This window comes from Arcicella rosea (genome assembly GCF_014204325.1).
Classification (GTDB): Bacteria; Bacteroidota; Bacteroidia; order Cytophagales; family Spirosomataceae; genus Arcicella; species Arcicella rosea_A.
In genome coordinates this window covers 1-57,671 of record NZ_JACHKT010000026.1, presented here as the reverse complement: position 1 = coordinate 57,671, position 57,671 = coordinate 1, and the positions used below count along the sequence as shown (strand labels likewise).

Annotated in this window: 46 protein-coding genes (1 of these 46 running past the window's edge); 20 read left to right on the top strand and 26 right to left on the bottom strand. The window is 32.9% G+C overall.

Annotation, left to right across the window (positions count from 1 at the left end):
• Positions 1 to 1,264, top strand: the 3' portion of a protein-coding gene (locus HNP25_RS16040; protein ID WP_184135738.1) for a S10 family peptidase. It extends 239 nt beyond the left edge of the window; only the last 1,264 of its 1,503 coding nucleotides appear in the window; its start codon lies off the left edge, out of view; it ends in the stop codon at positions 1,262 to 1,264.
• A 567-nt stretch (positions 1,265 to 1,831) separates the two neighbouring features.
• Here HNP25_RS16040 and HNP25_RS16035 read toward each other — a convergent pair.
• From HNP25_RS16035 to HNP25_RS16000, 8 genes are all read right to left on the bottom strand, one after another.
• Positions 1,832 to 3,964, bottom strand: coding sequence for a DEAD/DEAH box helicase (locus HNP25_RS16035; RefSeq protein WP_184135736.1), 2,133 nt, complete (start codon positions 3,962 to 3,964; stop codon positions 1,832 to 1,834).
• A complete protein-coding gene (locus HNP25_RS16030; RefSeq protein WP_184135734.1) occupies positions 3,964 to 5,277 on the bottom strand; it encodes an ATP-binding protein in 1,314 nt (437 codons plus the stop codon). The genes HNP25_RS16035 and HNP25_RS16030 overlap by 1 nt, the downstream gene beginning before the upstream one ends.
• On the bottom strand, positions 5,271 to 7,247 hold the full coding sequence (locus HNP25_RS16025; RefSeq protein ID WP_184135732.1) for a tellurite resistance TerB C-terminal domain-containing protein: 1,977 nt from the start codon (positions 7,245 to 7,247) through the stop codon (positions 5,271 to 5,273). Before HNP25_RS16025 ends, HNP25_RS16030 begins: the two co-directional genes overlap by 7 nt.
• Before the next feature lie 307 nt (positions 7,248 to 7,554).
• Positions 7,555 to 8,457, bottom strand: coding sequence for a carboxypeptidase-like regulatory domain-containing protein (locus HNP25_RS16020; RefSeq protein WP_184135731.1), 903 nt, complete (start codon positions 8,455 to 8,457; stop codon positions 7,555 to 7,557).
• Positions 8,458 to 8,626: 169 nt separating this feature from the next.
• On the bottom strand, positions 8,627 to 9,001 hold the full coding sequence (locus HNP25_RS16015) for a hypothetical protein (RefSeq protein WP_184135729.1): 375 nt from the start codon (positions 8,999 to 9,001) through the stop codon (positions 8,627 to 8,629).
• A gap of 738 nt (positions 9,002 to 9,739) precedes the next feature.
• Entirely contained in the window at positions 9,740 to 10,600 is an 861-nt protein-coding gene (locus HNP25_RS16010) for a sugar phosphate nucleotidyltransferase (protein ID WP_184135727.1), read from the bottom strand.
• 27 nt (positions 10,601 to 10,627) lie between these two features.
• The gene (locus HNP25_RS16005) at positions 10,628 to 11,704 is read right to left on the bottom strand and encodes a GHMP family kinase ATP-binding protein (protein WP_184135726.1); all 1,077 of its coding nucleotides are present in this window, start codon (positions 11,702 to 11,704) and stop codon (positions 10,628 to 10,630) included.
• Between the two features lie 390 nt (positions 11,705 to 12,094).
• On the bottom strand, positions 12,095 to 13,447 hold the full coding sequence (locus HNP25_RS16000) for a Gfo/Idh/MocA family protein (protein ID WP_184135724.1): 1,353 nt from the start codon (positions 13,445 to 13,447) through the stop codon (positions 12,095 to 12,097).
• A 465-nt stretch (positions 13,448 to 13,912) separates the two neighbouring features.
• Here HNP25_RS16000 and HNP25_RS15995 point away from each other — a divergent pair, with 465 nt between their 5' ends.
• The 6 genes from HNP25_RS15995 (at position 13,913) to HNP25_RS15970 (ending at position 19,015) form a co-directional block, all read left to right on the top strand.
• Positions 13,913 to 14,332 (top strand): 6-pyruvoyl trahydropterin synthase family protein, encoded by a 420-nt coding sequence (locus tag HNP25_RS15995; RefSeq protein ID WP_184135722.1) that lies wholly within the window; start codon positions 13,913 to 13,915, stop codon positions 14,330 to 14,332.
• The gene (gene folE, locus HNP25_RS15990; protein WP_184135720.1) at positions 14,292 to 14,996 is read left to right on the top strand and encodes a GTP cyclohydrolase I FolE; all 705 of its coding nucleotides are present in this window, start codon (positions 14,292 to 14,294) and stop codon (positions 14,994 to 14,996) included. The genes HNP25_RS15995 and folE overlap by 41 nt, the downstream gene beginning before the upstream one ends.
• Before the next feature lie 626 nt (positions 14,997 to 15,622).
• Positions 15,623 to 17,668, top strand: a complete 2,046-nt coding sequence (gene ispG / locus HNP25_RS15985) for a (E)-4-hydroxy-3-methylbut-2-enyl-diphosphate synthase (RefSeq protein WP_184135719.1) — start codon at positions 15,623 to 15,625, stop codon at positions 17,666 to 17,668.
• 128 nt (positions 17,669 to 17,796) lie between these two features.
• Entirely contained in the window at positions 17,797 to 17,985 is a 189-nt protein-coding gene (locus HNP25_RS15980; RefSeq protein WP_184135717.1) for a DUF6728 family protein, read from the top strand.
• 120 nt (positions 17,986 to 18,105) lie between these two features.
• The gene (locus HNP25_RS15975) at positions 18,106 to 18,459 is read left to right on the top strand and encodes an MmcQ/YjbR family DNA-binding protein (RefSeq protein WP_184135716.1); all 354 of its coding nucleotides are present in this window, start codon (positions 18,106 to 18,108) and stop codon (positions 18,457 to 18,459) included.
• 4 nt (positions 18,460 to 18,463) lie between these two features.
• Complete coding sequence (locus HNP25_RS15970) at positions 18,464 to 19,015, top strand: tetratricopeptide repeat protein (RefSeq protein ID WP_184135714.1); 552 nt, start codon at positions 18,464 to 18,466, stop codon at positions 19,013 to 19,015.
• A gap of 42 nt (positions 19,016 to 19,057) precedes the next feature.
• Here HNP25_RS15970 and HNP25_RS15965 read toward each other — a convergent pair whose 3' ends face one another.
• The 5 genes from HNP25_RS15965 to HNP25_RS15945 all read right to left on the bottom strand — a co-directional run bounded on the left by HNP25_RS15965 (position 19,058) and on the right by HNP25_RS15945 (position 24,305).
• Positions 19,058 to 20,254: a hypothetical protein gene (locus HNP25_RS15965; RefSeq protein ID WP_184135713.1), complete on the bottom strand. Its 1,197-nt coding sequence runs from the start codon at positions 20,252 to 20,254 to the stop codon at positions 19,058 to 19,060.
• Between the two features lie 24 nt (positions 20,255 to 20,278).
• On the bottom strand, positions 20,279 to 21,151 hold the full coding sequence (locus HNP25_RS15960) for a type 1 glutamine amidotransferase (RefSeq protein ID WP_184135712.1): 873 nt from the start codon (positions 21,149 to 21,151) through the stop codon (positions 20,279 to 20,281).
• A gap of 139 nt (positions 21,152 to 21,290) precedes the next feature.
• Positions 21,291 to 22,388 carry a carboxylate-amine ligase gene (locus HNP25_RS15955; RefSeq protein ID WP_184135711.1) on the bottom strand — a complete coding sequence of 366 codons (1,098 nt, stop codon included), beginning with the start codon at positions 22,386 to 22,388 and terminating at the stop codon, positions 21,291 to 21,293.
• Positions 22,389 to 22,571: 183 nt separating this feature from the next.
• A complete protein-coding gene (locus HNP25_RS15950; RefSeq protein ID WP_184135710.1) occupies positions 22,572 to 23,555 on the bottom strand; it encodes an ATP-grasp domain-containing protein in 984 nt (327 codons plus the stop codon).
• A 45-nt stretch (positions 23,556 to 23,600) separates the two neighbouring features.
• Entirely contained in the window at positions 23,601 to 24,305 is a 705-nt protein-coding gene (locus tag HNP25_RS15945) for an esterase family protein (RefSeq protein WP_184135709.1), read from the bottom strand.
• Positions 24,306 to 24,567: 262 nt separating this feature from the next.
• Here HNP25_RS15945 and HNP25_RS15940 point away from each other — a divergent pair, with 262 nt between their 5' ends.
• Complete coding sequence (locus HNP25_RS15940; protein WP_184135707.1) at positions 24,568 to 25,374, top strand: alpha/beta hydrolase; 807 nt, start codon at positions 24,568 to 24,570, stop codon at positions 25,372 to 25,374.
• A 2-nt stretch (positions 25,375 to 25,376) separates the two neighbouring features.
• Here HNP25_RS15940 and HNP25_RS15935 read toward each other — a convergent pair whose 3' ends face one another.
• A complete protein-coding gene (locus HNP25_RS15935; RefSeq protein ID WP_184135705.1) occupies positions 25,377 to 26,306 on the bottom strand; it encodes a glucosaminidase domain-containing protein in 930 nt (309 codons plus the stop codon).
• A 277-nt stretch (positions 26,307 to 26,583) separates the two neighbouring features.
• On the opposite strand from HNP25_RS15935, the gene HNP25_RS15930 reads away from it, so the two are divergent.
• The gene (locus HNP25_RS15930) at positions 26,584 to 29,214 is read left to right on the top strand and encodes a DUF5686 and carboxypeptidase regulatory-like domain-containing protein (RefSeq protein ID WP_184135703.1); all 2,631 of its coding nucleotides are present in this window, start codon (positions 26,584 to 26,586) and stop codon (positions 29,212 to 29,214) included.
• A gap of 150 nt (positions 29,215 to 29,364) precedes the next feature.
• Here HNP25_RS15930 and HNP25_RS15925 read toward each other — a convergent pair whose 3' ends face one another.
• Positions 29,365 to 29,799: a CHRD domain-containing protein gene (locus HNP25_RS15925; RefSeq protein WP_184135702.1), complete on the bottom strand. Its 435-nt coding sequence runs from the start codon at positions 29,797 to 29,799 to the stop codon at positions 29,365 to 29,367.
• Positions 29,800 to 29,882: 83 nt separating this feature from the next.
• Positions 29,883 to 32,375: a PIG-L family deacetylase gene (locus HNP25_RS15920; RefSeq protein ID WP_184135700.1), complete on the bottom strand. Its 2,493-nt coding sequence runs from the start codon at positions 32,373 to 32,375 to the stop codon at positions 29,883 to 29,885.
• Positions 32,376 to 32,855: 480 nt separating this feature from the next.
• On the opposite strand from HNP25_RS15920, the gene HNP25_RS15915 reads away from it, so the two are divergent.
• A complete protein-coding gene (locus HNP25_RS15915) occupies positions 32,856 to 35,456 on the top strand; it encodes a glycoside hydrolase family 2 protein (protein ID WP_221432488.1) in 2,601 nt (866 codons plus the stop codon).
• A gap of 396 nt (positions 35,457 to 35,852) precedes the next feature.
• Here HNP25_RS15915 and HNP25_RS15910 read toward each other — a convergent pair whose 3' ends face one another.
• Positions 35,853 to 36,503, bottom strand: a complete 651-nt coding sequence (locus tag HNP25_RS15910; RefSeq protein WP_184135696.1) for a PAS domain-containing protein — start codon at positions 36,501 to 36,503, stop codon at positions 35,853 to 35,855.
• Between the two features lie 332 nt (positions 36,504 to 36,835).
• Between HNP25_RS15910 and HNP25_RS15905 the strand changes: the two genes are divergently transcribed.
• The 6 genes from HNP25_RS15905 to HNP25_RS15880 all read left to right on the top strand — a co-directional run bounded on the left by HNP25_RS15905 (position 36,836) and on the right by HNP25_RS15880 (position 43,012).
• Entirely contained in the window at positions 36,836 to 37,846 is a 1,011-nt protein-coding gene (locus tag HNP25_RS15905) for a hypothetical protein (protein WP_184135695.1), read from the top strand.
• A gap of 200 nt (positions 37,847 to 38,046) precedes the next feature.
• Positions 38,047 to 38,928, top strand: a complete 882-nt coding sequence (locus tag HNP25_RS15900; protein WP_184135693.1) for a hypothetical protein — start codon at positions 38,047 to 38,049, stop codon at positions 38,926 to 38,928.
• Between the two features lie 87 nt (positions 38,929 to 39,015).
• Positions 39,016 to 39,756, top strand: coding sequence for a hypothetical protein (locus HNP25_RS15895; protein WP_184135691.1), 741 nt, complete (start codon positions 39,016 to 39,018; stop codon positions 39,754 to 39,756).
• 131 nt (positions 39,757 to 39,887) lie between these two features.
• On the top strand, positions 39,888 to 40,526 hold the full coding sequence (locus tag HNP25_RS15890; RefSeq protein WP_184135689.1) for a hypothetical protein: 639 nt from the start codon (positions 39,888 to 39,890) through the stop codon (positions 40,524 to 40,526).
• Between the two features lie 851 nt (positions 40,527 to 41,377).
• Positions 41,378 to 41,998 carry a hypothetical protein gene (locus HNP25_RS15885; RefSeq protein WP_184135687.1) on the top strand — a complete coding sequence of 207 codons (621 nt, stop codon included), beginning with the start codon at positions 41,378 to 41,380 and terminating at the stop codon, positions 41,996 to 41,998.
• Positions 41,999 to 42,301: 303 nt separating this feature from the next.
• Positions 42,302 to 43,012 carry a hypothetical protein gene (locus tag HNP25_RS15880; RefSeq protein ID WP_184135686.1) on the top strand — a complete coding sequence of 237 codons (711 nt, stop codon included), beginning with the start codon at positions 42,302 to 42,304 and terminating at the stop codon, positions 43,010 to 43,012.
• A 74-nt stretch (positions 43,013 to 43,086) separates the two neighbouring features.
• On the opposite strand, the gene HNP25_RS15875 is transcribed toward HNP25_RS15880, so the two are convergent.
• The 3 genes from HNP25_RS15875 to HNP25_RS15865 all read right to left on the bottom strand — a co-directional run bounded on the left by HNP25_RS15875 (position 43,087) and on the right by HNP25_RS15865 (position 45,444).
• A complete protein-coding gene (locus HNP25_RS15875) occupies positions 43,087 to 44,184 on the bottom strand; it encodes a thioredoxin family protein (protein ID WP_221432487.1) in 1,098 nt (365 codons plus the stop codon).
• Positions 44,185 to 44,199: 15 nt separating this feature from the next.
• Positions 44,200 to 44,550 (bottom strand): gliding motility protein GldC, encoded by a 351-nt coding sequence (gene gldC, locus HNP25_RS15870; protein ID WP_184135682.1) that lies wholly within the window; start codon positions 44,548 to 44,550, stop codon positions 44,200 to 44,202.
• Between the two features lie 171 nt (positions 44,551 to 44,721).
• On the bottom strand, positions 44,722 to 45,444 hold the full coding sequence (locus HNP25_RS15865) for a DUF4197 domain-containing protein (protein WP_184135680.1): 723 nt from the start codon (positions 45,442 to 45,444) through the stop codon (positions 44,722 to 44,724).
• Between the two features lie 150 nt (positions 45,445 to 45,594).
• Here HNP25_RS15865 and HNP25_RS15860 point away from each other — a divergent pair, with 150 nt between their 5' ends.
• Together HNP25_RS15860 and HNP25_RS15855 are read left to right on the top strand one after the other, a co-directional pair.
• The gene (locus tag HNP25_RS15860; protein ID WP_184135679.1) at positions 45,595 to 46,833 is read left to right on the top strand and encodes a competence/damage-inducible protein A; all 1,239 of its coding nucleotides are present in this window, start codon (positions 45,595 to 45,597) and stop codon (positions 46,831 to 46,833) included.
• The gene (locus HNP25_RS15855; protein ID WP_184135678.1) at positions 46,824 to 48,122 is read left to right on the top strand and encodes a dihydrolipoamide acetyltransferase family protein; all 1,299 of its coding nucleotides are present in this window, start codon (positions 46,824 to 46,826) and stop codon (positions 48,120 to 48,122) included. The genes HNP25_RS15860 and HNP25_RS15855 overlap by 10 nt, the downstream gene beginning before the upstream one ends.
• Positions 48,123 to 48,241: 119 nt before the next feature.
• On the opposite strand, the gene HNP25_RS15850 is transcribed toward HNP25_RS15855, so the two are convergent.
• From HNP25_RS15850 to HNP25_RS15825, 6 genes are all read right to left on the bottom strand, one after another.
• Positions 48,242 to 49,006, bottom strand: a complete 765-nt coding sequence (locus tag HNP25_RS15850) for an acyl-CoA desaturase (protein WP_184135676.1) — start codon at positions 49,004 to 49,006, stop codon at positions 48,242 to 48,244.
• 153 nt (positions 49,007 to 49,159) lie between these two features.
• Positions 49,160 to 49,837 (bottom strand): DUF4159 domain-containing protein, encoded by a 678-nt coding sequence (locus HNP25_RS15845; protein WP_184135675.1) that lies wholly within the window; start codon positions 49,835 to 49,837, stop codon positions 49,160 to 49,162.
• A gap of 31 nt (positions 49,838 to 49,868) precedes the next feature.
• Positions 49,869 to 50,570 carry a 16S rRNA (uracil(1498)-N(3))-methyltransferase gene (locus HNP25_RS15840; protein ID WP_184135673.1) on the bottom strand — a complete coding sequence of 234 codons (702 nt, stop codon included), beginning with the start codon at positions 50,568 to 50,570 and terminating at the stop codon, positions 49,869 to 49,871.
• A gap of 28 nt (positions 50,571 to 50,598) precedes the next feature.
• Positions 50,599 to 51,492, bottom strand: coding sequence for a CPBP family intramembrane glutamic endopeptidase (locus HNP25_RS15835; RefSeq protein WP_184135672.1), 894 nt, complete (start codon positions 51,490 to 51,492; stop codon positions 50,599 to 50,601).
• 11 nt (positions 51,493 to 51,503) lie between these two features.
• Positions 51,504 to 52,067: a hypothetical protein gene (locus tag HNP25_RS15830; RefSeq protein WP_184135670.1), complete on the bottom strand. Its 564-nt coding sequence runs from the start codon at positions 52,065 to 52,067 to the stop codon at positions 51,504 to 51,506.
• 97 nt (positions 52,068 to 52,164) lie between these two features.
• Positions 52,165 to 54,369, bottom strand: a complete 2,205-nt coding sequence (locus tag HNP25_RS15825) for a glutamine synthetase III family protein (RefSeq protein WP_184135668.1) — start codon at positions 54,367 to 54,369, stop codon at positions 52,165 to 52,167.
• 548 nt (positions 54,370 to 54,917) lie between these two features.
• On the opposite strand from HNP25_RS15825, the gene HNP25_RS15820 reads away from it, so the two are divergent.
• Together HNP25_RS15820 and mtaB are read left to right on the top strand one after the other, a co-directional pair.
• Positions 54,918 to 55,943, top strand: coding sequence for a glutamine synthetase beta-grasp domain-containing protein (locus HNP25_RS15820; protein WP_184135666.1), 1,026 nt, complete (start codon positions 54,918 to 54,920; stop codon positions 55,941 to 55,943).
• Between the two features lie 152 nt (positions 55,944 to 56,095).
• On the top strand, positions 56,096 to 57,421 hold the full coding sequence (gene mtaB, locus HNP25_RS15815; protein WP_184135665.1) for a tRNA (N(6)-L-threonylcarbamoyladenosine(37)-C(2))-methylthiotransferase MtaB: 1,326 nt from the start codon (positions 56,096 to 56,098) through the stop codon (positions 57,419 to 57,421).
• The last annotated feature ends 250 nt before the right edge of the window (positions 57,422 to 57,671 follow it).

Below are 57,671 nucleotides of genomic sequence, written 5' to 3'. Positions count from 1 at the left end.
TGGCGTTACTGATATTACTAAACGACCTATCACTTATACTTTCAATGGTGGGCCAGGTTCTGCTTCGGTTTGGTTGCACATGGGTGCGATTGGCCCTAAAAGAATCTTAATGTCCGACAAAGGCGATGCTTTAGCACCTCCTTATAAGTACATTAATAACGAATATTCTTGGTTAGATAAAACTGATTTGGTATTTATCGACCCAATTAATACTGGTTATAGCCGTGCTGTGCAAGGTGAAGACCCAAAACAGTTTTTGGGATACGTAGAAGACATTGAATCTGTCGGAGAATTTATCAGATTATATACTGTAAAGAACGGTCGTTGGTCATCGCCTAAGTTTTTAGCGGGCGAAAGTTATGGTACTACTCGCTCTGCGGGACTTTCAGGTTATCTTCAAGATAAATTCAATATGTATATCAATGGTATTTCGTTGATTTCTTCGGTGTTGAATTTCCAAACGATACTTTTCGACAAAGGAAATGATTTACCGAACATTCTTTACATACCTACTTATACCGCAATGGCTTGGTATCACAAGAAAATCGCTAAAGAATATCAAGGTGACTTACAAAAAACTTTGCGTGAGGCTGAACATTTTGCATTAAATGAATATGCTACCGCTTTAATGAAAGGTGATTTGTTGCCAGAAGACGAAAAACAAAAGATTGTACAGAAATTAAGTAAGCTTACGGGTATTTCAGAAACCTTTATTAAAAATGCAAACCTTCGTATTGAAATTAGCAGATTCACTAAAGAATTATTGCGTGATGAAGGCAAAACTGCTGGACGTTTGGACGGTCGTTTTACTGGTATTGACTTTGATAATGTTGGTGAACGTTATGAATTCGACCCAAGTTTAGATGCTACTATCTCTGGTCCTTATTCTACGACGGTGAATAACTATTTACGTCAGGATTTGAAGTATGAAAACGATTTACCTTATTTGATGTTGACGGGACGTGTTCAGCCTTGGAATTATAATAATGTACAAAACAAGTACTTGAATGTAGCAGAAACGTTAAGACAAGCGATGGCAAAAAATCCTTATTTAAAAGTATGGATTCCTTCTGCTTATTACGATTTGGCAACGCCCTATTTTGCGGCCGAATATGTAGTTTCACACATGGGTTTGCGACCAGAACAACGTAAAAACGTTAAATTTACTTACTTTGAATCTGGACACATGATGTATATTCATAAAGCTTCATTGATTAAACTCAAAAAAGAAGCCGATGAGTTTTATGAAGAGACTCTAAAGTAAAAAATAAAAGAGCCTTGACAGATAACACTGTCAAGGCTCTTTTATTTTTTTTAGTAAGCAATACTTTCTTTTAAAGGATTATATTGTTTTACATTTTCTAATCCCGAAGGGATTAAATGTTTATAGATAAAAATTAAATCTACACCACAAATCAGACCCCGAAGTGGGTCTAATATATGATTTATTAAATTATTATCTTTAAAATGTCTATTCCTTATTCATAGACCTTACTTTTCTTGTCTTGACACAAGAAAAGTAACAAAAGAAAGTCAAGAAATTCCGAAACTCGCTCCGCTCAAACAGCGGAATTTCGGAAAATTGCTGTCGCATGATTATTTTTTAAAATGGCTTGTAATACTTTTTAAGATATTAATTCAGATTCATCACACAATCCTGAAAGGATTAAACTTGATTAGAAAATAAAAAAGCTCCAAAAACACAATTAGACCCCGAAGCGGGTATAACAGGTATAACAAATGGCTTTAAATTGATTTTAATACTTTATTTCTACTTGGTTATAATGAATTTGTGTTTATATATCATGTTCTCTTTCAATAAATTTCTTAGTTATTTATTATAAACTATATTTATTTTTGTTATAAACTCTTTTGTATTTTCAATATCAAAGTAATTATTTTTTAGTATTTCAACTTGATATTTATTTGGCAAGTATTTACCCCATTTTGAGAACCCTAATAATGAACTATGTGTAGATAAAAGATTATAAATATGGGCATCAATATTAGAAATTAGTGATGATAAGGCATTCCATTTCAAGATAAATTCATCTTTAGATAATTCAATATCAAATGAGCTACTACTCTCTTCTAAAATATTTTTTACATTTGAAACATTTAATAGTAACTGAATTGTTCTGTTAATTCTTGTACCTGTAAATGTAAAAAATCTCAAATCCTTATCAGCAATTAGTAACATTCTATTAGTGCGCAAATCTTGAATTTTAAAAACAGAGAAGTCTTTTTGTAAAGTTTCTATTTCATCTAAACTTGATTCATCAAGAAAATCATAATTTGACTGATTGTAAAGAACTTCCATCATTTTTTCTCTAACTTTTTGATGGATTGTAGCACTAATGCCAAAGAACATTGGTTTTTTACCATCTTTAGTTGGAATGACTTCTATTTTTTTTGTTTTGTTATCTACAAATTTTATTTTCCATATTTTGGCAGAAAGTAAAATATTTTCATCCTCAACAATCTGTGGTGAAAAAGGAATTTCACCAATTGTGTTACCAGCATTTATAACTTTAAAATTTTCCTCTGTTTTAAATACACTATAAAAATCACGACTATTAACTACTTTTTCACCTTCAACTCCAATGATAACTTCATCTTGTAGTTTTTCTAAAAAATCTATCTTAATTAAATGATAAAGTATTTCTTCAATTTCTAGGATTTCAATATATTTGAATGCCGAGTTATCTTTAAGTTGATTTATTAAATTTGTTAATTTAATTCCTGAATGTCCTTTAGTTATTGACAATGCCTGATGAATAAAAATATCATAAGGTTTTACATTTTTATGTGGAGGCTCAATAAAACCATCTTTATATAATAACCAACAAGCAACTGACTGAAGTAAACTCCATTCATTTGTAGCATACAAATACAAATTACTAGTTTTACCTTCTTTTCTCCCGCTTCTTCCAACTCTTTGAATTAATGAAGCAATACTATTTGTTGCATCTATTTGAATAACATCATCAACTGTACCTATATCTATTCCTAATTCCAATGTGGAGGTACAAGCGATACAAAAATTCTGTCTATTATTTTTTGCAAAATATTCGACATATTCCCTTACTTCTTTATCTACAGATGAGTGGTGTGAAAAATAATTTAAGTGACCTTTAACTTTTTCGGAAATCTTTTTAAGTTTTACAGCTACTTCTTCAGCCCTCCCTCTTGAATTTGGAAAGATTAAAACTTTATTATCTTTAGTTGTTTTATATAAATCTTTTAATAGTTCCAAAGACAATTCTTCTTTTTCATTTTTGAAAAAACGAAATAAAACATTAATATTTTTAGGAGTTCTATCAATTAATATTTTAGTTTTATCTACATTGCCCGTAAACTCTTTAACTTCTCTAAAGCTATTTTCCTCACTCATAGTTGCAGATAATCCAACTACACTAAATAAATTATTATTTTCTTTTTCTAATCTTGATAAAATTGATTGTAATTGGATTCCTCTATCTGTTCCAATAAAAGAATGTATTTCATCAATAACAACATATTTGAGATTTGAAAATAATAGTTTTACATTAAATGGTTTATTTATAAACATTGCCTCCAATGATTCTGGAGTAATTAAAACAATACCATTAGGTTGTTTAATTAATTTTTCCTTCTGTGTTTTATTTGCCTCACCATGCCATTTAGTTATAGTGACATCTAGATTTTTTGATAAGTCTTCTATACGATTAAATTGGTCATTTATTAAAGCAATTAAAGGTGAAATATAAAGTACCTGAATGCCTTCCTCTCTAAAATTCACCTTTGAAAGAATCGGCAAAAATGCAGCTTCTGTTTTTCCAGATGCAGTTCTAGATATTAAAATAAAGTTATTGCTGGACTCTAATATTTTAGAAATAGCAGCTGTTTGAATTGGTCGAAATTGCTCCCAACCTTTATCACGGATAAATTTCCGTATTGGCTCAGAAAGTAAATTAAATGACATTATAATTCTTCTATACTGTCTAATAAAGTCTCATCAGGTCTTTCATCTGAAACTTCTATTTCTCCAAAAAGTTTATTCTTATCTGCTTTTGGATTTTGGCGAATGATATTTAAAATATTTAAAAAATCTCTAATTACTTCTCTCGGAGTTAAAAATTCAGAAGCACCTGGTTTATTAAATAACTCTTCCATGAAAAGCTGAATCTCGTTATCACTTATAGCTATGTCAGTCTTATAATTATAATCAAATATTGCTTTTAATTTTTTAAGTAATACAAATATTTCATTGTGATTGAGTGGCATTAAGCGAATTACAGGCTGTGCAAAATCTCTAAGTTCTCCCGTTTCAAATTTATTTGTTAAAAGCCTTGACTTTAGCGCATTGTAACTAAAAAGTCCTCTACGTTCATTTTCAAGCACTTCTTTTGTCCCAGCAAAATTAATAAATAAGTTTGCCACTTTACCTTGAAAGCAATCATTATAGATTGTAAGAATTTTTTCATAATTTTTTTCTCTCATTACAGACGTAGAAATTTTATATAGATTAATAGCTTCATCAAGGTTCACCATAAAGCCACTATATCCCATATTTACAAATAACTTACAGAAGTTTTTAAGCATATCATAATAATTTAAATCATTGATAATTTCTCTAACTTCTAAGTCTTGTTTTGCTTCTGTTTTAGTCCTATACTCTCCCTTTAACCACTTTAAAGCATTTCTTCTTAAAGATTCATTACCTGTTATGTATCCTTCATAATATTTCATTACAACCATACCAAAATCAAAACCACCAACATCAGTAAGTTCATTAATTGTCTTCATAATATTAGTCTGAATAATATTTAAGTATTGTTCATTACGAATTTCTGTTAACGTAATTTTATTTTCTTGTGCTGTCTTAGTTATAACCTGTTCAATCCATTTTTCTAATAAGGTAGGTAATGCTCCTCCTTCTGGCTTTGTTTGTATAGATACATTATCCATGATTGCAGAATACAAGGCAACTCCTTTGCCATCATTAGAATATAAGCGATTATCAGGTGTAAAGTCAGCATTTGCTACAACAAACTTTTGTTTTAATGCTACAGTATTAAGCAGATGAAGCATGAAGGACTTTCCTGACCCGAAATCCCCAATCCAAAATTTCACCATGCTATGTCCATTTTTTACATCTTCTAATGCCGAGACTACTGCATTTATTTCTTCAGAACGCCCAACTGTAATATGCTGAACTCCAATTTTAGGAACGACACCACCAATTAGAGAGTTAATAATTGATGTTGCTTCTTTAGGTTTAATATTGTCTAACATGATACAGTAATTTTTTGAAAATAATTTAAATTAATTGCATAGTATTCGTCATCCTCTTCTATTAGAATATCATCTAAAACATCATAACAATTATCATTAATACTTTCTATAAGTTGATTTTTAAAAATGCCATTTAATTTTGCAAATACTTCTATTTCGCTTTGTAATAATACAAGGTTACTTTTTAAAAATAATTCCAACGCTTCAATTTGAATTTGATTTAATGATAGCTCAGATAAGTATGACGAATTATTATTATTTTCATTTTTAGGAGTTATCTCAATTTCAATCTCATCATTATTTATTTCTTGTGACTTAATAGTGATTGTTTCATCTTCATAATCATCTTTAAGATATTCATTTAAAAGTTCAACAGTTCCTGAGTGCTGTTTTTGTACTTCTTTTATTGAATCTGTATCAAGTTGAATTTTTTTTCTTTTAATTTCATAGATTTTAGAAGCCTCTTTAAGAGCATTTTCCAAATCTTTACTTTTAATCAATTCACTAACAATTTTTTCAAAATCACGCAACTGTTCATTTGTCTTAAATAAACTTTTTTGAATAGTTTTTGTAAGCTGTCTATTATCAAACACTGTTGACACTAAATCATAGTATAGGTAATATATATAAAGTATAAGAGCTGATTCATTATCGTATTTTGCTATAAATTTAGATGCTTCAAAAAATATATTTTCTACTGATGGATTTTCAATATTTTGATTTCCTAGAAAAATAATTGAGTCAACAAAATTTTTTGGACTACTAGAATGCTTTGTAGTTAATTCTTCAAACTTAATTTTCCATCTTGTAGTGTTTTGAGAATTTAACTCAATTTCTGTTTCATCATCAGGCGGTGTAATTTTAGAAATTAGGCTAGGTAATAATGTTTGTAATTTTACAATAATCCTAGTTTCATACTCAATTTTAATTAGTGGAATCTCATAATTTAGCTCCACATTTATTTTTCGCTTATGCCCAAAATATTCTCTAATTATATTTTCACAATGTTTAAATATGTTATTGTAAATATCATTCATTGAAGATTCTATACAATATTTATAATTTGCACTTCCTTTTCTATACTTGAATTGTTTTTTAGCAATTACATCTGCTACTGCTAAGAGTTCCATTTCAAGGCTAGACCCTTGTCCTAAGTATAGAACATTTAATTCTTTTATAGTAAATAGGAAAAATCGTAATACTTCCACTAAACAAAATTCTATATTACAGAAGTTATTATTAGGATTCCAAAGCTTATTTAATAAAGTTACTTCTTCATTATTTAGAGAAAGTCGTTTTTTGTATTTGTCACCTAATTTCCAATAAATTTCTTCATAATTAGGCGAATAAGTACTCTGAAATACACTTGTGTTAAATTGAGAAGTAATATTTTTAAGCCTATTTCTTTCATCTTTCTTTTTATTCAATAAAGTGTTGCAGTAAGATTTTGTTTTGGGATAATACCTTCCTAATAATAGGAATAGATTTTCCAATTTACCTATATCATTATCATATTCTCTTAAAAAATCATACATTAAGACAAATGAATAGTTACTATTCTCTTCTAAATCAAGGTATTCTGAATTTAAAAAGCATTTTTTGAATTTATAATAAAATTCTTTTTGCTTATCTGTTGCAGAATTTATTTCATTAAATGAATAAACATACTGATGTTTCCAATAAGGAACATTACCATTATTTTCATTTGTTGTATTTTCATAGATAATTTTTGACGTCAAACTTGAAACATCAATAATTGAATCATCACTTGAGTAAATATTGAGAGTTTTTATTTTTTCGTTTGCTTTATGTGTTCTATTATACAAAGACTCTGTGTCTAATGAGTTTTCAATCAAACTAGCATTTTTAGACGATAAGTATTTTTTTATAATTGCTTTTTTATTATTCTGCTTTAAAAAGATTTTAATAAAACAAAATAAAAAAACTATTAATCCTATTAGTATTGCCATTGTAAAAATTAAATTTTTATTAATTACAGAGAAAACAACTTAAACAAAATAAGGGATAGTGTCTTACTTATAATATTAACTATTTCACAAATCTTCAATTTCCCCACCAATAATCAAAATTCCAACCCATAAACTTTTTACTTTTTTATTATACGGTAAAAAATAAAGTTTAATCACCTAATAATAAAACATTTACCAAAAACAACAATTACCAAAAGGCAAAAAACAACCCAATCCACTCCAATTCCTCAAAGCCAGCGATTAAAATCACCAGCTTTGGGAAAGGTTCTATCATTACGCTTCTGATTTATTCTTTCAGCACTACAACAAGCTTATTCACAACGCCTCTTTTTACTAGGTAATTCTGTTCGGTGTGGCTTTGATAACCTGTTGCTTGTACGTTTACTTGATATTTGCCGTAGCTAATGGGCTTGAAGATGAAGTTTCCTTCGGCGTCGCTTGTGGCTGAGTAGGTTGTTTTGCCTGTAAGGGTGATATTGGCTCCTGCTATTGAAGTTCCACGTTTATCTGCACTGATATTTCCTTTGATTTGCGTAGTGGTCTTGGTTGGGGCATCTACATGTCTGATACTTTTATAGGCATTTACAAACTCAGGATGGGCTTTGCTGAAAAGTGCCAACAATTTATCTAATCGGTTCTTTAATAGCTCATCGGTTTCCTTAAAGAGATTATTGAGTGAAATAACCACACTTGATTTTTCTGATTTTGTCATTTTTGTTGAGGGCAAAGCACTGGTGTAAGCACTCATAGCATCGGCAAGTTCTTGTAATTTGATAACATCTATGCCATAACTACCCAATGCTGCTAAATTTGCCTGTGTGGCATTGAAGATAATTTTAACAGTTGGGAGAATTAAATCTTCTCTAAGCCTCCTAAGCTCATTGTAAGTATAATTTACCTCCTGTTTTAGTACTTCATTTTTAACAACATTGGCATAAGCAAAAACAAATCCTGCGATTTCTGAAGCAACTGTGCAAAGATTGTGTTTGGTTACCGTTTTGTCGTTTGTAATTCCACTGGTATGTTTTATATCCGTGGAGACAAAATTGAGGATGTCGCTAATTTTAGCATTTAATTCGCTGAGTCCTTCTGTAAAAGCAGCATTGCTTGCAGTAATTGTAGGATTGTTTGCACACAACAACTGCACGCTTTGGTACATACTTAGTTTGGATTCTTGTAACGAGGTCATAAGAAATGGGGTTTAAATGTTTAAAAAAAATTGTAGTATTTATTGTTATTGTTTATTTATCTTTTTTAAAATGTTGTAGCGTTAATTTCCCTTAATCCCTTCATTTCATTTTGTAGCCTGTCTATCTCATTAAAAGGTAAAACTGTTGTATCACATTAGCGCTGAAATTCTAAATAAAGCTTTTATTAATAGATTTTAAATTGGTTTTAGCATAGTTATTGGGTGGTTTCGCAGAATACTCTTTACTCATTTCACAATCACTTGAGGGCTTCACAAAATATTTTCCCATCATTTCACAATCATCTGAGGGCTTCACAAAATATTTTCCCGTCATTTCACAATCATCTGAAGACTTCACAAAATATTTTCCCATCATTGCACAATCATCTGAGGGCTTCACAAAATATTTTCCCACCATTTCACAATCATCTGAGGGCTTCACAAAATATTTTCCCACCATTTCACAATCATCTGAGGGCTTCACAAAATATTTTCCCATCATTGCACAATCAACTGAGGACTTCACAAAATATTTTGCCATCATTTCACAATCAACTGATACGTTGCATAGTTAACTGCGAGCTTCACAAGTTTCTTTCCTGTACTTTCACAATCAACTGAGGGCTTCACAAGTTTCTTTCCCGCATTTTCACAATCAACTGAGGGCTTCGCAAGTTTCTTTCCCGCACTTTCACAATTAACTGCGGGCTTCACAAGTTTCTTTCCCGCACTTTCACAATTAACTGCGGGCTTCACAAGTTTCACTTCCACACTTTCACAATTAACTGCGGGCTTCACAAGATTCTTTCCCACACTTGCTTCATCATTAGCGGGCTTTGCAAGAAGTTTTGTTGTAATTTTCCTTAATCTTTGGGCTTTGCTGGGTCATTAAATAGGCTTTTAACATTGTCTTTTTAAGGTATAAATTCTGTTGAATAATCATTTAACTTTCATCTGTTTCAAACTTAATTAATAGAAAGTTAAACTCAAAGTAATACTCAGAAAACTTATTAAACGGTAAATTTTGTGAAGGGTTTTAGGAAGAAAACAACCTCATCCCCCAGCCCCTTCTCCTGTAGAGAAGGGGAGCAGACTTTGGTGTTAAAAAAGCTCCCCTCTCAACAGGAGAGGGGTCGGGGGTGAGGTTCTTTTTTCTCAAAAAAAATACCCTCCTCTGAACGAGAAGGGCAATAGTTACAACAGGATATTGATAAGAGATAATGCTTGCTATATTATTTTAAATAATTTTTGATGGTTTTAAACTTTTTACTAGAATTTACTCTTAAAAGTCTCCGAATTCCTCTACTAAATACTGCTGAACAATGGTAATATCTCCTTTTGATGTTAAATCTGGAACATTTTCCTCCACTGGTACAGTAATTACTTTTTTCGGATTTTCTCTAGCCATCTTCATTACAGCACTTGGTAATTCACGCTCGTTACGTACTGGGTTAAAAGGCTCTTTAGTGACATACTCCAGAATATCATCATAGTTGAAATGGAACACATTCATGTTTACACCAATCTTTCCGTTTTTATCTCTGGCAGATTCTATTTGTTCTTCATTTGGTTTTTCAATGATTTCTACCAAATAGCTTTCTTCATCGGCTTTAATTACAGCAAATGCTTTTACTCTTTCTGGTGCTACGCCTAAAGCGATACTTTCATAAGATACTACTGCATTTTGAACAGGGTTTTCTCTTAATAGCCTAAGTACTTTTACAGAATAAAGATTATCTGAATTACACACAGTAAATCTTTCTCCTTTCCATTCAGGTGTTTGCTCTAAAGCTTGTTGAATGGCGTCGGCAGTACCAGCGGGTTTCTCACGGTCGGGAGCGATTTGCTGAGTAGCATATTTAAAATTAATTCCCCAAGCCTTATTTTCAGAAACCAATTGATCATAATAAGGTTTTGTAACGTGGTCTTTGGGGTTTTTTAAAATCAATACATCTGTATAACCTGCACGATGAGCGTTATAAATTAAATAATCCATAAATGGGCGACCATCTTTTCCTACACCAATCATTCCTTTCGGAAGTGTATTTGCTTGTTCAATCAATGTGGAATCTAAGGTTTCGTTGCCTTCTGCTTTTTTCATTCTTGACGACATACCGCCCGCCATGATTAATAATTTTGCCATTTAAAGATTTTTGTTTTGCTGGTTTGGTTAATTTTCAAAGCTTGTGCCTTCGTCTATTTGAATGACATAAGCTTTACCTCCTTCATTTTCAATACTTTTAGCAACTTCCTCAGGGTTTTCGGGAGCATAAACAAACATACATCCACCACCACCAGAACCATTTATTTTACCTCCAAATGCTCCTGAAGCCTTTGCTGCTGCTAACATCCTATCAATTTTAGGAGTTGATATTTTTAATAATGCTTGTAAATTTAACTGATGTTGATTTAATAATTCACCAAATCTTTGATGATTCAATGTTTTAGCCTTTAACAATGCCAATGCTTCAATCAAAATTTCTCTATTATCAATATTGGCTTTAATTAAATCTAGTTCTTCTTTTGTAACTAAAGAAGCAAATTCTTTAGTGTCCTCTTGCTGAACAGTAAATAAAGAAAAATCAGGATAGGCTATTTTGATTTTCTCTACAGCTTCTAAAACACCGTATTTTACTCTTTTTAAAATACCAACTGTATCTTTTGGTTCAAGAGAATCTCCTAAAACAAAGCTTCCAAATGTTGGTTTCAGGGTTTCTACCTTAATTACTGGCGTTGATTCCAGATAAATAACATTCCCAACTGCGGTTGAATAATGATCCATCATCCCTCCTGCTTCGTTAAACTCTACTACTTCGGCTCTGTAAGCAATTTCAGCAATTTCGTTAGCAGTAAGCGGATTAGGTTCATCAGCTACTCTTGATAAAAAATGAATCCAGTTGGCTAATAATGCAGATGAACTTGATGTTCCTGAATTAATAGGAATATTTCCTTGCACTGTACATTCCAACCCTTTTTTAAAAGTATAACCTTGTCTTTGTAAAATATTTAAAGCCGAACGAAAATAGTCTCTTTTATGTAAATAAGGTAATTCTGGATAGATTTCAAAATTGATTTCCTCCTCTATATCAGGTAAATGTATAATCGCTTTTCCATCATTTCTATTTTCTCCAGTAATGGTTACTCTTTTAGAAATGGCTGCTGCAATTACTGGTAATCCTAGATAATCTTGATGTTCGCCAAAAAGACAAATTCTTCCTGGCGTTGATACTTTAATTTTATTACTCATTAATGTCGGTAATTAATTACTGCAAAAATAATGTTTTAATTTGAAAGTTTGAGAATTTGAAGATTTGAAAATGTGATTTGGTTTGAAAATTTGAAAGTAAATGCGTGAAAAGACCTCACCCCCAACCCCTCTCCGTCAGAGAGGGGAGCTTTAAGCATCAAAGTTGGCTTCCCATCTCTAAACTGGAAAAATCTAAAAACAAGGGTATAAGTGTCTGATAATTGATAAGAAATTTTCTCCAACGGCTCCCCTTCTCTACAGGAGAAGGGGCTGGGGCGACCGTCGCTACGGGATGAGGTTCTAAGCTAAGAATATTCCATATTATCTATTATTTAAAAACCCTTAAACCAATTTTCAAATCTTCAAATCCTCAAATTTTCAAATTAAACCCTAATACTCATCTGTTAATCCAAAAATACGTTTGTTGGTTTTCCATTTTCCTCTGGTAAAGTCTGGAATTTCTACTGAGGCGGAGTTTTTAGCGATTGAAAGCTCTGATAATGGACTAATTGCCGACCAAACCGCTGCATCATACACATCAATCGGTGGTGCAACCTTTCTTTTGATAGATTCTACAAAAGCTCTTAACACAAAATAATCAATTCCGCCATGACCAGCGTTTTCTGCATCTTTGGCGTGGGCTTTCCAAAGTGGATGGTCGTATTTATCTTGATATTCTTTGAATGGCTCCCAACGGTCGTGGTTTTTTGCCAAACTTTCTAAGTAAATTGATTTGTTATCTTCTGTCCAGATACCTTCTGTGCCTTGTACTCTGAAACCTAAAGAGTATGGACGAGGTAAATTGGTATCATGCGTAATCAGAATACTTTCTCCGTTGGCACATTTTATGACTGTCGTCACCACATCCCCTAGTTTAAATTTCACTTTAGCATTTGGGTGATCGGCTCCGCCTTTTTTAACAATATAATCATGTAAACCTCTTGCTTTTGTGGCAGTTGAAGTAAGCGAAAGGAATCTATTTCCACGGTTAATATCAATCATTTCTGCCACTGGGCCTAATCCGTGCGTCGGATAAACATCTCCATTTCTATCAACAGAGTGTTGTGTACGCCATTTGGCTTCAGAAAAACCTTTTTCGCCAAATTCCACCCCTCCGCCATAAGCTTGCTTTCCATCATTAAATTTTACTCCTCGTAAATCATGTTGATAGCCACATTGCAAGTGAATTAATTCGCCAAAAAGATTCTGACGCACCATGTTTAAAACCGCCAGCACATCACGACGATAACAAACATTTTCCAAAATCATACAATGCGAACCTGTTTTCTCGAAAGTATTCACCAAATCCCAAGATTCTTGCAAAGTAACCGTTGCTGATACTTCTACACCTGCATATTTTCCAGCCTTCATTGTAGCAATCGACATCGGAACGTGCCATTCCCAAGGCGTAGCGATAATAATTCCGTCTAAATCGTCTCTTTTAACCATGTTTTCAAAGTCACGGTCATTTTTTTGATAAACAGCAGGTTCTTTTCTTCCCTTGTCTTTTATCATTTTTAAAGAAATAGCAATAGCATTTGGGTCTATATCGCATATTGCATTAATTTCAACGTCGTCACGGTACATCGCCATATCGAGATGATTTCTTCCACGAAGTCCAACACCAATAAAACCAAGGCGAACCTTTTTTTCTTCTTGTTTAGCACCGAAAATAAAATTAGGAATTGTAAGAGCAGCAGTACTAGCCAGCGCTGTGGATTGAATAAATTGACGTCTTTGCATAGTTGGAGTTTAATAAATTCATTAACTAATAATTATTTATCATCTATTCTAGTTTTTTGAACCTAGATAGCTGAAATCATGTTGTAACCTAAGAAAATATTTTGAGAAAAAGAACCATATTTTCTCTCATCAATTAAGTTTAACAGATATTATTTGTCAAATCAGCCTCAATAAGTAATTGATTACTGATTAATTTTGTTTTTCTTATTGATGAAGCATGATAAGCCAACACACAAATACATTTGTTTAATAATTTAAGAAATTACTTAAACAAAACTTTTATTCAATGTGTTGATAGTATTGAGTAAGATAAACGCTGGTTTAGTTTAATAGTGTTGCTGACAACCTTTCAGACGGCTTTTAAACTTTGAGACTAAATTCCGCATAATTGTCTCCAACTTTTAAATGATTTGTGATACTTCATCACCCATTCAAAAGTTGAAATTTAATTAATCAATAAAAAACATGATGCCAAAAAAAGTGTCGGTGTTTAGAAAAGAGCATTTTAATGCCGCACATCGACTGAATAATCCGAATTGGTCGGATGAAAAAAATGAACGTGTCTATGGAAAATGTAATAATTTCAATTATCACGGTCATAATTATGAATTAATTGTACAAGTAACGGGAGAAATAGATGCTGAAACGGGTTATGTGATTGATATGAAAGTATTAAGCGATATCATCAAAGCAGAAATTCTCGATAAGTTTGATCATAAGAACTTAAATCTGGACACAGAGGAATTTAAAGACCTTAATCCCTCCGCTGAAAACATTGCAATTGTGATTCATGACAAACTAAAAACAAAAATCAACTCAAATTTTGACCTTAAAATTAGACTATATGAAACCGAACGAAACTTTGTTGAATACCCTATTAGTTGATAACAATAACAAGATTAGGTTTACGGATGATGAAATCGGTGATGAACATATCATGACTTCGGTGGACACTCCCATGCGTGAAGATGCTTTTGATTTGAGTGATGATGAAAAAATGGCTCAGATTGAATATCATTTCAAGCAAATCATGGAAACATTGGGGCTAGATTTGACGGATGATTCATTAAAAGGTACGCCTAAAAGAGTAGCAAAAATGTATGTAAAGGAAATTTTCAGTGGTCTTGACCCTAAAAATATGCCTTCAGTTGCTCTGTTTGAGAATAAATATCAATACAATGAAATGTTGGTAGAAAAAAACATTTCATTTTACTCGAATTGCGAACATCACTTTGTACCAATATTCGGAAAAGCACACGTTGCTTATATTGCAAACGGACAAGTAATTGGTTTATCTAAATTAAACCGAATTGTTCAGCACTTTGCGAAGCGTCCACAAGTACAAGAAAGACTTACGATGCAAATTGCTAAAGAATTACAAAAGCTTTTAGGTACTGATGATGTGGCTATTATGATTGATGCAAAACACCTTTGTGTGGCATCAAGAGGAGTAAAAGATGATACTTCGTCAACCGTAACCAGTTATTACGGAGGAAAATTTTTAGAAGAATCTACAAAAGCAGAATTTTTAAAATATATTGCTATGTAGGTTTAAATAGTTGATCTTAATTAAAATCCACTCAAAAATTGAGTGGATTTTTTTGTTAAAAGAACTTATCAATTCGTTTTAAATACCGTTTAATAAATTTTCGATTTTGTTCTAGGCTTTTTTTCGCTCAATGTGTAAATTTGATTTAACTCACTATCTAACAATAAAATATCTTTCGATGATAAAGATATATTTTTAGATTAGGCTGAATTACATAATCATTCAAACAAAGACCAAGTAGTAAAACTATGAAAACTAACAATTTATCAACAAGCACTGGTATGCTTACGCTGGAGTTTAGTAATTTAACTTCAACTATTAATCAACCTAAAACAACGTCTAAAAGAAAAATTTCAAATGTTTCAATCCCAAAAATCCTAATTACTTACAAAGCTTCAGAAATAAACAAGCATTCACAAAAAGAAAGTAATCAAACAAAATTCATTTACATCAAACCAAAAAGATAAGAGGACAATTTTCCTTTTTACTGTTATTTTAGCAGTAAAACATCAAAATAAAATAACCATTCAGCCCTGATAAGCGTTTTAAGTTTATCGGGGTTTTTTGTGTGAAATAAAATTAAATTAGAGAATCACGTATCTTTGCATCGAACAATTCACAAATCCATGTCAACTACTCAAATTTTTAATAATCTTATCGAAAATGGCAATCGTTACGCCAATTCTTTAACTGAATATTCTCGTAGAAAAACGATAACTGTCAATATTGGTGATGTACCGATGGGTTCTGATTATCCAATAAGAGTACAATCGATGACAACCATTGATACTTTAGATACGCTTGGCTCGGTAGAACAAACGATTAGAATGATAGAATCTGGTTGTGAGTACGTTCGTATCACGGCTCCGTCTGTGAAGGAAGCTCAAAATTTAGATAATATCCGCAAAGAATTAAGAGTACGTGGCTACAATGTGCCATTGGTAGCAGATATTCACTTTACGCCAAATGCAGCGGAATTAGCTGCTCGTTTGGTCGAAAAAGTAAGAATTAATCCAGGAAATTATGCTGATAAAAAGCGTTTTGAAACGATTGATTATACAGAAATTGGTTATCAGGCAGAATTGGATAGAATCAGAGATAAGTTTTTGCCTTTAGTAAACATCTGTAAAGAGTACGGAACGGCAATGCGTATCGGTACAAATCATGGTTCTTTGAGTGATAGAATTTTAAGTAGATACGGCGATACTCCACTGGGAATGGTGGAATCTGCTTTGGAGTTTTTAAGAATTTGTGAAGATGAAAATTACTTTAATATCGTACTTTCTATGAAGGCTTCAAACACGCAAGTAATGGTGGAAGCTTACAGATTATTATGTAAAAAACTGAATGAAGAAGGTTTAAAAGCCTATCCATTGCATTTGGGCGTGACAGAAGCAGGCGAAGGAGAAGACGGAAGAATTAAATCAGCAGTTGGTATTGGTACTTTATTAGAAGACGGCTTGGGCGATACCGTAAGAGTATCACTCACAGAAGACCCAGAATTTGAAGCACCAGTAGCCAAAGCTTTGATTGATAGATATTCAAAGAGAAAAGAACAATCAACTATAATTCCAGCATTTAAACCAACTCAGCACTCAACACTCAACACTCCAAATTCATTTGATTCTCCCATCAATCCATTCCAGTATTTTAGAAGAAATACGCATGAAGTGGCAAATTTTGGAGGACATAATGTGCCGAGAGTAATTGCAGATTATTCTCAAATTGAAGTTTCTGAACATGAAGATTTAAAACCGATTGGTCATTTTTATTTGCCATTGCCCGACAAGTGGACAATGAACGATTTGGGAGCAGATTATATTTATACGGCTCAAAATCCAGCAAAATATATGTTGCCAATGGGTTTAAAAGAGATTTTAGATGCTTCTGTTTGGGCAGAACAAAGCGATAAACTCAATAAATTCCCATTCTTTAGCATTGAAGCTTATCAAGTTGCCCGAGAAAAACACGCTACTTTGAATTTTTTAAGTATTAGTTTGGCAGATTTGAACGAAGTTTTAATTCAACAAATTAAAGCCGATGAAACATTAGTTTTGGTAGTAGCCACCAACAATGAACACGCTATGCCAGAATTACGGAGGTTATTTTTTGAATTGAAAAACCAAGAAATCACAACGCCAGCAGTGATTTTAAGAAAATACGAAAATTTACCAGAAAGTGATTTTCAATTATTTTCAGCAACAGATTGCGGTGGATTATTAATTGATGGTTTTGGCGATGGAATACTTTTACAATTACCTGATTTATCAGAAAAAGCTGAACTAATCACTAAATCAAAAAGTTACAACTCAACAGCCTTCGGTATTTTGCAGGCAGCTCGTACTCGTATGAGTAAAACGGAGTATATTTCTTGTCCGTCTTGTGGCAGAACTTTATTTGATTTGCAAGAAACAACTGCGATGATTCGTAAACGTACCGAACATTTGAAAGGTGTAAAAATTGGGATTATGGGTTGTATCGTAAATGGTCCGGGCGAAATGGCTGATGCTGATTACGGTTATGTAGGTGTTGGAAAAGATAAAATTGCTCTTTACCGTGGACAAAATGTAGTAAAAAAATCTGTTCATGCCGATAATGCAGTAAATGAATTAATCGACATCATCAAAGAAGACGGCGTTTGGTTTGAAGCAGAAAGTAATTTAGAGCTATGAGCATTGAGCTATGAGCTTTAAGTTGTGAATGATGTCATTTCTATTATAGATTAATACTCGACCAGTAAAATTCAAGGAAAGCAAAAAAGCTCAAAGCTAATAGCTATTAAACATAAACAAAAAAAGCCATGTCAAAATTAAAAGAACAGTTTAAATTAGGAGAAGCTTTTGGATACTTCTTTAGAATATTCAGCAAACCTGATCCATCAAAGCCAACTAATTTCAACATCAAAACCATGCACGTTATCAATAAAATATCAATTTTGATGTTTTTGATGTGTTTGATTGTAATGATTTACAGAGCTTTTTTTAGATAAACGTAGTGCAATATGCTGTAAACAGTAGGCATTAGGCAAAATTTTTGCTTTTTCTTGAGATAAGATAAGTTTGAAGCTTACTGCGAGTAAAATACTCACAAACCATTCTGATTAAATACAATGAATATTGAAGAATTTAGAGATTTCTGTCTTTCGCTGAAAGGCGTAACTGAAGAATTGCCCTTTGGTCCTGATACTTTAGTGTATAAAGTAATGGGAAAGATGTTTGCTTTGACAGGGCTTGACTCAGAACTATTCACTGTTAATCTTAAATGTGACCCAGACAGAGCAATTCAATTGCGTGAAGATTTTCATTACATTATTCCAGGCTATCACATGAATAAAAAACACTGGAATACTGTCAATGCCGATATTGCTTCGACGGTGCAAGTAAAAGAATTAACGGAACATTCGTATCAATTAGTGGTGGCTAGTTTACCTAAAAAAGTACAAGTAGAATTTCAAAATTTATAAGATTATGGAATGGTTATTACTGTTTTTCTTTCTGCCATTTGTGCTGACCATGATGTTTTTCAATTGGTTAGAAGAAAAGCTATTTAACTTTCGTGACCGAGAAAAGTTAGGAGAAGGCGAATTATTGCTACACAAAAAAAAATATGTTGAAGCCCAAGCTTTTTTTACTGAAAAACTAAAATATTTTCCAAAGTCTTCCAAAGCATATTATCATAGAAGTACAGCAAACTATATGCTTAAAAATTACTTCTCAGCCTTGTACGACATTGAACAATCTATTTCATTTGATAATACCATTGGTGAAGCCTACGTCATCAAAGGTAAAGTACTTTATCAATTGAATGAATATGATAAGGCTTTTTTAGAGTTTGATAAAGCTGATTGGTACTTTAGAAGTGAAAATCCTGAAACCTTGCGTTGGCGTGGCATGGCTCGTTATTGTATTGGTCAACTTGATAATGCTATCAATGATTTTAATAGAGCTGTTGAATTAGGAGATGAAGATGCCTCTTATATTCTTAGAACTAAATTTGAATATTTAAAAAAGAAGTATTAACCTATCAATGATAGATCAAATACTTCTTTATAAGAATTTTGCCTACTTTTCCATAAAACAAACAGTCCCTCCAACCCAATCAAAATCTTTATTAAAACGTACTCCAATCATTTCACCTCTTGAAAGTCTTGCTAAATTGGTTAATAACGTTGGTCTTGCTTCGTCATTTTGCCAGATATACAACATTCTGATTTCAGCTTTTACTTTTGTTCCGTCGGTCGTTTGTATGACTGGTTGATATTGTACTTTTTTCTGTAAAATATAATTTTCGGGGTCAAGAATTGACGTTAAATCACTTTTATCAATATTAATTTTTACGCCTGTTCCTGCAAAAGAAAACAAAGGTTTAAGTACATAATCCGATAAATTTTCTGGAAAATTGCCTTGATAATCACTTAAAAACTGACAAGTTGGAATATAAGGATTTTTCAAAAATGGCATCGTGTATTTACTAATTCTGAAAAACCAATTTGGATGTCCAATCCATTCTACTTCAACATCGTCTGTTAAATTAAAATCTGTTTTTAAATCTGGGAAATTTGTTAAATCATCAAATATCAAACGATTACAAATACGATAAATGGGCGTTTTAACACCTTCATTCATATAAAATAGCTTTTTGCCTTCTTTGATAATTTTAGTAAGACAAACGGCTTTTACGCCAATCAATCTTTCTGTTACTTCAAAATCAACTCTTGTTTTTTGTTTTTCAGGATATATTTCTAACAGAATTACATTTTCAGTTTTTTCATCGCCCACAATTAATTTACGAAATGCTTCAATGTAAGATTTTCTATCAAAATCATTAAACATAAAATCGTAATTGTCAGGAATAGCGTAATGTTTTTGAATGGTTTCTGAAAGTAAATATTGAAAACCAAAAAGCGAAGGAAAGCCTTGTAATTCAATTAACTGAGGTACGAATTCTCCTTCTTCATCTTGACAAACAGCAAAATCTATCGCCAGAAAAGAAGTATGTTTATTTTCATTCGGCACGATTTGATGTGCTGGAATCGCTTTTTCAGTTTTTGCTTTGAAATCATCTTTTACAATAACATCAATAATACTCTCACAAGTAAGCATCAGTTTTTCTTTGAATGCTTTTGGCACAAAAATAGGCGTTTCGGCTACTCTGAACTCAAGTGAATTCTGAGTAGCTTTATTCAAATCTGCTAAAAATGCCTGATACTTTTCTTGAGAAAACGATTGGTTAAAGGAAGCTCTAAGGTCTTTTTGCATAAAAAGAAGCATGTTTAAAACAAATTATGCTATTTCTCCATAAAATACTTGCTGACTAATGGTAGAATAGGCTTTTTCAAGAAATGTTGGAATGATGATAGATTCCGTCAACATGATTTTGTCGGGGTCATCAAGCTTTGTAATCATATCGTTGTACTTCTCAATTCCGTGCGTTTTTATCACTGCTTTGCGTTTTTCATCTGATAGTAGCAATTTTAGCATTCCTTGTGCATCAGCTTCTGGATGAAATTGTGTACCAAATACTTCTTTTGAAAAACGAATTGCCATAATGGCACGCTCTAAATTTACGTGTGGACGTTCTTTCTCCATCCGCAAAATCTGTACGCCTAATTCTTTGATAATTTTTAAATTAGGACTCACTAATTGATAATCACGAGAATCAACAACAAAAAATGGGTCTGGTAAACCTTCAAATAAGAGTTCTTTGTTTACAGTGTCAATTGGATGTACTGGAAAAACGCCAAATGAAGTACTTCTACGTTTGGTTACTTTCCCAATTTCTAAATGACGAGCCACTAATTGAAATGAGTGACAAATCAAGAACATGAATTTAGGAGAACCTTCTCCGTTTAAAATCTCTTCTGATTTATTATGCTCAAAAATTGAATCAATCAAAGCAAAGTAAGGTTTTTCCCAAGCGTCGTCTGAAGGAAGAGGACTTCCCGGCCCGCCCGAAGAAATATAAATATCATGTACCAAACTTGGAATTTCGGTATTGGCACGAACATTAAAAACCTCTGTAATTACTTCAATATTTTTATTTGTGCTAAATTCATTAATCAAATTTATAATACAACGCATACCTTCTCCGGCAACGTTGTCGTACATATCTAACACGGCTATTTTTAGTGGTTTTTCTAGCGAAATATTTTGCATTGTAAATTTGTTGATGTGGAAATTTATCAAAGATTTAACCTTTAATTAATTTTAAATACAATGCAATTTACGAAAAACAGCCTTAAAATCAATCAATTACAGAAAGCAACGATAAATTTAACATTGAAATTGCTTTTCATTATATACCAAATTTCGTTTCTTGAACAATATAATCCACTACACTTTTTAAATCATTTGTTTGTTCAAATACTGCTAATTGTCGGTCGGCACCAGTACCATTTTTTAGAATTTCTTTGATATAAGCCACTTCGTGACGGCTACCCAATTCATCCAAGACATCATCTACAAAATCTAATAATTCATCACACAAATCACTATAGGGTACTTCTTCTTGCTTTCCAAAATCAATTAATTTCGCTTGAATTCCGTAACGAGCAGCTCGCCATTTATTTTCGTTGATTAATACTTTACGATACGACCTAAAATTAAGATTTTGCTTCATCAATTTATAAATCTTGGCGACCAAAGCTTGCATCAAAGCTGCTAAACATATCGTTTCATCTACTCGCATCGGAATATCACAAATCCTAAATTCAATTGTATCGAAATATGGATGTAAACGAATATCCCACCAGATTTTTTTTCCGCTGTCGATACATTTAGTTTTTACCAACAAAGCGATGTACTCATCGTACTCGTTGGCAGAAGCAAAAAATTCTGGAATACCTGTTCTTGGAAATTTGTCGAATACTTTTGAGCGATAGGATTTAAAGCCTGTATTTCTACCACACCAAAAAGGCGAATTCGTAGAAAGTGCATAAATATGTGGTAAAAAGTAACGCACTGCATTCAGTATTTGAATACCTTCATTTCTGTTCTGTATCCCCACATGAACGTGCAAACCAAAAATCAAATTTCCACGAGCTACGTCTCTCATTTCATCAATTAATGAATCATAATGCGGGCTTGGTGTAATAAGTTGGTCTTGCCAATCTGAAAATGGATGCGTTCCAGCGGCAGCAAGCAAAAGATTATTTTGTTCTGCCAAATCAATTATATGTCGCCTTAACTCAGTTACTTCTGCCCTCGCCTCTTGAATATTGTAACAAATATTCGTTCCAACCTCCACAACAGCTTGGTGCATTTCGGCTTTTACTCTTTCTTGTAGGATAATCTGACCGCCCTCAACAATTTTACTCATGTGCGAGCGTAATTCACGGGTTACTGGGTCAATGGTTTGAAACTCCTCTTCAATTCCGATGGTAAATAAGGACATAATTTAGAAGGTTTAAGGGAGGTTGTAAAATATAAAGTATCCAAATGTTCTTCTATTGTAAACTCAAAGCCTAATCTCTCTTCTTTTGAGAAGGAAAATCTTGTAGGAAGTCCCTTCTCAAAAGAAGTTAAGAAAAGGTTACTGCTTTTTTGTATTCTTTATATTTTACACAGTCCAATTAATTTACTTTTTGCTCTCAATAATGCTTGTTCTCGGACTACCAGCAACAGATGTTGCAAGAAATGTTCCCCAAGTAAGGTTGTCTTTACCTGGTTTATGTTTTTTTGCACGCTCAATCGCAACTTTGGCAGCAGTTTCCACTACCCATTCAAAGTTTTCTTGTCCTACAGAATTAATATCAGCATCTGGAGCAGGATTACAGAAATCAATGGCATACGGAATACCATCTTTTATAGCAAATTCTACCGTGTTGAAATCGTAACCCAAAGCCTTGTTCAGTCGAATTACATAATCTTTTACTGTTGCCAATAATTTCTTAGCGGCTGGGCCAGAAGGCATATCGGCAACATAGCGTAAATGATGTGGATTTCTTGGTTCATAAGGCATTATTCTTACTTCTTTTCCACCAATACAATAGCAACGGAAGTAATCAGTAAAAGTAATTTCTTCTTGTAAAAGCATGACCAATTGGTCGGTTTCGTCATAAGCAGAAAACAATTCATCTGGATTTCTTACTTTATAAACGCTTTTCCAACCTCCGCCAGAATGTGGTTTCATATAAGCTGGGAAACCGATGTAATCAAACATTTCACCCCAAGGTAAAGGGAATTTCAGGTTTCTAAATGAAGATTCAGCAGTATCAGATGGGCGTTCTTTGGAAGGTAATAAAACTGTTTTAGGAACTGGAACACCAACACTTAATGCCAAAGCATTGTTAAAAAACTTTTCATCAGCCGACCACCAAAAAGGATTATTGATAACAGCTGTTCCTGTCAGGGCTGTATTTTTTAACATTGCTCTGTAAAAAGGGACATCTTGAGAAATACGGTCTATAATTACATCGTATCCACTAGATTCCCCTTGTATTACTTTTTCTACAATCATACGTTCTGCCATAATTCCAGCAGGAGCAATTTGATTTACTCTTTCTACAAATGCTTCTGGAAATGAAGACTCCATACCATGTAGGATACCTATTTTTTTCATATTAATTTCAGGTTTGATGACTAAATTTTATGGATTCTATGATTATTAAATTCTGTTTAAATATTCAGGAAACATTTCTCTCCAAATATCCCAATCGTGTGTGCCATGCCAACGAACATCCAACCAATGATTTACTTTTTTATTACTTAAAATTTTAGAAAGACGTTCTGTTTCAGGCTTACAAAAATCTGCATTACAAGTACCCAAAACGATGTTCATTTGCCATAAATCTGGTTGATTGGCATTTGGAAGATAATCAGGAGGATTATTGAAATATACATTTTCGTTGTAAAAGCCATTCAAAAATGAGCGAATATCAAAAGCTGCTCCCATCGTGAAAAGATGTGATACTTTATCAGGATGACGAAAAGCGAAATTAGCAGCATGAAAACCGCCAAAACTACAACCCGCAACCGCTACTTTTGAAGTATTACATTCACGCATGATAGCTGGAATCAGTTCTTCATTCAAATATTGATCATAATAAATATGGTTTTGAATTCGCTCGGAAGGATGCAAATGTTTGCCATACCAAGAGTATTTATCAATACTATCTGGGCAATAAATCTTTACTTTCCCCCCTTCTATTTGGCTTCTTGCAGATTCAATCAGTTTAAAATCTTTTGCTTCATAGTAACGCCCCATAGTAGTTGGAAAAACAATTACTGGATAGCCCCAATTGCCAAAAATCAATAATTCATTATCTGCTCCGAGATGATGAGAATAATACTTGATATAACGTTCTTGCATTGTGATAGAGAGAATTGTTCATGATGTTAAAAAATATCAATAGCTAGATTTTGAGTCTTTTTTATCGTTGCAAAAATTACTATTTGTAAATAAATAATATCTGCTTAGTCATTTTATAATAATTTTAAACACTGTAAAGAATCTTTACTCTAAAATAGAAACTGTTTTTAACTTTCAAAACAAAACATTAGAATAATTTCTCTGTGAAATATTTAACAATTTGTTTATTTTCGAGAATAATCCTAAAATTGACAATCCCGTAATGACAATATATTCACAAAATACTTCCCCTGAAATCATTCAAATTGAGGATAATATTTATTCTACCTATTTGAATAGAACAGTTAAGCTCACTTTGATATATCCTAAAAAAAATAATTTACTTCAACTTGTAATTTTTAACGATGGACAAGATTTTGAATCTTTAAAAATCAAACATTGGATTGCCTCATTGAGCGATGAAAATAAAATCGCTCCGATTCTTTGTGTGGGAATTCATGCCAACGAAGAAAGATTGCAAGAATATGGAACAGCTTCCCAAGCAGATTATAAAAACAGAGGAAATAAAGCACACCATCATTCAAATTTCATTTTAAAAGAATTGTTACCTTATTTAGAAAACACTTTTTTAATATCACCTGACAATAAAGTAATGGCTGGTTTTTCTTTAGGCGGACTTTCTGCATTGGATATTGCTTGGAATTCACCAAAAGTATTTACCAAAGTGGGTGTTTTTTCTGGTGCTTTGTGGTGGAGACAAAAATCTGAGGAGGATGGTTACACAGACGAAAACGATAGAATTATTCATAATATCGTCAGAAAAGGAAATTATCATCAAAATCAACAATTCTGGTTTGAGGCGGGAACAAACGACGAAACTTCTGACAGAAACAATAACGGAATCATTGATGCTATCGACGATACTTTAGACTTGATGAAAGAATTAGAAAAACACGGTTATCAAAAAAACAAAGACATTATTTACCGACAAGTAGAGGGTGGTGAACACAATCAACAAACTTGGAGTAAAGTAATGCCTGAATTTCTGACTTGGGCTATTGGTCTGTAAACTTATAAATCAATCAAGTTGTATTGTGTTATTAATCTTTTCAAACGACTAACATATTGATGTTTTGGCAAAGTTGTATAACCTAAATCAACTAAGTGTTCAATGAACTTTTCGATGGCTTCTACTTTGTCAATTCCTTTTTTGGTATTTTCTTGGTAAGCTTTTACGGCTGGCGAATAATCATTTCGCCATTTTCCAGTTTTGTGCATCAAAAGCTCTTCCATGAAAAAATCGAGGCAATCTTCTCTCGAATTAAATTTCTTGTACCAATTACCAACTTCTCCAGCATAAGCTTGGTTGGTATATTGATATGCTTGAGTATGGTCTTTTGTCCAATCTTTTAAACCAAAAAAGTTATTGGCATTCATCGCTAATTCGCTTTTCCCGTAGCCACTTTCCAAGGCAGCCATTGCAATCACAACACTTGTCGGAAGGTTATTCTTTTTACAACGCTCTACAACATAGTATGAAATATCATTAATGAAAATTTGAGCGTCAGAAACTTTACTGGCAGAAGTATTCTTGTTTTTGGTAGCAACTTTTTTTGTTGGTGGAGTAATTGCTTTCTCAGGTAAAACAACTACCACCAAAGCTTGAATCTTTTTCGTAAATTTTTTATCTTCTTTTTCAGCGATAAAAATCAATTCCTTTTCACCTTTTTTAGGAAATTTAATTTTTATACTCGCTTTCTTCTTGACAAATTTAGCCGTTCCTAAAAGGTTATCTCCTTCCCAAACCTTTACTTGGTTTAGTTTATTAAAAGCCTCAAATACAAATAATGCTGAATCTCCAAAATCGACGACATCTTTATAACTTACTTTGAAATCACTATTTTCATTAGCATATTTTACGACAGTATGCCGATGGCAACCTTGTAATGATAAAATTAAAGTCAAACCGAATAAAAAATAAAGAAGGAATTTTGAACGCATTTTATTAAAGTTAGGATGAAACATGAGCAAGAACTCAATTGAAAAAACATTTTAAATAAATAATAGATTGTATTAAAACACGAAGAAAAACATCGACATAATGATAATCAAAACATTAAAAATAAACCGTAATAATCTTTCTATTGTTTAAACATTCTATGTCTAAATACGATTAAACAAGCATTTAAGATTTTTTAAGAAAGAATTTTAGTCTTAGGCTTGGCTTTTCTTTTATCTTGCGTAATAAACTAGATACATGTACCTCAAATTGCTGATTATGAACAAAATTTTCAAAAACCTCTTATCAACCTCATTGGTTATTCTATTCTTCAACTCTTTTTCTTGGAGTGCTGGTATTAAAGGAACCGTTAAAAATACAAAAAACGAATTACTTTCCTTTGCCTCCGTCATTATAAAAGAATCTGGTAAAGGGACAATGGCTAATGAAGATGGACAATATGAACTTACTTTATCTGCTGGAACTTATACCATCATTTTTCAATATTTAGGTCATAAAAACTTAGAAAAGAAAGTTGTTATCCAGAACGAAACCATCACATTAGACGCTGTTCTCGAAGAGCAAGCTATCAGTCTGAAAGAAGTAGAATTTTCTGCCAAAAGTGAAGACCCTGCTTATACTATCATCAGAAAGACCATTTCAATGGCTCGTTTCAAAATATTAGAAATTAATGAATATTCTGCCAGAACTTATGTAAAAGGTACTGGGCAAGTAAGCGAAGTTTCTGCTTTGATGAAGGCTATTGCAGGAAAAAGGATTGAAAAAGAGTCTGGTTTAAAAATCGGACAAGTATATGTTTTAGAATCAATTAATGATGTAAATGTAAAGCAGCCTTCAGCAGTAAAAGAAAAAGTAGTATCAACCAGAAACAATTTACCAAAGCAACTGCAAAGTCAAGGTGGCAACTTTATTTCTGTTTCTCGTACTAATTTCTATAATCCAAAACCATTTGGCGATATGATTTCTCCACTCTCACCTGTTGCTTTGGCTTATTACAAGTTCAAATACGAAGGTTTTTTTACTGAAAATGGACAAACCGTCAATAAAATTAGAGTAACGCCAAAATCAAGAAATGGAAATGTTTTTGAGGGAATAATTAATATCATCGAAGACTCTTGGTACATCCATAGTTTGGATTTACGCTTTAGTGATGATAATACTTCAAACACAGTAAAAATGATTTATGCACCCAACAAAGAAATTTGGTTGCCAATCAATTATACTTTTCGTTCAGAGTTTGATGCTTTTGGCTTCAAAGGTTTCTTTAATTATGTAACCAACGTTAGGAATTATACGGTATCTGTCAATGAAAAATATCATCAAAGACCCGTGGTAATTGATGAGAAAATAGACAAAGCAGAAGCTAAATCATTGAAAGGTGAAAAAGTAAATAGTAAGATTGCACTCAGTCAAAAACAAGTTACTAGAAAACAGCTCAATAAGTTTTTGAAAGAATCAGAGAAAGAAGACAAAAAAGATAGAAAGAAAAAAGGCGAAGATGTAGATTTGGTTCGATCTTATAATATTGAAATTGACAGTCTTCACAACAAACGAAACGCTGATTTCTGGAATGATGAAAGACAAGTACCCCTTACTCCTTTAGAAATAAAAGGTTATGCTCAAGCTGATAGCATTGCATTGACCAATGAAGAGCAATTCAAAAAAGATTCTGTTAGAAATCTACCTGCATTCAAATTTTCACATTTGATTTTTGGAAAAAATTATAATTATGGCAAAAGAGATAATCTATTCGGATTTCATCCAAAATCGCTTAGTTATAGTTCTCCACTAAGCCAACTTCCAGCTTTAGATTTTGTGAATACTGTTGATGGATACTTTTTACAAGGTTCTTTAAGATACGATATTCGTGAAAAACTAACCAGAAGAGAATCCTTTTATGGTGATTTAAGATACGCTTTGGGTAGAAAAGCTTTAAACTGGAATCTTGGATATTACTATCTAAAAAATCAACATACTGTTGAAATCAAAACGGGTAGATATATTCAACAGTTTAACAATGAAAACCCTATTTCTACGCCCGCAAATACCATTTATACAATGTTGGCTGAGAGAAATTATCAGAAAATTTACCAGAAAGATTATATTAGTGCAGAGTATAGAAATCGACTTTCTGAAAAAATAACCATTGTAGCAAGCGGGGAATATGCTGAAAGAAAGGCTTTAGAAAACCTAAGTACTTTCAAGCCTTGGATTGATGTAAAAGATAGAGATTTTAGTCCGAACAATCCTGCGAATAATGAATTAGCTAATACTGCTTTTAACACACATAAAAGCTTTTTAGCAGAAGGAATTATTGCTTGGAGACCGTTTGCAAAGAAACGTAAATATAATGACAGAGAATACACAATTAATGAAGGTAATCCGATTTTTAGAGTAAAGTCAACCAATGGTTTATTGGCTGAAAGTAAATTTTCACGTTTACAAGGTTCTTATGAACAGTTTTTTGATTTAGAGAAATTAGGAAATTTGCATATCCTAGCCAATTACGGAGGATACTTGCAAAAGCCAACCTATTTTATTGATTACCGCCATTTTAATGGCAATCAAACTATTCTTCGTTCATTCAGATTTGATGCTTACAGAAACTTAGACTATTATTTACACAGCACAACAGGCAACTATTTAGAAGTTTTTGCTCAACAAGATTTCAATAAATTATTGCTGACACAAATCACACCATTAAGAATTTATGGTTTAAAGGAATCTGTCTTTGCCAATTATTTGAAAGTACCGAATCAGCAATTTGAATACCTAGAAGTTGGTTATGGCTTATTAGGTCTTGGGAAATTATTTGGATTAGAAGTAGTTGGTAATTTTGTGAATGGAAAATACGATGCTACAGTGTTGAGAATTAAGTTTAATCGATAGCGATGAGCAGCGAGCTTTGAGATTAATTTAATGCAACGTTTGTTATCCTGAATTTTAGCAATAAAAAAGCGGTCAAAAAACTAATTTTGACCGCTTTTTTATTAGCATAAAGATTCTTAAATCTCATTGCTTACAACTCACAGCTAACAGCTATTTCAAAATCAACTGTCCACGAATTTCACCTCCTGGTTTTGAAGCACTGTGGATATTTACATAATAATTTCCTGCCATTAAATCTGTTTCCTGTTCTGCTGTTAGTGCAGCTGTTGTGCTACTGTAAGCAGTATTGAATGTTGTTCCTAAAGCAAAGATTACTCCTCCATTTACACCAACCGCACCTTTATGAATATGCCAAGCTGTTGGCGTAATTCCATTAAAATTGATGGTATAAGAAATAACTTTTGTAGTCTTATTATAAGTACCAACAAACGAACCTGTAGCAGTAGAAGTATTGGCGGGTACTTCTAATGAGCCATTGAGGCTTACATTGAATTTTACTTCTGGAGAAACTACTTCTTCATCTTTTTTACAAGAAGTAGCAAATAACAAAGCAGCAATTAAAAGCGTAAAGAGCGTTTTTTTCATAATATTTTTTGTTTTAGTGAATGTAAGACTTGCGTCTTACATTCAAATACGGCTCTTTCTACTTTTAGGTTGCGTTTCGATAATTATTTTCCTGCTGAAATTAAATTGGCAAATAATCTATATGCACCCGATACTCCTGCTGGCAATTGACGGAAGAAAGCATATCCTGTAAAAATGTAATTACCTTTTCCGTATTTAGCATACAATAAGCCTCCATTGGCAGGTGCTTCATTCGGGTCGTTTGATGACAGAATCGCATCATATTTCCCATCCCATTCGTTTGAAAAATACAATCCTCTTTCTTGAATCCAGCCATCAAAATCTTTTGAAGTAATCTTATTCGGACTATTCAATAAAATACTTTCTGGTTTCAAGAAACGAACCTCCGCTTCTTCAACCGTTACTCTATCTCTCGATAATTTAAAAGGATATGGCCCGATACCCATCTCTAATTTTTGCAAATTGCTATTTACTTGATATTGAACGACCATGTTTCCGCCTTTTTCAACGTAGTCCATCAATTTCTTCTGATAATAAGTAATACGTTCTTCGGTATTATAAGCTCTTACACCAACTACAATAGCATCAAATTTTGATAAATCTTCATTTAATTCTTTCTCCGTTAAAATCGTCACATTATATCCAATCTGGCGTAATGCCATTGGTACATCGTCGCCAGCACCAACGATGTAACCAATGTTCTTACCTTTCGTTTTAATATCCAATTTCACCACCTTAGCTTCTGCTGCTGGGAAAAGTGTTTGAGGAGGAATATGGTCATAGGCAACGGTTAAAATCCCTCTATCATAAGTTCCATTGGCTGTTTTTACAATGGCTTTTACTGTTCCTTCTGGTGTTAAGCTTGAAGGTGTAACTTTAAATACCAATTTCAATTCTTGATATTTATTTGCCAAATTGAAATCTATACTTGCAGGATTTGCTTTCCAACCTGTTGGTAAATCTAAACTTACCGAACCAGAAGTTTTGCTCTTTCCAGCTTTCAAGGTTACTTCTACTTCTTTGGCTTGGTCGTTTGCAAAAACATATACTTTATCTGAAATATTCGCCGTTACTTCTGGACGAATTTCAAAGGTGCGATAAAGCTCTCCACGAGTTTCGTCTGTATATTTATAAATCACTGGCGTGCTAAAAGTGAAAGACTGATTGTCGATTACGAAAGTAAATTCTGCTTGCAAATCTGCAGGTTTTTCTGGTAAACCAATCAACGTTTGCTCATCAACACGATACATTCCTTTTCCCATTTTCTTTTCAGCCAACCAAAAAGGTTGTGTCAATGGTTGATTCTTAGGAATTTCTACTGAGAAATTAATGCGTTGTAATTCGTTATTAGCCAAACTTACATTGAAAGTACTGTCCTTTCCCAAACCGACTAATTTGATTTTCTTCAAGTTTACAGCAAAATCAGAACGTTTTACGGCTGTAGCAAGAATATTGATTTTCTCTCCAGAAGAAGCAGAATATTCATTTGGATTTGCTTCAAAATACAAACCAGTACAAGCAATAATTAGGTTTTCAATTTCTTTTTTCTTTTGTGTTTTCCAGTACTCATCACCAATTTTATCTAGTGTTTTGTAAGCTTCTAACAAAGAAGGAACAATCGTTGAAGGATTTTCTGGATTGAAACTATTGATAGCTAGATTAATCCAAGATTCTACTTCTTTGCCCCCTTTTACTCTACTCCAAGTTAAATCTACACCATCAAAAACATCACTTTGGGCTAAATCACCGAATTTATGGACAAAATATTCTGGACGTAAACCACGAGTACGAGGAACACCAAAACCTTGAGATTTATGTTGTGATCTACTTTCTGCGGCAATTTCAGAATAAGCTTTTCCCAATAAAGGATTATATCCCCCAATTTCCACTTGAATAAAAGTACCTTCTGCGGGTTTTTGCGAAACTGCACCGAAGTTAAAAGTATTCCAAACTACTCTTTTGGCTTGCCAAGGTTTTACATATTTTAATTGTTCTGGGAACTTCGTTGGATCGCCTGAAATTTTAAAAGCCTCTTCTGCCAAAGCTGCCGAAGCAGAGTGATTTCCATGTCCTGCACGAGCATCAGGTGGAAAACGACAAATGATTACATCTGGTCGAAGATTTCTGATTCGCCAAACTACATCTGCTAAAACAGCATCTTTTCCCCAAATCTGAAGTGTTTCTTCAGTGTTTTTAGAAAAACCAAAGTCGTTAGCACGAGTAAAATATTGTTCTGGACCATCAATGGCACGAGCTGCCAGTAATTCTTGTGTACGAATCAAGCCTAATAAATCACCTAATTCTGAACCAATTAAATTCTGACCACCATCTCCACGGGTAATTGATAGATAAGCAGTTCTTACTTTACGTTCTTTGGCAAGCCACGAAAGCATTACAGTATTTTCATCGTCAGGGTGGGCAGCTATGTACATGGCTGTACCAAGTACATTTAATTTTTTAAGATTCAACAAAAGCTCGCCAGTAGGCATTGGTTTAATGGGCTGAGCAGTGATATTGAACAAAGAACCAAGCAGTATTAAGAATAGAAAAATGGTTTTATTCGATTTGATATTCATTGGAGAAATTTTATAGTTCAATGTGAAATTAATGGAAAACATTTAGAATATTAAAGAGAGAAAAATAATGGATTTAATAGCAAGAATAAAATTATTTCGCTGAATGACCTTAATCGCATTGAAAAAGGTAGAAAAAGCAACAATTTTCCATTCTTGATATTTTACAATTATTATATACCGATACTTCAATTTTAAAGATTGTTAATATTCACCTCAAATATCATTACATCTTACATATATTGCCGATTTCAAAATAAAAGCTAGGTGTTATTGCTTATTTTCAAATCAAATCATACACAGAAGTATAATAATCCCAAATATTATGTATTAAATTTAGCCTATCATTCATCAGCAATGAAGAAGGCTTGACTTTCCTTGTGAACGTCAGGCAACTGAGTACTTCTAAAAATATTAATAATTTTTAATCTTACTATGTCCAATTTTTTAAAACTAAATCTCAAACAGTTTCATCTTATATTGATGTTATTGTTTGTACAACAAATCCAAGCACAAAATCAGTACGAACTGAATAGTGCTTGGAAATGTAATCCCATTAAAAGCACTAAAGAAAGTGGTGAAGTAATCTCCTCTCCTAGCTTTTCGCTTCGTAATTGGAAACCTGCCGTTGTGCCGGGGACAGTGCTTACAAGTATGCTTGCCAACAAAGAAGTGCCAGATCCTTTTTATGGCATGAACAACGAGAAAATTCCAGATATTTATAATACTGGCAGAGAGTATTATACTTATTGGTTTGCCAAAGATTTTAAAGAAAGTATTCCTGCTGATGGATCAGAGGTTTGGTTAAAATTCAGAGGTATTAATTATAGCTGTGATGTTTTCTTGAATGGTAAAAAAGTAAACCAGAAAGTATTTGAAGGAATGTTTTTACGTCAATCTTTCAACATTACAAAATTCTTGACAAAAGACGGCAACAATCGTTTAGCAGTGATTGTCTATCCTCCTTACACTGTCGGAAATGCCAATGGTGGACAAGGTGGTGATGGAACGATTGCTAAAAACGTTTCGCTACAATATACTGCTGGTTGGGACTGGATTCGTCCAATCCGTGATAGAAATACGGGTATCTGGGATAAAGTTTATATCGAAAAAACAGGCAAAGTAAATTTAAAAGACCCGCATGTTATTACGCTAGTTCCTGAAAAAAGGATGCCCGATGCGATTCAAAAACCTGCAATCATCAAAGCTTCTGCCGATTTAGAGAATCCTTCTAGCCAAAAAGTAGAAGGCACTTTAGTTTATACCATTGATGGAATGAAGGTATCGAAAAAAGTAATTCTTCCTCCGAATAGCACAACTACTGTTTCTTTAGCTGATTTATCTTTAAAGAATCCTCGTTTATGGTGGCCTGCTGGTTATGGAAAACAAGAATTATATGATACTAAATTTGAATTTATCGTCAACGATAAAGTATCCGACCAAGAAGCTGTAAAAGTGGGCGTCCGTGAAATTCAAACAGATTGGAATGCACATACGGCTAGTCGCCAGATTTATGTAAACGGACAAAAAGTATTTATCAAAGGCGGTAACTGGATTATCTCTGATGCGATGCTACGTTTTACTGACGAGCGTTATGATGCAGAAATTCGTTTTCATCGTGATATGAATTTGAACCTTATTCGTATTTGGGGCGGTGCTTTGGTAGAACGTCCAGAGTTCTATGCGGCTTGTGATAAATATGGAATGTTGGTTTTTCAAGATTTCTGGATGTCGGGCGATTGCAATGGTCGTTGGGTTGACCCAATGAAGAAAGAAGACCAATGGACTAGAAGAAATTATCCTGATAATCATCAATTATTCTTAGAATCTGCTGCCGACATGATTAAAATGGTGAGAAATCATGCTTCTTTGGCAATATGGTGTGGCGGAAACGAGATTACTCCTCCAGAAGACATACTAATTCCTTTAAGAGATGAGATTTTGCCTAAATTAGATGGTACTCGTTGGTTTATTGATTATTCAAACTCTGATGAAATGTCATTTAATTCACTAGGAGGTAATGGCGACGGCCCTTATGGTATTCAGCCACTTGATGTTTTCTGGAATCAACGTACTTTTCCTTTTAATTCAGAAGTTGGTTCAGTAGGTACGGGTGATTATGAATCTTTGAAACGCTTTATTCCTAAAGAAAACCTTGTTGTTCCTTATCACGATGCTAACCAAAAACCAGATTCTGTTTGGACATACCATACTTATACAGGCGTTGGTTATAATGAATTCATAAATCCTTATGGAAAACCTAAAGACATCAAAGATTTTGGTTTGAAAGCACAATTAGTAAACTATGATCAATATCGTGGCTTAATTGAAGGTTTCTCTTCACATATTTGGGATTGGTACACAGGTCTAATCATCTGGAAAACACAAAATCCTTGGACTGCCATGCGTGGACAAATGTATGATTACTATTTAGACCCTAACGCTTGTCTATATGGTTTAAGAAATGGTGGTGAATTAGTACACATCATGGCAAATCCTGTTGATGGTATGTTGATGATGGTCAACAATGATTTCAAAGCACGTAGAAATTTAATGTTAGTAGCCAAAGCGTATAAGATAGACGGTACTGTTAAAGAAATTACGCAAGTGTTTACTTATATCGAAGCAAGTTCTGTGAAAAAGATTCTTTCGGTAAAAAAGGTTTTAGATGAAATCGGTGCGGAAGATGGTTCGTTTTTGTCATTACAATTATTAGATGAAAACAAACAAATCGTAAGTGATAATATGTATTGGTATCCGAACGCTAAAGGAGAATATACTGGTTTACAAAAAATGAAAGCTGCCGAAAACTTAAAAGTTTCAGTAAAAAGTATTGCATCGGGTAAAGTACAAGTCACATTAACAAACCCAGCAAATAACCCAATCGCTTTCTTTAATAGAGTATCATTGGTAGATGCCACCAGCAAAGAAAGAATCTTACCAGTATTTTACAATGATAATTATGTTTCTATCGCTCCAGGTGCTGAGAAAACCATTATCATCGACAACGTTCCTTTACAAACAAAATCACAAGTATCCATTGAAGGTTGGAATTACGCTTTGAAGTATTTCAATGTTAATTAAAGTCTATGAGATTATGAGTTTAAGGTTTATAAGAAGTATTCTGTAACGTTGTTAGAACAATATCATTATTTCTCACTAGGGCTGGACTTTAGTCCAGCTAAGAGAATAAAAGAAAATAATATCTCCGCCGTTGTTCGTGTCTCACGAACAACTCAAAATGACACGAACAACGGCAATTTTATCATTGTAACATTCTTCTCATAAACCCTAAACTCATAAACTCTTAAACTCAAAATAAACTTCTCCACTGTTCGTGTCCCAAGAACAACCAACAGCTATTCTTCTCATAAACCCTCAACTCATGCACTACTCTCCACTGTTCGTGTCTCACGAACAACCAACAGCTATTCTTCTCATAAACCCTAAACTCATGCACTCATAAACTCAAACCAGACTCTAAGCATCTTCCTTATCCCTAAGCTTACTAACCACTTCAGTAATTTCTCTGGTATAAACATCCAATCTACTTGCAGCGTTTTTAATAGCCGACATAAAAGTGCCTAGCTCTTCTTGTGTAAGTAAAGATTCATCATATAAATTACAAATCCCCAACATTAATGTAACAGGATGACGCACTTCATGCGAAATCTTGAATAACACCTCTTCTAAATCCTTAATTCGCTGCTCTCTTTCCTCCTCCGCTTTTTTACGCTCATCAATAGGAATTCTAATCGAGAAATATTGAATAATTTGTTGATTTTCATCAAAAATAGGGAGAATGATACTATCCTGCCAGAAGTAAGTTCCATCTTTAGCAATGCTTTTCACATCACTACGCCACATTTCTCCTGAGGAAATCGTTTGCCACATTTCTTTAAAAAATGTACTGGAATGATAATTAGCATTTAAAATTCTATGATTCTTTCCTAATAATTCCTCTTCTTGATATTTACTAACCTCACAAAATTTCTTGTTGACATACACAATGATTCCTTTTGTATCAGTGACAGAACAAATGATACTTTCGTTGATTGCCATTTGATATGCCTCCAGAAACCTTAACAATTCCCGTTTTGACTTATCCTTAAAAGTATAATTCTCTGCCATAATTGTGTATCACCTTTTGATTGAAAAAAGTAAAATTAAGAAAGATGAATTTATAAAGTTAAAAACTGACAAAAAGCAGTTTTTGAGTGATTCATTAACAGTTGTTTCTGCCGATGTTGAAATAATTTACAACTAGACAGGACTCTGTAATGTGATTATCATTAGCGTGTTACTAACGCAAAGCTTGTTTGCGAAAATATAAACAAGGACGGAATTAATAAAATCATTGTAGCTTTAACGCTTGCAATTACCGTTTTCTATTCCAAGCAATAAAGGCAACAGCAAGGGATTGCCTCTACAACAAACCAACTAATCTAAAAATATGTAAAACAATGAAGAAATTAAAGCCAAATAATTATCTTTATCAATTGCAAATCAATAAACTGCACAAAACAATGACAACAATTTCAACACAAAGACATCTGTATAGATTTTACATCATCTTTACGATAACCTGTGCTTTCTTTCTATTCTATGGTTCAACAATCTTACTATCTACAATTAATAAGCTACAAAATGATGAGCTAGTAGGAAAAAATTGGATAAGATTTCTCTTTGGATTAGGTTTAATTACATACTCTCTTTACCAAGCATTTACCTATTTCAAAAAAACGCCTTCGGTTAGAATCAAAAATGATACTATTACTTTTGGCGATAGTGAATCATTCCTTATCAAAGACATTACGGACATTACTTTCTCCACAAAAATACCTTTTAATAAAACTTATAGAAATGATTTAGAAGGGATGATTATTCAGTTTGAAAATGGTACAGAAAAAGTGCTTTATGATGATTTGTATAAGAATTTATGGGAAATAAAATCTTTCCTTTATCAAGTAGTGGAACAACAACAAGCCTTCCAAGCATTTGAAGTAAATCAGCATGAATCTGTGGATTTAACGTCAACAGAAACGAAGGTTTTTGATGGAAATAAATTTACAAGTTATAGAGAAATTATACTAGGGGTTTTTCTTGCCTACTTTGCTTATTCAATCTACTCAATGACGAACAATCCTTACTCACCCACCATAATATACATTTTATTATTTTTAATAACAGGCATTATCTATTTTTCTTGGATGATGAATTACATCATTATTGCCAACGATTATCTGGTTATCAAAAATCGTACTATCTGGTTTTGGAAAAATATTTATGTTTTAAATGACATCAAAGAAATAGTCTTTGAAACTGCTGGAAAAAGCCCTAATGCTATCAGAATCATCACCAAAGACTTCAAATCTACCTCACACAAAGCATCCACATTAAGTGATACTACTTGGCTACAATTAGAAGAACAATTAAACATAAAAGGTATTGAAGTAAGGAATGAAATTATTTGAAATTCATAAGCTGACTTAAAAATCCTCGCTTGGCGTAGTGTTTTCACTACGTCAGTGTGTCAAGCCTTCTTAGAAGGCAACGGCTAGTGGTATATAATTATTCCCTTTCAATCATAAATCTGCATTAATTCTATAAGGTTTTAAAAACCTTATAGAATTATAGTTACAACACAAACTAGACAGAAACAACGTAATGCTCTATGAAAATACTAGAATGGTTTTTTAGACCTAAGCCACTTGATACACAAGCATTAGCAGAAAAATATCCTGATATTACCTTTGAGATGTGTTTTAAACTAGATACCCTTGAGGTATCTGAAATTATTGACCTTGTCAATAATCCAAACATTGGTTACATCCTTAAACGATGGATAGGATACAATGATTTCTCAATTGAAAAAGCTAATAGCGTTTTTTCAAAAATGAAAAAAAAGAGATTTTTCCATTATGGTCATCTTCTTTACGATATAGAAAATAAACATAGATTAAGCATATCAAGAGTTGTCCCAATTATCAGTCCAGCATTAATCCGAATAATTTGGAATGGAAGCATAGAAAATTTTAATTTGTCAGTATTTGAACATTTTTTTAATCATAAAGGCTTTGTTTGTGCTTACTCTTTTTGGGAATTAGATGAGTTTTTACAAAATGAAACATTCGTAAGAAACTATGAAAAAAAAGAGATACCGATTGACAAAAGGAAAGTTTTACGCATTGATGGTGAAAGGCGAATAAATATTGATGGAAACCCGGGAAGAAAACGACAAGTGTGTAATATGATGCTGAGGTCTTGTTGGCGAATGTGGTTTGGGGAACAAGCTTATGAAATGATAAAAAGGGAGAAAGTAGAAGGATTCGAAGAAGGTATTCAGAATATTTTGCTTGAAAATGGATTACGGTTCATAGAATTATATGATAATCCTTTTGAATCAAATGAACCAAACAATAGAGAAATTCAGCAAAAATTTAATGAAACTATTGATATTGAGAGCATATATAAATATTGTTTGGAACATTTTGGAATGCGCATCCCTATTGGAAGCACTAAAGCAGAATGGGGACAAAATTGGAGAGCAGATTGAAAAGTTAGTTATTGGTTGTATGTAAAAAATAGACAAGGGTACAAATTTTCATAAGCATTAACTAGTACTATTTAACCAAAATAAAATATGAAATTCGAGACTTATAACTATTGGGATTATTCATTAAACAAACCTTTGTCTATAGACACTTCTAAGACATTTAAAAACGAATTAATAAAACAAGTATCTATTCAGCTAAAACAGCTTTTAGGCGAAATATTTGACCCTGAAGATTTTTTAATAATATTTAAAGATTTTCCTCAAATCATCGAAAATACATCAAAAACAACGGTGTATCAATTTCGACTATCTTATTATACGCATTATGCCACTGATGTCACACTCCATTGGGAAAATCTAAAAGGTGATAATCCAATCAATTGTGCAGAAGAAATCGAAAAAGATAGTATCCGTATTTGGATTGAAGATTTTAATGTAGAATATTTAAAAAGAAATCTTATCAAATACGCTTATCTAAAGCGAAAAGTATTTTTGGATGGGTATCGCTTTGTTGTAGTAGTTAAAAAACCAGATATTGACATTAGCATGAAGATTATTTTTGATAAAAATCTCTCTGCTGAACAAGCTGATTCCCTTGAGCATTTTATCGGCAAATCAATCAGCAATTATAATGAAAATAATCAGCAAGGAATAGCAGGTTTTGAAGGATTAATACATTCTTTTTCATTAAAAGAATTCAAAAATAAAGACTATGCAATCTTTCAAATAGATTTAGGAAGTACTGCTGATATAGGTATGAAAAAAATAATACAAGACTTAAGCGATAGCAGTCTTAACATAAAAAAAATTGAGATAAAGGGAGTATAGATTTAAAAATAGGCATTAGCAAACTGCAAAGGCTATAATTAGTTTTTCTTAATTGTCATTTGCGTGTTATTCATGTATTAGTTATTTGAAAAAAATAAATAGCGGTAAATAAACATCATAGTTCTTTTAAAATGAAAAAATTAGTTGATAGTCATTATGGTATGCTTTGGGAAGTACCCATGGCTCAGGATTTAGGCTTTGCTTATGTCCAAACAATTTGTTTGGCAGAGTTTGGACATATAGGTACAATAGTAAAAGTGCTTAATTATCGAAGCGATAAACCTCGTAAAGAAAAAGTAACAACCTTTTTTGAGCAATTTGATTTTTTGTCAACACCGATTTTAGGAATAAATCCACCCCCACAGAGAGGAGATCATAAATGGAGAAAACTAGATTACTTTCCTTTGAGTCAAGAAGATTTGTCTTGTCCAGAGTTTACATCTCCTTTAAATTATAAAGATTATACCAAACCAGAGGACTGCCAATGGTATGTCTTTTCTGATACATCTGTTGGTTCTCAATTTGAAGATATGATATTTAATTACGATGATGTTAAGCATTTAAGTATGATTATCTTTACAAATTTACGATATATGAGACATCGCATAACGCTTGAGTGGATGAAGTATTTAGGGTTGGATTATGAAAAATACCAAATGGAAGAAGAACGTCAATACATTTATATAGAAGACCAAAAGTATTTTGTGAAGTGTGGGGTAGATTATTCAAAAGTTGATAAATCTATAAGAGGTAGAGCGTTAAGAAGATAGTCGTTAGAAAACCCTTGCTTGGCGTAGTGAAAAACACTCCGCCAAGCGGGGGCATTAGTCCTATAAGGTTTTTAAAACCTTATAGGATTATACGAAAAACCATAAACACCTAAAAAACAATAAATTACATTGATTATTACCCTAAAAATCCCAACCTTATCATTTTATCATAATTTAATAAAAATCATAAACATTAGTTTATTCCCTCCTTTGATATTCCTTTAGCTGATTTGTATTAATTTCCTATTAAAACAGCCTATTTTATAATTTCTCTATCATCATCCCTCCCATTTCAGACAGTACCTGACTTAAAGCTTGTTGGTGAAAAGAACAATAAAGACTGAAAAAATATTTTATAGGGTTACATTAATCCATTGTAAGTCTATTTTATAGTTTTTACATGTTACAATGAGCTATTGTTATATCAAAATACAATTTTTACGTATTACAATTAGCCATTGTTATACTATAATAAAATTGATATGTATAACAATAAGCTAATGTTATACTGCAATACAATTTTTACGTATAACAATGATTTATTGTAATACTACATTTTAATTTTTACGTGTTACAATGAGTCATTGCAACACTATTTTACAATTATTCCGTATTACAATGATTCATTGTTACACTACAATAAAATTTTGTAAACAAGAAAAAAAGCAAAATTATTCATCAATAAAACTAGCCTGAGTGATTCCAAATTAATTTTATAAAGAAAAATTTGAGCTAAATATTCAAAAAAAACTTATCTTTAAACAAAGATTTCAAGATTAAGTTATTATAAATCAATACTTTAATTATCTACTTTATTCCATACATGTTCAACATTTAAAACAACCAATGATATGCCTAAAATTACCATCCTCAGAAGTTTTAAACGATACAGAGAAGATGAATTAAACATCAAGACTTCGACAATTATTCAAAGCTTAACAGGAAACCCTCATTTTCCTACTCCACAACCTAGTTTAGAGGAAATTAATCAGAGCAGAATAGCTTTTCTGGATGCTTTGGTCGCTTCAAGAACTGGAAGCAAACAGGCAACTCTTTATAAAAAAGAATGTAGAAGTATTTTAGAAAAACAATTAGAATTGTTGGGCTTGTATGTAAATATGAATTGTTTTGATAATGAAGTAATAGCCCAAAGTTCAGGATTTGATGTTAAAAAGAAAGGAAAGCCCGTTGGTATTTTATCCAAACCCAGTAATTTGACGGTAGTCAACGGCCCAGTAAAAGGTACTTTAATCGCCAATATAGATAGAATACACAGAGCTAAAAGCTATATTTATCAGATTACGACTTCCCCAATAACAGAAACAAGTATTTGGGAAACGCATATCATCAGTCGCAAAAAAATGGTATTTGAAAACCTACAATCAGGCACAGAATATGCCATCAAAGTAGCCGCAGTTGGTAAAGAACCAATGTTGGTGTATTCGGATGTAGTGTTTAGTTATGTTTTATGAGAATGATATACTTTCTTGAAAATGTTATTCTGCCCTTGTTGGAATTATTTCCAACAAGACAGGCGTCAGCAACGCATCATTTCGTCTATAATTAATTTTGCCTGTCTTGTTGGTGAAAAAACACCAACAAGTTCAGAGTGCCTTCAATCCTGTAAGGTTTTAAAAACCTTACAGGATTATACTTAGCTCTAATAATAAAAATTCCTTATAATTCAATCATAAAAGTAGCGCTTACACTCAAGATTTAATTATCTTTATTGTATCAATTAATATTTCTAAACATTTCAATAAAATACACAAAACATGAAAAAATTACTACTCACCGTTTTTGCTTCTTTGGCATTCTCAAGTACTTTTGCCCAACAAACAGAGCTACATTTCGCCTTAAATTCTGGACTTTTTTCATTTCATGGCGATGCGACTAATGCTAATTCAAATATTAACTACAGTGCAGATATTAAAAGAGGGTACACCAATAATCCTTATGGCACGAAATCGGCACTTTCGTATGGTTTCTCTGGGAATTTGAAGAGAGTTACCAAAAAGAATTTTATTCTTGGGCTTGACCTTGGCTATGAAAGTCTGAGAAGTAAAGTAAATCTTCTTGGAGTATATGGAAGTCCTCAATCTCCTGGTAATCTTCTTACAACCGAAGGGAGTACAATTTTAAGTGCAGATTTTATCAATATCTTTCCATCTCTTGGTCATCGCTTTCATACTAAGAAATTAGCCATTGATTTAACTGGAGGTTTTGATATTGGTACCAATCTAAAAACGCATGAAAACGGAAAAGCAACAGCTGTGGACGGTACAGTATTTACTACTGATATTGAAAGAAAAACCATCAATACTGAAGTTAGACCAAGAATTCAACTTGCAGTAAATTATAACAAAATGGGCGTTTATGCAGGTTATTCTTATGGCTTTATGAGTTATAAAGCAGGTTATGTTGGTGGTTCAACAGAATGCGTTGCAAGACTGATACGTTTTGGAGTAACTTACAGATTGTTATAAGAAAAAGACATACAATAAAAAAGCGTCTTGAAATTGAATTTTCAAGACGCTTTTTTATGTATTTATGCTCTAACTTATTTACTCTTTGCATCCCAAAGAGCGGCTTTGGCTAAAGCGGCTTTATCAGAACTTCTGGCTTTAATCCAGTTACTCAAGAATTTGTATGATTTCTTATCTGTTGTAGCATCTACTAAACTATCTAACACAGCAAGAGCTTTCGGCACTTGTCCTTCACGGAAATAAGCCGTTGATTCTTCTCTCCAAACTCTGCCGTTAATAGATTTTTTATCTACGCCTAGTTTAGCCAAGTTTGCTCTTACTTGATTGATTTTTGCCACAGAATATTTCATTCCACGACTACTGTACAAAGAATACATGATAATATTTTCAGCCGTTTGCTTTACCAAGTTTTTATCATATTTGGCATTGAATTCTCCTAAATGGCTAATCATGTATTCAAAGATATTGTTCTCATCGTCCATTATGACTTTTTGCAATAATAAAAAGCTGGTATTATTGCTGTATTGTGTTGCAGGAACGATTTTCGCATAATTATTCATCACATTGATATTATCAAGTGTATCACGCATGATTCTCGCCATAAAACCGTATTCAATCAAGAAGCTAGCATCACGATTCCCAGAACGATAGCTTGCTTTGTAATTACTGGTGCGTTGTTTAGGGTCGATAGCTTTGTTGGCAGCTTCAATTAATGCTTGAGGAGTATTATAATTTTCACCCAAAACAGTGATGTGCATTAATTTTACATCTTTATCAAAAAACAAAAGCGTTGGAGTCGAAGGAATCCAAATACCTTGTTTGTTCAAGAAAGCTGCTCCTTCTGCCGAAGTAATATCTAATTTATAATTGATAAAGTTTTGATTGTAGAGGCTTCCTACTTGGGCATTTTCAAAAGTAGGCTTAAAAGCATTACAAACATGACAAGTAGGAGCATATACTTCTAAATGTACAGGTTTGTTTTGTGCTTTAGCTAAATCGAAAACGGTTTTGAGGTTTCCGCTTTGTAAAAAAGCTGTTCCTTTTTGTGCAGTAACTAAATGCGTGAGGAATACAAAAAGAGAGAGAATAAAGAATTTTTTCATGGTTAAAAATGGATTATTGCGAATGAGTATCACAAAAATATGCCAATCTCCTTTGAAAGAAATTGGCATTAACAATCGTTAACATTATTGCTGTTGTTCAGCGGCTTTAATTTCTTCTTGCAGATTTTTAGTTAAAGTTCTACAAAGGTTATCAATTAAAGTGGACATCTTTTGGTCGCCAGTGGCATCTACTAAGGTATTTCCAATACTTCCGATTACTTCAATGTAAAAACGTTTCATTTCTAAAACGTCCATATCTTTAGTCCAAAGCGGTAAAGCTAAAGTTCCTTTGTGGTAATGATCCCAAACACCTACAAAGATTGATTTTGTTTCTTCAATACCTTCGTTTGGATTGTCTGTTGCAGACCATTGAATTTGTTCAGGGACACTTTGATCGTCTAATGTTACTTTAAAATTAATTTCAGAATGTTTCATTATAAAAGATGGGTACTTTTTATATAATTGTTTTTTAATTGAATCGCTAAAAAGATTGATAGTCAAGTAATCAATACAACTCAAGCAACGTTTTAGTTTATTGTAAAAAACTGACAATTAGTAACTTGAAGTACTAATCACCAATCACTATTTACTAATCACTACATAATGCTATTGATTTGCAAAAACTTTTTTCAATAAATCCGATACACGAGCAGCAGGATTTTCTCTAATTTTCTGTTCTTCTTGAGCGACTAAAAGGAATAACCCATCAATTGCTTTTTGAGTTGCATATTGTTTCAAATCTGGGTTTACTTTTTTTGAAAAAGGGATTTTATTGTATGTTGTAGCAATTTCTCCATACAATTTTGTAGCACCTGTTGAATTGATAGATTCTTCCATCACTGGTGCAAAAGCATTGGTTAAAGCTACCGAAGAAGTTCTTTTTAAGTAATTAGTAGCAGCATCTTTATCGCCTTTTAAAATACTCAAAGCATCTTGAATCGTCATTTTAGTAATAGCATCCACAAAGATAGGAACTGCTTTCTCTGCTGCTTTCTCTGCTCCACGGTTTAAAGCAGTAATAAATTTATCGCATTGAGCACCCAAGCCAATCTGACGAAGTTTTTGTTCAACATTCTGTGCTTCGGGTGGAAATAACAATTTAATCGTTTGATTACCAAGATAACCATCTAAAGCAGAAGCCTTTGATGAACTGTTTTTAATACCAACTGTTAAGGCTTCTTTTAAACCTTTTCCGATTTCATCCGTTGTTAAAGCGCCAGGAGTGCCACTCAAAACATCATTAGCTTGTTTGAGGATATTACCAATATTCTGTGAATTACAGCTACTTACAGAAAACAATAATGATAGGCCTAAGAAAATTCTTTTCATTTTTTTAAATTTCAATGTTTAACAATATGAAAACTGACAAATTTTGTGGAAAGTCATTGTCATTTAAACGCCAAAACACTTGAATTTGTGTAATTTTGAACAAAAATAATCAATTAGGACTAAGCCTTTAGCTAAAAGGTAAAAATAAAAATGATTAGAGCAGAGATAATCACTATCGGTGATGAAATACTTTACGGGCAAATTACCGATACTAATACACAGTGGATTAGTGCTGAACTTGATAAAATAGGGATTCGCACCGTTAGAAAATCATCCGTTGGCGATACAGAAGAAGCCATTTTACAAATCTTTCAAGAAGCCACAGATAGAGCAGATTTAGTGATTGTAACGGGTGGACTAGGGCCAACCAAAGATGATATTACCAAAAAGACATTTTGTAAATACTTCAATACAACACTGGAAGTACATCAAGAAGCTTTGACTGATTTAACAGAATTCTTTAGAAAAAGAGGAAGAGAAGTAACAGGCTTAAATCTTGGTCAGGCAGAGTTACCTGCCAATGCTACTTATATCAAAAACACCATGGGAACTGCACCCGGCATGTGGTTTGAACAAAATGGAGTAGTTTATATTTCAATGCCAGGCGTTCCTTATGAAATGAAAGGTCTGATGACACTTTCCTTATTACCTAAAATTCAAGAGTATTTTAAAACTCCTGTAATTTTCCATAAAGTAATTCGCACTGTTGGTATTGGGGAATCATTATTAGCAGAAATGATTGACGCTTGGGAAGATGCACTTCCTCCGCATATCAAGTTAGCTTACTTACCATCAATGGGAAGCGTAAAGTTACGTCTGACAGGCTTTGGAGAAGACATTAAAGCACTTGAAAAAGAAGTAGAAGATAAATTTGAAAAAGTATTGCCTATCATCAAAGACTATGTGTATGGTTTTGGGAACGAAGAACTAGAAGAAGCAATTGGTCGTTTATTGAAAGAAAAAGGCTATACAGTTTCAACGGCAGAGAGTTGCACTGGTGGTTATTTAGGTCATCAATTCACGAAAGTTGCAGGAAGTTCAGCTTATTTTATGGGCGGAATTATATCGTATGACAATGCTGTTAAAATAAATCAATTAGGCGTAAAAGCAGAAACCTTAGCACAATTCGGAGCAGTTTCAGAGGAAACAGTCATCGAAATGTCAGAAAATATTCGCAAATTATGCCAAACAACATTTGGTTTGGCAACAAGTGGCATAGCAGGACCCGACGGAGGAACAACAGATAAACCAGTAGGTACTATTTGGATTGCCATCGCTTCAGAAACACAAACAATCACAAAGAAATTGCAATTGGGTGGATTTCGTGAACAAAATATTCATCTTACAGCAATCAACATCCTGAATTTATTAAGAACAACATGGCTTTAATCGAAGTAATTATGCCCAAAATGGGCGAGAGTATCATGGAAGCTACTATTTTAAAGTGGCTTAAAGGCATAGGCGAAAAAATTGAAGCCGATGAATATTTACTAGAAGTAGCAACTGATAAAATTGATACAGAAGTACCTTGTACTGAGTCGGGTATTTTAACAGAAATTTTGGTTCAAGAAGGAGAAATTGCTGAAATTGGAAAACCAATATGTATCATTGATACAGAGGGAGAAGAAGGAGATACTTCACCCAAAGCAGAGATTATTTCTGAAAAGCTTGCTCAAGAAATTGAAGAAATCAAAATCTTAACAGGTATAAATCTTGACCCAACAAGCCAAGAAACAGTTTCAAATGCAGGTGCTAGATTTTATTCGCCTTTGGTTTTAAGTATTTCAAAAGAAGAAAACATTTCAACGGCTGAACTAGATGCTATCGTTGGTTCTGGTTCAGATGGAAGAGTAACTAAACATGATATTTTAGCTTATTTAGAAAATAGAAAAACAGCTAAAGTAAGTATCCCAGTAGTAAAAACTCCTGAGAAAATCGTTTCAAGCTCAGCTCCTGTTTTCACTTCTGGTACAGATGAAATTATTCAGATGGACAGAATGCGTAAAATGATTGCAGAGCGTATGATAGAATCTAAAAGGGTTGCTCCACATGTTACTTCATTCGTTGAAACAGATATGACAAATGTGGCGATTTGGAGAAACAACGCTAAAGATGCTTTCAAAAAACAATATGGCGAAAACATTACTTACACGCCAATTTTAGTAGAAGCAATCGTTAATGCCATTAAAGATTTTCCGCAAATCAATGCTTCTGTTAATGGTGATAAAATTATTTACAAAAAGAACATCAATGTCGGAATGGCTGTTGCTTTGCCTAATGGCAATTTAATTGTTCCAGTAATTCATCATGCTGATTCTTATAATTTGATTGGTTTGACCAAGAAAATCAATGATTTAACTAAAAGAGCCAGAGAAAATAAACTAAAGCCAGAAGACTTAGAAGGCGGCACTTATACTTTCTCTAATATCGGTACTTTCGGGAACATTATGGGTACTCCTATTATTGTTCAACCACAAGTAGCGATTATGGCATTTGGTGCTATCCAGAAAAAACCAGCGGTGATTGAAACGCCTCAAGGAGATTTATTGGGGATTCGCCATAAGATGTTTATTTCTCATTCTTATGACCACAGAATTGTTGATGGTTCATTGGGCGGTCAATTTGTAAAGCGAGTATCTGATTACTTGGAGGCTTTTGATATTGATAGAAAACTGTAGTAAGCTTTAAGCCATAATGAATAAAAAAGACCTGATTGAAATTCAATCAGGTCTTTTTTATTCATTATATCTAAATATTGAGAATCTCTAAATCACTCATTCATTAATTCACTCAATAACTAGAACTCTGCATCAGCAGGTTTGCTTAAATTTGGTTTGATGATTCTTAACCAGATTAATAATTTAATCATTGGATAAGTTGGGTCAAATTCATACCATTTTGAAGCGAAATTCATACTGTTAGGCAATTTGTGATGATTGTTTTGAAATAACTCTCCCATCATCAAAAAGTCGAATACTAAAGAGTTTCTAGATTTATCTTTATTGTCATGATTTTGATAACCATACTTATGACCCGACCAGTTTACGATTGCACCATGAACAGGTCCCATCAAAAAGTGAATAGGCAATAAAAAGAAAAATGCCCAGTGCATATCAAAATAAACAAAAGCTACTACATACATCATCACATAAGCAATACCCCAACCAATTCTTGAAACCCAATGGTCACCTAATTTTTCAATCGTTTTTGAAAAAGGATAGTTGTGATCAAAACGCTCTTCAATTTTAGAACTGTTATTCAACAAAGCATTGTAAATATCTTTTGTCTTCCACATCATTGAAAATACATTATCTGAAAAATGTGGAGAGTGAGGATCCTTCTCGGTATCGCTAAAGGCATGATGCATACGGTGCAAAATTGCGTAAGCACGTGGACTTAAATAAGATGAACCTTGAGAAACGTAAGTGAGAAAATAGAAAAATTTCTCCCAAAACTTATTCATAGTAAACATCTTGTGTGCTGAATAACGATGTAAAAAAAACGTTTGGCTAAACAAAGATAAGTACCAATGAATGATAAAAGCGGGCAATACCAACTGCATGATTATATTATTATTTTAATTTGTTTTTGTTATTGAGAATTTTAAAGACAGATTATTGCTAAATAAATGACTTTTGTAATAATCGTCTAACAAAGTTACCAATTGTTTATTAAAAAGGTTTTAAATCTTTTATATTCTGACATTTGCAAGGCTTTAAAAAGAAGTAAGCGAATATGATAGTAGGTTTGCACCCATCTGCAATGCTTTCAAACGAATCGTTTCTGGATCTTTATAAACAGCTTGGTCTTCCCAACCATTTCCTAAATCGCTTTCAAAACTATAAAAACAGACCAATCTTCCTTCATAAATTAAACCAAACCCTTGTGGAGGTTTGTTGTCATGTTCATGTATTTTAGGTAAACCATTGGGAAATTTGAATTTTTGATGATAGATAGGATGATTAAAGGGTAATTCAACAAAACTTAATTCAGGAAAAACCTTTTTCATTTCTCTACGTATAAATTTATCTAAACCATAATTATCATCAACGTGCAAAAAACCTCCGCCTACTAAATATTTTCTAAGATTAGCCACATCTCCATCGCTAAACACAACATTTCCATGTCCTGTTAAATGCACAAATGGATAAGTAAATAATTCTGGGCTTGAAGGCTCTACAATATCTTCTTCAGGAGCAATATTCGTTCTGAGATTACTGTTACAAAATTTAATTAGATTCGTTAATGAAGTCTTGTTACAATACCAATCTCCACCTCCTCCATACTTCATTTTAGCAATTTTAAATGAATATTGAGCAAAGCTTTGATGATTAAAAACCAAGAAAAAAGTTAACAATAAAATACTAGCAATATTTTTATGGATATTCTTCATTGTTGAATTACTCGATTGTTTACTCACTTCATTATTGATTAATTAAATTCAAGGTAAAACAAGCTGCTAAACCTGCGGTTTCTGTTCTTAATCTACTTTTTCCTAAAGTAACAGGCTGGAAACCTTTTTTCAAAGCTTGTGCTATTTCATCTGGATTAAAATCGCCTTCTGGGCCAATTAATACTGCATAATTCCCTTTTGGATTTGCTAAATTTTGGATTAATTTCCTGTCACCTTCTTCCAAATGTGCAATCATTTTCTGATTTTCATTTATCTCTTTTTGCAAAAAAGCTTTCCAAGTAATCATTTCATTGATTTTGGGCAAAAATGCTTTTAAAGATTGCTTCATCGCTCCTATCGCAATTTTCTCTATTCTTGCCGTTTTAATCTCTTTACGCTCTGAATAACGAGTTTGAATAAAAGAAATTTCATGAATGCCCATTTCTACACATTTTTCAACCATCCATTCAATTCTATCCATGTTTTTGGTTGGAGCAATGATTAAATGTATGTAAAAATCTTGACGTTCATAGTTTTGTTGCTCTTCTACAATTTTTACTTCACACTTTTTTTCGTGTGCGACCCTAATTTCACAAGTATAAAAACCACCTTTTCCATCTACAACATACAATTTACTTCCGACCGATAAACGAAGTACTTTTATAGCATGGCGAGATTCTTCTTCATTCAACAATAAAGTTTGCTTGATATTCGGTTCGTAAAATATATTCATGGAAATAATCTTCGTATAGTGCTAAAAATCATTTAGTGCTTTCAGCAGAAGTGTTTGAGTTGCGAAAATAAAAGTAAATAAAAAAAATCCCCAATACTACAATGGGCAAAGCAACGATCGAACCTTCAAAGCCAAAAGCTCCACCAGTCCATAAAATATCGCCCTTTACGTTTTGAGAAACGATTCCTTGAATATCATGTCCTGATACTTCAAAGCCAAAAACGGCTCCTTGAAAGAAATTCCAAGTAAAATGTAGCCCAATTGGAAACATTAAGTTTTTTTGAAAGATAAAATAAATTCCTAGAAGATAGCCTGCTAAAGTTAGATTGACAAGAGGAATGAAGCCAATATGATTATTCATTAGATGTAAACCTGCAAAAATAAATGCAGAAGTACTTAGTGCGACATACTTATTCATGCCTTCTAATAAAGTACTCAGCACGTATCCACGTGCCATCAGTTCTTCTGAGGTAGCTACAGGTATAAAAAAGAAAATATATGAAACGAAAATTATGGGATTAAATTCAAGCTTTACAACTTGAATGAATCCCATAATTTTCAATATGGCAAATCCAATACTTATTAAAAAGATACCGACAGTACATCCAAAGGCAAAATCCTTACTTTTATTTTTCCAATCTAGCCCCAAACTTTTGAGTGAAATGCTTTTTCCTAGCATTCTTGGATAAAGCCAAACAGCTAATATTTCAAAGAATAACCCTCCTATTTCATACACCAATAATTTATCGTAGTGTTGAGTTTGGTTGATTATTTCATATAACTTATCATAATCAATTTGATAAACGAAAGTCAAAAGAAATACAAAGAAAGCTCTTCCTAGTCCCACAAAAAAAACGAAGAACAACAAAAATCCAACGACTTTAATAAGTGACTTTAACCAAATTGGAGAATTACTAAACATTTAAAAAGGAATTAGTCTTCAGCTTCTGTTTTGAAAGAAAACAAAGTTGGGTTTAATTTGAAGTTACCCGATAAATAATCGTCCACAAATTTAGTAACTACTTTGTCATTTACTTCATCAACATTCAAACATACTTCTAATCCGATTCCGAATTCAAAATCTTCATCAATTTCTAAATGCTCAGAAAGTTTAATTTCTTCATTTTCTTCAATTTCCTCAATCAATTCAGTAATGAACAATTCTACTTCTTCATCCATTGCCTCGTTTGAAGTATAAGTCTCATCACGGTTCTCAACAGGAATATATAAAGGAAACGACTTCATCGCTTGGCGCTCAGCTGTTTCATAAACAATACTGTTGTAATGCAAACGCAGAGAGTAAATAACGGCATCAAAAATTGCTTCTTGCCCTTTATACTCACCTACAAACTGAACGTGAACAAATTCTTCAACGTTATCAGGTTCATCATTCAGTTCGTCTTCAAAGTAAACAAACTTCTTTCCTGCTTCTTTGCATTCCTTTTTTAACTGTTCAATTTCTTTAGGGTCTAGTCCCGGATTCGATTTTAATGACATATTACAATAGATTAATTTATGTGTCAAAGATAACAAAAATGCCCACTAACGCAAAAGTGCTGTGGGCATTTTAAGACTTAATTATTACATATATTACTTATCTAATCAGTAACAATTCTCTGTATTTTGGTAAAGGCCATTCATCATCGTCAACGATAAGTTCTAATTTATCTACACAATAACGAATTTCCTCCAAGAAATTCTTCACTTTCGTACTATAAAGTCTCGCTCTTTCAGCAGTATCTTCCACATTATTAGCTTCTTTTCTTGCTTCTGTCATTTCATCAACTAAATTGTTGATTTTAGCAGTATAGATAGATATTTTCTTAATAATTTCAATTGTCGGAGCGTAATACTGAGGATCAATTCCAATCTCTTTTTGGCCACGAACATTATCAACTAACTGAGTTTGATACTTCAAAGAAGTTGAAACAATATGATTGATAGCCAAATCACCAACAACCCTTGATTCGATTTGAATTTTCTTGATATAATTTTCAATCTCGATTTCATAACGTGCGTGCATTTCAATTTCGTTGAAAATACCATGTTTCGAGAATAAATCAATTGCCGATTTCTCCAAATATTTTGTCAATGCCTCAGGAGCAGTCTTTAGATTTGACAATCCTCTTTTAGATGCTTCCTCTGCCCATTCCTCAGAATAGCCATTTCCTTCAAAAAGTATTTTTCTTGATTGTTTTACATATTTTTTCAATACTTCAACAATTGCTAATTCTTTTTTGATTCCTTTTTCCAAATAAACATCCACTTCCTCACGGAATTGCAATAATTGATTAGCTACAATCGTGTTGAGGATTGTCATTGGTGCTGCAGAATTGGCAGATGAACCAACAGCTCTAAACTCAAATTTATTACCCGTAAAAGCAAAAGGAGAAGTTCTATTTCTATCAGTATTATCTAATAAAAGTGCTGGAATTTTGTTGATTCCTAATCTTAGATAAACATTATCTCCTTTTTCTAATTTAATATCGTGCATTTCTGAAAGATTTTCTAAATCATTCAATACACGAGTCATTTCTGTTCCGATGAAAATTGAAACAATCGCTGGAGGTGCTTCATTCGCACCTAAACGATGTTCGTTTCCAGCTGTTGCGATAGAAGCACGCAATAAATCTGCATAATCATGAACAGCTTTGATAGTGTTCACAAAGAAAGTAAGGAAACGTAAATTTTCTTTTGGTTTAGTTGATGGTCCTAAAAGGTTAACACCAGTATCTGTAGCCAAAGACCAGTTATTGTGCTTCCCAGAGCCGTTGATACCTGCAAAAGGTTTTTCATGAAAAAGTACTCGCATTTTATGTTTTGCAGCTACTTTATTCATTAAGTCCATCAAAAGAGCATTGTGGTCACAAGCTAAATTTGCTTCTTCAAATGTTGGAGCAACCTCAAATTGTGCTGGAGCAACTTCGTTATGACGAGTACGCACTGGCATACCTAATTTCAAAGCTTCCAATTCAAAATCAACCATAAAAGCATTTACTCTTGAAGGAATCGAACCAAAATAATGGTCTTCTAATTGTTGACCTTTAGCTGGTGAATGGCCAAAAACGGTTCTTCCAGACATCATCAAATCTGGACGAGCGTTATACAATGCTTCATCCACCAAGAAATATTCTTGTTCAATACCAACAGAAGCCGAAACTTTTGATACTTCACGACTGAAGTATTCATTCATTACTTTTGTAGCTGCTTTATCAATCAATTCACTTGATTTCAACAAAGGTGTTTTGTAATCTAAAGCTTCGCCAGTATAGGAAACAAAAACCGAAGGAATACATAAAGTAGCAGTACCTGCTACGTTTTCCATAATGAAGGCTGGCGAAGAAGGATCCCAAGCAGTATAACCACGGGCTTCAAAAGTAGAACGAATACCACCATTTGGGAAAGAAGAAGCATCAGGTTCTTGTTGAACTAATGCTGAACCTTTAAATTTCTCAACAGCTTTACCTTTACCCGTAATGTCAAAAAAAGCATCGTGCTTTTCGGCAGTAGTACCCGTCAATGGTTGAAACCAGTGTGTATAATGTGTTACTCCTTTCGACAAAGCCCATGATTTCATTGCAGCTGCAACTTCATCAGCTGCCTCTCTATCAATTTTCTTACCGTCTTCAATTGCATTTGTAATTTTCAGATAAGCTTCTGGGCTTAATAAGGAACGCATTACTTCATCATTAAAAGTATTACTTCCGTAATAATCGGTTACTTTCTCCGTCGGTATTTTTACCGGTACAGTCGGACGAGACTGAGCTAACTCAAGTGCTTTAAATCTTGCAATTGCCATATAAAATTTTTCAGATTATTTTTTTAATGTTAATGGATATTTCACACAAGGTTTTGACTGAAGCCTCAAGCAAACTACTTATTACATTTCAATCGCTACCTTTTAATTCCATTAAATAATAAACTCACGCATAAATGTAATTGAAATTTATTTTTTATTAATTAATCACTCTTAAAATTTAAAAAAATAGCTTCAAATCAACTTTTTCATGTAAAAACAATATCCTTCAAATATCACAATTTTACTGACATTAAAATAACTAAAGAAAAAATTTAACTATTTCAAGAACTTTACATTTTGTTCTGCAAATATTTTGATTTACAAAATAAAGTATTGTAATTTTGATAATAACAAAATATAATTTCATCATTTTAAACAAAGCAATTATTTGACGCATTAGAATAGTTCAAATCAGGCGCAAAAACTTGCCTATGTTTAAAAATTTCATAAAAATCATTTTTTTCTTGTGAAATTCAATTTTTGAAGTATAAATTTGTAGCAAGAAACAAGGAAATTAACCAAATATTAAAAAATCCAATAACAAAATCATGGCAAAAGCTAAACTTGAGTACATTTGGTTGGACGGATACAAACCAACTCAGAGCCTTCGTAGTAAAACTAAAATTGAGAATGATTTTAGCGGGAAATTAGAGGATTGCGACATGTGGTCATTTGATGGTTCATCAACAGAACAAGCTCCAGGTGGTTCTTCTGACTGTCAATTGAAACCTGTTTTCATTTGCAAAGATCCTGAGCGTTCTTTATTGGGAACTCCATCTTATCTTGTAATGTGCGAAGTTTTAGATTCTGAAGGAAATCCACACGAGTCTAACGGTCGTGCTACGATTGAAGATGATGACAATGATTTCTGGTTTGGTTTTGAACAAGAATACTTTTTGTACGATTTAGCGACAAACCTTCCTTTAGGTTTCCCTTCAAACGGTTATCCTCGTCCACAAGGGCCATATTACTGTTCAGTTGGAGCTAAAAATGCTTACGGACGTAATATTGTTGAAGAACATTTAGAATATTGTCTTCAAGCTGGGTTGAACGTAGAAGGTATCAATGCTGAAGTTGCTGCTGGACAATGGGAATTCCAATGTTTCTCTAAAGGTGCTAAACAAGCTGGCGATGAAATCTGGGTTGCTCGTTATTTGTTAGAAAGAACTTGTGAGAAATACGGTGTTTGGGTTAACTACCACTGTAAGCCACTTGGTGATACTGACTGGAATGGTTCAGGTATGCACGCTAACTTCTCTAATACTGCTCTTAGAACAGCTGGTAAGAAAGAAACTTATGACATTATCTGTCAAGCATTTGCCCCTTACGTGAAAGAACATATTGAAGTATATGGTGCTGATAACCACTTACGTTTAACTGGTAAGCATGAAACACAATCTATCGATCAATTCTCTTATGGAGTTTCTGACCGTGGTGCTTCAATCCGTATTCCAATTGCTGCTGTTCAAAAAGGATGGAAAGGATGGTTGGAAGATCGTCGTCCAAACTCAGCTGCAGATCCATACAAAGTTGCTGCTCGTATCATCAAAACTGTTAAAACTGTTGAAGTTTAGTTTTGAGATTAGACATATATCAAAAAAAGCTCGGCTAATTTAGTCGGGCTTTTTTATTGATATATCAGATAATCAGCTAATAATGAATTCTATATCTAGCTAGTTTTGAATTTTTAGCTACAAATTTCAATCTTGATAACTATCTTTGCAGTATGAAAAAAGTAGCATTTTATACATTAGGCTGTAAACTTAACTATTCTGAGACCTCAACCATCTCAAGAATGTTTGAGCAAAAAGGTTATCAAAAAGTTGAGTTCAATCAAAAGCCAGACATATTTATCATCAATACTTGTTCTGTTACTGAAAATGCGGACAAGAAGTGTAAGAAAATTGTAAAAGAAGCCAATAAAATAAATCCTGATGGATACGTAACAATCATAGGTTGTTATGCACAATTAAAACCACAGGAAATTGCTGATATTGAAGGAGTAGATGCGGTATTGGGTGCAGCAGAAAAATTTCAATTGATAAATTTATTAGATGGTTTTGTAAAAGAGCCTTCAGGCAATAAAGCCAAAGTCTATAATCAAAATATTGAAGAAGCTGTGGAATACCATACTTCGTATTCATTAAACGACAGAACTCGTACTTTCTTGAAAGTACAAGATGGTTGTGATTATCCTTGTGCTTATTGTACGATTCCATTGGCTAGAGGAGGAAGTCGTTCTGATACTATAGCAAATGTATTAAAAGCGGCTCGTGAAATCGCTGAAAGTGGCGTAAAAGAAATCGTTTTGACGGGCGTAAATATTGGAGATTTCGGTCTTCAAAATGGGAAAAGAGAAAATACTTTTTTAGATTTAGTAAAAGCGTTGGATGAAGTTGAAGGTATTGAACGCTTTAGAATTTCTTCAATTGAGCCAAATTTGTTGACTGATGAAATTATAGCTTTCGTAGCAAGCTCAAAACGATTTGTTCCTCATTTTCATATTCCATTACAGTCAGGTTCTAGCAAAGTATTGGCTTTAATGAAAAGACGCTACAAAAGAGAGCTTTATGTAGATAGAGTAACTAAAATCAAAGAGTTAATGCCTAATTGTTGTATTGGCGTTGATGTAATTGTAGGTCACCCAGGAGAAACCGACGAAGAGTTTTTAGAAACTTATAATTTCTTGAACGAGTTACCAATCAGCTATTTACACGTTTTTACTTATTCAGAAAGAGAAAATACAACTGCATTGGCTATAAAACCTGTAGTGCCAATGAATAAAAGAGCTGAACGTTCAAAAATGCTTCATATTTTATCTGATAAAAAAAGAAGGTATTTCTACGAACAGCATCTCGAAAATTCATTTACAGTACTTTTTGAAGAAGATGTTGAAAATGGACAAATGCAGGGTTTCACTGAGAATTATATCAGAGTAACTGCTAAATATGACCCAATTTTGATTAATGAAACAAAAAAAGTAAAACTTTCAACCATCAACGAAAATATGCTTGTAGAAGTTGAAGAAGTTGAGGTTTATGAAACACATTAAAATTAATTGATAGACAATATTTTAACGAGACTATTCTAAAAAGGATAGTCTCGTTTTTATTTTACTCCTAAACTACTGAAAACTACTCTACCCGAAGATTTCTTTAAAGTTTTGATTGTAAGACATTTGTATATTTATCCATTTTGCAAATGCCTCAAAGCATTTATTCCAGAGTTGGACAAAGACTTTTGTAGGATTCTTAAATCCTCGCCTGATAATATTCAATCCTTTTCTGAAAAAGCTATTGGCT

Bases quoted from the DNA above. Each gene is read 5' to 3' on its own strand.
- HNP25_RS15975 (WP_184135716.1), top strand. From the start codon at position 18,106: ATGAATATTGAAGAATTTAGAGATTTCTGTCTTTCGCTGAAAGGCGTA.
- HNP25_RS16025 (WP_184135732.1), bottom strand. From the start codon at position 7,247: ATGGCAATACTAATAGGATTAATAGTTTTTTTATTTTGTTTTATTAAA.
- HNP25_RS15860 (WP_184135679.1), top strand. From the start codon at position 45,595: ATGATTAGAGCAGAGATAATCACTATCGGTGATGAAATACTTTACGGG.
- HNP25_RS15855 (WP_184135678.1), top strand. From the start codon at position 46,824: ATGGCTTTAATCGAAGTAATTATGCCCAAAATGGGCGAGAGTATCATG.
- HNP25_RS15845 (WP_184135675.1), bottom strand. From the start codon at position 49,837: ATGAAGAATATCCATAAAAATATTGCTAGTATTTTATTGTTAACTTTT.
- HNP25_RS16000 (WP_184135724.1), bottom strand. From the start codon at position 13,447: ATGCAAAGACGTCAATTTATTCAATCCACAGCGCTGGCTAGTACTGCT.
- HNP25_RS15955 (WP_184135711.1), bottom strand. From the start codon at position 22,388: ATGTCCTTATTTACCATCGGAATTGAAGAGGAGTTTCAAACCATTGAC.
- HNP25_RS16020 (WP_184135731.1), bottom strand. From the start codon at position 8,457: ATGACCTCGTTACAAGAATCCAAACTAAGTATGTACCAAAGCGTGCAG.
- HNP25_RS15850 (WP_184135676.1), bottom strand. From the start codon at position 49,006: ATGCAGTTGGTATTGCCCGCTTTTATCATTCATTGGTACTTATCTTTG.
- HNP25_RS15895 (WP_184135691.1), top strand. From the start codon at position 39,016: ATGAAATTCGAGACTTATAACTATTGGGATTATTCATTAAACAAACCT.
- HNP25_RS16030 (WP_184135734.1), bottom strand. From the start codon at position 5,277: ATGTTAGACAATATTAAACCTAAAGAAGCAACATCAATTATTAACTCT.
- folE (WP_184135720.1), top strand. From the start codon at position 14,292: ATGAAACCGAACGAAACTTTGTTGAATACCCTATTAGTTGATAACAAT.
- HNP25_RS16015 (WP_184135729.1), bottom strand. From the start codon at position 9,001: ATGATGGCAAAATATTTTGTGAAGTCCTCAGTTGATTGTGCAATGATG.
- HNP25_RS15840 (WP_184135673.1), bottom strand. From the start codon at position 50,570: ATGAATATATTTTACGAACCGAATATCAAGCAAACTTTATTGTTGAAT.
- HNP25_RS15890 (WP_184135689.1), top strand. From the start codon at position 39,888: ATGAAAAAATTAGTTGATAGTCATTATGGTATGCTTTGGGAAGTACCC.
- HNP25_RS15900 (WP_184135693.1), top strand. From the start codon at position 38,047: ATGAAAATACTAGAATGGTTTTTTAGACCTAAGCCACTTGATACACAA.
- HNP25_RS15945 (WP_184135709.1), bottom strand. From the start codon at position 24,305: ATGCAAGAACGTTATATCAAGTATTATTCTCATCATCTCGGAGCAGAT.
- HNP25_RS15930 (WP_184135703.1), top strand. From the start codon at position 26,584: ATGAACAAAATTTTCAAAAACCTCTTATCAACCTCATTGGTTATTCTA.
- HNP25_RS15940 (WP_184135707.1), top strand. From the start codon at position 24,568: ATGACAATATATTCACAAAATACTTCCCCTGAAATCATTCAAATTGAG.
- HNP25_RS15965 (WP_184135713.1), bottom strand. From the start codon at position 20,254: ATGCAAAAAGACCTTAGAGCTTCCTTTAACCAATCGTTTTCTCAAGAA.
- HNP25_RS15880 (WP_184135686.1), top strand. From the start codon at position 42,302: ATGAAAAAATTACTACTCACCGTTTTTGCTTCTTTGGCATTCTCAAGT.
- HNP25_RS15830 (WP_184135670.1), bottom strand. From the start codon at position 52,067: ATGTCATTAAAATCGAATCCGGGACTAGACCCTAAAGAAATTGAACAG.
- HNP25_RS15865 (WP_184135680.1), bottom strand. From the start codon at position 45,444: ATGAAAAGAATTTTCTTAGGCCTATCATTATTGTTTTCTGTAAGTAGC.
- HNP25_RS15950 (WP_184135710.1), bottom strand. From the start codon at position 23,555: ATGAAAAAAATAGGTATCCTACATGGTATGGAGTCTTCATTTCCAGAA.
- HNP25_RS15905 (WP_184135695.1), top strand. From the start codon at position 36,836: ATGAAGAAATTAAAGCCAAATAATTATCTTTATCAATTGCAAATCAAT.
- gldC (WP_184135682.1), bottom strand. From the start codon at position 44,550: ATGAAACATTCTGAAATTAATTTTAAAGTAACATTAGACGATCAAAGT.
- HNP25_RS15980 (WP_184135717.1), top strand. From the start codon at position 17,797: ATGTCAAAATTAAAAGAACAGTTTAAATTAGGAGAAGCTTTTGGATAC.
- HNP25_RS15885 (WP_184135687.1), top strand. From the start codon at position 41,378: ATGCCTAAAATTACCATCCTCAGAAGTTTTAAACGATACAGAGAAGAT.
- HNP25_RS15835 (WP_184135672.1), bottom strand. From the start codon at position 51,492: ATGTTTAGTAATTCTCCAATTTGGTTAAAGTCACTTATTAAAGTCGTT.
- HNP25_RS15925 (WP_184135702.1), bottom strand. From the start codon at position 29,799: ATGAAAAAAACGCTCTTTACGCTTTTAATTGCTGCTTTGTTATTTGCT.
- HNP25_RS16010 (WP_184135727.1), bottom strand. From the start codon at position 10,600: ATGGCAAAATTATTAATCATGGCGGGCGGTATGTCGTCAAGAATGAAA.
- HNP25_RS15920 (WP_184135700.1), bottom strand. From the start codon at position 32,375: ATGAATATCAAATCGAATAAAACCATTTTTCTATTCTTAATACTGCTT.
- HNP25_RS15820 (WP_184135666.1), top strand. From the start codon at position 54,918: ATGGCAAAAGCTAAACTTGAGTACATTTGGTTGGACGGATACAAACCA.
- HNP25_RS16005 (WP_184135726.1), bottom strand. From the start codon at position 11,704: ATGAGTAATAAAATTAAAGTATCAACGCCAGGAAGAATTTGTCTTTTT.
- HNP25_RS16035 (WP_184135736.1), bottom strand. From the start codon at position 3,964: ATGTCATTTAATTTACTTTCTGAGCCAATACGGAAATTTATCCGTGAT.
- HNP25_RS15910 (WP_184135696.1), bottom strand. From the start codon at position 36,503: ATGGCAGAGAATTATACTTTTAAGGATAAGTCAAAACGGGAATTGTTA.
- mtaB (WP_184135665.1), top strand. From the start codon at position 56,096: ATGAAAAAAGTAGCATTTTATACATTAGGCTGTAAACTTAACTATTCT.
- HNP25_RS15825 (WP_184135668.1), bottom strand. From the start codon at position 54,369: ATGGCAATTGCAAGATTTAAAGCACTTGAGTTAGCTCAGTCTCGTCCG.
- HNP25_RS15915 (WP_221432488.1), top strand. From the start codon at position 32,856: ATGTTATTGTTTGTACAACAAATCCAAGCACAAAATCAGTACGAACTG.
- HNP25_RS15935 (WP_184135705.1), bottom strand. From the start codon at position 26,306: ATGCGTTCAAAATTCCTTCTTTATTTTTTATTCGGTTTGACTTTAATT.
- HNP25_RS15875 (WP_221432487.1), bottom strand. From the start codon at position 44,184: ATGCCAATTTCTTTCAAAGGAGATTGGCATATTTTTGTGATACTCATT.
- HNP25_RS15960 (WP_184135712.1), bottom strand. From the start codon at position 21,151: ATGCAAAATATTTCGCTAGAAAAACCACTAAAAATAGCCGTGTTAGAT.
- HNP25_RS15970 (WP_184135714.1), top strand. From the start codon at position 18,464: ATGGAATGGTTATTACTGTTTTTCTTTCTGCCATTTGTGCTGACCATG.
- ispG (WP_184135719.1), top strand. From the start codon at position 15,623: ATGTCAACTACTCAAATTTTTAATAATCTTATCGAAAATGGCAATCGT.
- HNP25_RS15995 (WP_184135722.1), top strand. From the start codon at position 13,913: ATGATGCCAAAAAAAGTGTCGGTGTTTAGAAAAGAGCATTTTAATGCC.